This is a genomic window from Caldisericia bacterium, assembly GCA_030018355.1.
Lineage (GTDB): Bacteria > Caldisericota > Caldisericia > B22-G15 > B22-G15 > JAAYUH01.
Window position 1 is genome coordinate 1 of the sequence record JASEFN010000001.1, and the last position, 57,671, is coordinate 57,671.

Annotated in this window: 60 protein-coding genes (1 of these 60 running past the window's edge); 27 read left to right on the forward strand and 33 right to left on the reverse strand. The window is 26.5% G+C overall.

Features of this window, described 5'->3' with window-relative positions; genetic code table 11:
• From QMD25_00005 to QMD25_00090, 18 genes are all read right to left on the reverse strand, one after another.
• The coding region (locus QMD25_00005) for a TetR/AcrR family transcriptional regulator (GenBank protein ID MDI6860385.1) at nucleotides 1-1,034 on the reverse strand (1,034 nt) is incomplete at its 3' end.
• Nucleotides 1,027-1,968 (reverse strand): branched-chain amino acid ABC transporter permease, encoded by a 942-nt coding sequence (locus tag QMD25_00010; GenBank protein ID MDI6860386.1) that lies wholly within the window; start codon nucleotides 1,966-1,968, stop codon nucleotides 1,027-1,029. The genes QMD25_00005 and QMD25_00010, both read right to left, overlap by 8 nt.
• A 1-nt stretch (nucleotide 1,969) precedes the next feature.
• Entirely contained in the window at nucleotides 1,970-2,836 is an 867-nt protein-coding gene (locus QMD25_00015; GenBank protein MDI6860387.1) for a branched-chain amino acid ABC transporter permease, read from the reverse strand.
• 2 nt (nucleotides 2,837-2,838) lie between these two features.
• Nucleotides 2,839-3,543, reverse strand: a complete 705-nt coding sequence (locus tag QMD25_00020; GenBank protein ID MDI6860388.1) for an ABC transporter ATP-binding protein — start codon at nucleotides 3,541-3,543, stop codon at nucleotides 2,839-2,841.
• Nucleotides 3,544-4,287 (reverse strand): ABC transporter ATP-binding protein, encoded by a 744-nt coding sequence (locus QMD25_00025; protein MDI6860389.1) that lies wholly within the window; start codon nucleotides 4,285-4,287, stop codon nucleotides 3,544-3,546. It abuts the gene before it with no gap.
• Between the two features lie 80 nt (nucleotides 4,288-4,367).
• Complete coding sequence (locus QMD25_00030; protein MDI6860390.1) at nucleotides 4,368-5,942, reverse strand: ABC transporter substrate-binding protein; 1,575 nt, start codon at nucleotides 5,940-5,942, stop codon at nucleotides 4,368-4,370.
• Between the two features lie 35 nt (nucleotides 5,943-5,977).
• Nucleotides 5,978-6,718: a 3-oxoacyl-[acyl-carrier-protein] reductase gene (gene fabG, locus QMD25_00035; GenBank protein ID MDI6860391.1), complete on the reverse strand. Its 741-nt coding sequence runs from the start codon at nucleotides 6,716-6,718 to the stop codon at nucleotides 5,978-5,980.
• Nucleotides 6,719-6,730: 12 nt separating this feature from the next.
• Nucleotides 6,731-7,717 carry a ketoacyl-ACP synthase III gene (locus QMD25_00040; GenBank protein ID MDI6860392.1) on the reverse strand — a complete coding sequence of 329 codons (987 nt, stop codon included), beginning with the start codon at nucleotides 7,715-7,717 and terminating at the stop codon, nucleotides 6,731-6,733.
• Between the two features lies 1 nt (nucleotide 7,718).
• Nucleotides 7,719-8,519 carry an alpha/beta hydrolase gene (locus tag QMD25_00045; GenBank protein MDI6860393.1) on the reverse strand — a complete coding sequence of 267 codons (801 nt, stop codon included), beginning with the start codon at nucleotides 8,517-8,519 and terminating at the stop codon, nucleotides 7,719-7,721.
• A 2-nt stretch (nucleotides 8,520-8,521) separates the two neighbouring features.
• Entirely contained in the window at nucleotides 8,522-9,340 is an 819-nt protein-coding gene (locus QMD25_00050; GenBank protein MDI6860394.1) for an alpha/beta hydrolase, read from the reverse strand.
• Nucleotides 9,341-9,512: 172 nt separating this feature from the next.
• Entirely contained in the window at nucleotides 9,513-9,824 is a 312-nt protein-coding gene (locus QMD25_00055) for a transcriptional regulator (protein MDI6860395.1), read from the reverse strand.
• A gap of 11 nt (nucleotides 9,825-9,835) precedes the next feature.
• On the reverse strand, nucleotides 9,836-10,063 hold the full coding sequence (locus QMD25_00060) for a hypothetical protein (protein ID MDI6860396.1): 228 nt from the start codon (nucleotides 10,061-10,063) through the stop codon (nucleotides 9,836-9,838).
• A 4-nt stretch (nucleotides 10,064-10,067) separates the two neighbouring features.
• The gene (locus QMD25_00065; protein ID MDI6860397.1) at nucleotides 10,068-10,427 is read right to left on the reverse strand and encodes a hypothetical protein; all 360 of its coding nucleotides are present in this window, start codon (nucleotides 10,425-10,427) and stop codon (nucleotides 10,068-10,070) included.
• 156 nt (nucleotides 10,428-10,583) lie between these two features.
• Complete coding sequence (locus tag QMD25_00070) at nucleotides 10,584-10,754, reverse strand: YvrJ family protein (protein ID MDI6860398.1); 171 nt, start codon at nucleotides 10,752-10,754, stop codon at nucleotides 10,584-10,586.
• Nucleotides 10,755-10,817: 63 nt separating this feature from the next.
• Nucleotides 10,818-11,036: a DUF2922 domain-containing protein gene (locus QMD25_00075; protein ID MDI6860399.1), complete on the reverse strand. Its 219-nt coding sequence runs from the start codon at nucleotides 11,034-11,036 to the stop codon at nucleotides 10,818-10,820.
• Nucleotides 11,037-11,081: 45 nt separating this feature from the next.
• Nucleotides 11,082-11,276, reverse strand: a complete 195-nt coding sequence (locus QMD25_00080) for a hypothetical protein (GenBank protein ID MDI6860400.1) — start codon at nucleotides 11,274-11,276, stop codon at nucleotides 11,082-11,084.
• The gene (locus QMD25_00085) at nucleotides 11,276-11,872 is read right to left on the reverse strand and encodes a peptidoglycan recognition family protein (GenBank protein ID MDI6860401.1); all 597 of its coding nucleotides are present in this window, start codon (nucleotides 11,870-11,872) and stop codon (nucleotides 11,276-11,278) included. Before QMD25_00085 ends, QMD25_00080 begins: the two co-directional genes overlap by 1 nt.
• Nucleotides 11,869-12,033, reverse strand: coding sequence for a hypothetical protein (locus QMD25_00090; protein MDI6860402.1), 165 nt, complete (start codon nucleotides 12,031-12,033; stop codon nucleotides 11,869-11,871). The genes QMD25_00085 and QMD25_00090 overlap by 4 nt, the downstream gene beginning before the upstream one ends.
• Nucleotides 12,034-12,156: 123 nt before the next feature.
• On the opposite strand from QMD25_00090, the gene QMD25_00095 reads away from it, so the two are divergent.
• Nucleotides 12,157-12,840 carry a S24 family peptidase gene (locus tag QMD25_00095; GenBank protein MDI6860403.1) on the forward strand — a complete coding sequence of 228 codons (684 nt, stop codon included), beginning with the start codon at nucleotides 12,157-12,159 and terminating at the stop codon, nucleotides 12,838-12,840.
• Between the two features lie 7 nt (nucleotides 12,841-12,847).
• On the opposite strand, the gene QMD25_00100 is transcribed toward QMD25_00095, so the two are convergent.
• Together QMD25_00100 and QMD25_00105 are read right to left on the reverse strand one after the other, a co-directional pair.
• On the reverse strand, nucleotides 12,848-13,393 hold the full coding sequence (locus tag QMD25_00100) for a nitroreductase family protein (protein MDI6860404.1): 546 nt from the start codon (nucleotides 13,391-13,393) through the stop codon (nucleotides 12,848-12,850).
• Nucleotides 13,394-13,408: 15 nt separating this feature from the next.
• Nucleotides 13,409-15,073: a hypothetical protein gene (locus QMD25_00105; protein MDI6860405.1), complete on the reverse strand. Its 1,665-nt coding sequence runs from the start codon at nucleotides 15,071-15,073 to the stop codon at nucleotides 13,409-13,411.
• Between the two features lie 169 nt (nucleotides 15,074-15,242).
• On the opposite strand from QMD25_00105, the gene QMD25_00110 reads away from it, so the two are divergent.
• The 3 genes from QMD25_00110 (at nucleotide 15,243) to QMD25_00120 (ending at nucleotide 17,515) form a co-directional block, all read left to right on the forward strand.
• Nucleotides 15,243-15,380, forward strand: coding sequence for a hypothetical protein (locus tag QMD25_00110; protein ID MDI6860406.1), 138 nt, complete (start codon nucleotides 15,243-15,245; stop codon nucleotides 15,378-15,380).
• 148 nt (nucleotides 15,381-15,528) lie between these two features.
• On the forward strand, nucleotides 15,529-16,569 hold the full coding sequence (locus tag QMD25_00115) for an HD domain-containing protein (GenBank protein ID MDI6860407.1): 1,041 nt from the start codon (nucleotides 15,529-15,531) through the stop codon (nucleotides 16,567-16,569).
• A 28-nt stretch (nucleotides 16,570-16,597) separates the two neighbouring features.
• Nucleotides 16,598-17,515 carry a KaiC domain-containing protein gene (locus QMD25_00120; protein ID MDI6860408.1) on the forward strand — a complete coding sequence of 306 codons (918 nt, stop codon included), beginning with the start codon at nucleotides 16,598-16,600 and terminating at the stop codon, nucleotides 17,513-17,515.
• Between the two features lie 2 nt (nucleotides 17,516-17,517).
• Here QMD25_00120 and QMD25_00125 read toward each other — a convergent pair whose 3' ends face one another.
• The 6 genes from QMD25_00125 to QMD25_00150 form a co-directional block, all read right to left on the reverse strand.
• Nucleotides 17,518-19,242: a hypothetical protein gene (locus QMD25_00125; GenBank protein ID MDI6860409.1), complete on the reverse strand. Its 1,725-nt coding sequence runs from the start codon at nucleotides 19,240-19,242 to the stop codon at nucleotides 17,518-17,520.
• Nucleotides 19,243-19,244: 2 nt separating this feature from the next.
• Nucleotides 19,245-21,287 (reverse strand): MMPL family transporter, encoded by a 2,043-nt coding sequence (locus tag QMD25_00130; protein MDI6860410.1) that lies wholly within the window; start codon nucleotides 21,285-21,287, stop codon nucleotides 19,245-19,247.
• Nucleotide 21,288: 1 nt separating this feature from the next.
• A complete protein-coding gene (locus tag QMD25_00135; GenBank protein MDI6860411.1) occupies nucleotides 21,289-21,831 on the reverse strand; it encodes a TetR/AcrR family transcriptional regulator in 543 nt (180 codons plus the stop codon).
• 116 nt (nucleotides 21,832-21,947) lie between these two features.
• Nucleotides 21,948-23,150, reverse strand: coding sequence for a hypothetical protein (locus tag QMD25_00140; GenBank protein ID MDI6860412.1), 1,203 nt, complete (start codon nucleotides 23,148-23,150; stop codon nucleotides 21,948-21,950).
• Nucleotides 23,151-23,170: 20 nt separating this feature from the next.
• A complete protein-coding gene (locus QMD25_00145; protein MDI6860413.1) occupies nucleotides 23,171-23,977 on the reverse strand; it encodes a site-specific DNA-methyltransferase in 807 nt (268 codons plus the stop codon).
• A 1,047-nt stretch (nucleotides 23,978-25,024) separates the two neighbouring features.
• A complete protein-coding gene (locus QMD25_00150) occupies nucleotides 25,025-26,110 on the reverse strand; it encodes an MBL fold metallo-hydrolase (protein MDI6860414.1) in 1,086 nt (361 codons plus the stop codon).
• 82 nt (nucleotides 26,111-26,192) lie between these two features.
• On the opposite strand from QMD25_00150, the gene QMD25_00155 reads away from it, so the two are divergent.
• The 11 genes from QMD25_00155 to QMD25_00205 all read left to right on the forward strand — a co-directional run bounded on the left by QMD25_00155 (nucleotide 26,193) and on the right by QMD25_00205 (nucleotide 36,003).
• Complete coding sequence (locus QMD25_00155; protein ID MDI6860415.1) at nucleotides 26,193-26,837, forward strand: bacterio-opsin activator; 645 nt, start codon at nucleotides 26,193-26,195, stop codon at nucleotides 26,835-26,837.
• A 9-nt stretch (nucleotides 26,838-26,846) separates the two neighbouring features.
• Nucleotides 26,847-30,335 carry a reverse gyrase gene (gene rgy / locus QMD25_00160; protein ID MDI6860416.1) on the forward strand — a complete coding sequence of 1,163 codons (3,489 nt, stop codon included), beginning with the start codon at nucleotides 26,847-26,849 and terminating at the stop codon, nucleotides 30,333-30,335.
• On the forward strand, nucleotides 30,332-31,369 hold the full coding sequence (locus tag QMD25_00165) for a lysylphosphatidylglycerol synthase transmembrane domain-containing protein (GenBank protein MDI6860417.1): 1,038 nt from the start codon (nucleotides 30,332-30,334) through the stop codon (nucleotides 31,367-31,369). The genes rgy and QMD25_00165 overlap by 4 nt, the downstream gene beginning before the upstream one ends.
• Nucleotides 31,347-32,015, forward strand: a complete 669-nt coding sequence (locus QMD25_00170) for an endonuclease V (protein ID MDI6860418.1) — start codon at nucleotides 31,347-31,349, stop codon at nucleotides 32,013-32,015. Before QMD25_00165 ends, QMD25_00170 begins: the two co-directional genes overlap by 23 nt.
• Entirely contained in the window at nucleotides 31,993-32,484 is a 492-nt protein-coding gene (locus tag QMD25_00175; protein ID MDI6860419.1) for an NTPase, read from the forward strand. Before QMD25_00170 ends, QMD25_00175 begins: the two co-directional genes overlap by 23 nt.
• Nucleotides 32,485-32,497: 13 nt before the next feature.
• Nucleotides 32,498-33,076 (forward strand): hypothetical protein, encoded by a 579-nt coding sequence (locus tag QMD25_00180; GenBank protein MDI6860420.1) that lies wholly within the window; start codon nucleotides 32,498-32,500, stop codon nucleotides 33,074-33,076.
• Between the two features lie 47 nt (nucleotides 33,077-33,123).
• The gene (locus QMD25_00185) at nucleotides 33,124-33,702 is read left to right on the forward strand and encodes a nitroreductase family protein (protein ID MDI6860421.1); all 579 of its coding nucleotides are present in this window, start codon (nucleotides 33,124-33,126) and stop codon (nucleotides 33,700-33,702) included.
• The gene (gene sfsA, locus QMD25_00190; GenBank protein MDI6860422.1) at nucleotides 33,677-34,405 is read left to right on the forward strand and encodes a DNA/RNA nuclease SfsA; all 729 of its coding nucleotides are present in this window, start codon (nucleotides 33,677-33,679) and stop codon (nucleotides 34,403-34,405) included. Before QMD25_00185 ends, sfsA begins: the two co-directional genes overlap by 26 nt.
• 127 nt (nucleotides 34,406-34,532) lie before the next feature.
• Nucleotides 34,533-34,685, forward strand: coding sequence for a hypothetical protein (locus QMD25_00195; protein ID MDI6860423.1), 153 nt, complete (start codon nucleotides 34,533-34,535; stop codon nucleotides 34,683-34,685).
• A 12-nt stretch (nucleotides 34,686-34,697) separates the two neighbouring features.
• Complete coding sequence (locus QMD25_00200; protein ID MDI6860424.1) at nucleotides 34,698-35,096, forward strand: DUF2089 domain-containing protein; 399 nt, start codon at nucleotides 34,698-34,700, stop codon at nucleotides 35,094-35,096.
• On the forward strand, nucleotides 35,089-36,003 hold the full coding sequence (locus QMD25_00205; GenBank protein MDI6860425.1) for a DUF4097 family beta strand repeat-containing protein: 915 nt from the start codon (nucleotides 35,089-35,091) through the stop codon (nucleotides 36,001-36,003). The genes QMD25_00200 and QMD25_00205 overlap by 8 nt, the downstream gene beginning before the upstream one ends.
• Here the strand turns inward: QMD25_00205 and QMD25_00210 are convergent.
• Together QMD25_00210 and QMD25_00215 are read right to left on the reverse strand one after the other, a co-directional pair.
• Entirely contained in the window at nucleotides 36,000-37,088 is a 1,089-nt protein-coding gene (locus tag QMD25_00210; GenBank protein MDI6860426.1) for a sensor domain-containing diguanylate cyclase, read from the reverse strand. The genes QMD25_00205 and QMD25_00210 overlap by 4 nt on opposite strands.
• Nucleotides 37,089-37,126: 38 nt before the next feature.
• Nucleotides 37,127-37,606: a hypothetical protein gene (locus QMD25_00215; protein MDI6860427.1), complete on the reverse strand. Its 480-nt coding sequence runs from the start codon at nucleotides 37,604-37,606 to the stop codon at nucleotides 37,127-37,129.
• Between the two features lie 53 nt (nucleotides 37,607-37,659).
• Between QMD25_00215 and QMD25_00220 the strand changes: the two genes are divergently transcribed.
• A complete protein-coding gene (locus tag QMD25_00220; GenBank protein MDI6860428.1) occupies nucleotides 37,660-38,625 on the forward strand; it encodes a P1 family peptidase in 966 nt (321 codons plus the stop codon).
• Here QMD25_00220 and QMD25_00225 read toward each other — a convergent pair.
• The 5 genes from QMD25_00225 to QMD25_00245 are packed head-to-tail and all read right to left on the reverse strand — an operon-like array spanning nucleotide 38,594 to nucleotide 47,188.
• Complete coding sequence (locus QMD25_00225) at nucleotides 38,594-39,334, reverse strand: ZIP family metal transporter (GenBank protein MDI6860429.1); 741 nt, start codon at nucleotides 39,332-39,334, stop codon at nucleotides 38,594-38,596. The two genes, QMD25_00220 and QMD25_00225, sit on opposite strands and share 32 nt — an antisense overlap.
• A 13-nt stretch (nucleotides 39,335-39,347) precedes the next feature.
• The gene (locus tag QMD25_00230; GenBank protein MDI6860430.1) at nucleotides 39,348-41,684 is read right to left on the reverse strand and encodes a stalk domain-containing protein; all 2,337 of its coding nucleotides are present in this window, start codon (nucleotides 41,682-41,684) and stop codon (nucleotides 39,348-39,350) included.
• Between the two features lie 18 nt (nucleotides 41,685-41,702).
• Entirely contained in the window at nucleotides 41,703-44,705 is a 3,003-nt protein-coding gene (locus QMD25_00235; protein ID MDI6860431.1) for a hypothetical protein, read from the reverse strand.
• 45 nt (nucleotides 44,706-44,750) lie between these two features.
• Nucleotides 44,751-46,667 carry a ferrous iron transport protein B gene (gene feoB, locus QMD25_00240; GenBank protein MDI6860432.1) on the reverse strand — a complete coding sequence of 639 codons (1,917 nt, stop codon included), beginning with the start codon at nucleotides 46,665-46,667 and terminating at the stop codon, nucleotides 44,751-44,753.
• The gene (locus QMD25_00245; GenBank protein ID MDI6860433.1) at nucleotides 46,643-47,188 is read right to left on the reverse strand and encodes a metal-dependent transcriptional regulator; all 546 of its coding nucleotides are present in this window, start codon (nucleotides 47,186-47,188) and stop codon (nucleotides 46,643-46,645) included. The genes feoB and QMD25_00245 overlap by 25 nt, the downstream gene beginning before the upstream one ends.
• A gap of 104 nt (nucleotides 47,189-47,292) precedes the next feature.
• Between QMD25_00245 and pgaD the strand changes: the two genes are divergently transcribed.
• The 11 genes in view from pgaD to QMD25_00300 are tightly spaced (at most 58 nt apart) and all read left to right on the forward strand, a layout consistent with a single transcriptional unit that may run on beyond the window.
• On the forward strand, nucleotides 47,293-47,661 hold the full coding sequence (pgaD, locus tag QMD25_00250; GenBank protein MDI6860434.1) for a poly-beta-1,6-N-acetyl-D-glucosamine biosynthesis protein PgaD: 369 nt from the start codon (nucleotides 47,293-47,295) through the stop codon (nucleotides 47,659-47,661).
• Nucleotides 47,621-48,862 (forward strand): glycosyltransferase, encoded by a 1,242-nt coding sequence (locus QMD25_00255; protein ID MDI6860435.1) that lies wholly within the window; start codon nucleotides 47,621-47,623, stop codon nucleotides 48,860-48,862. Before pgaD ends, QMD25_00255 begins: the two co-directional genes overlap by 41 nt.
• A gap of 23 nt (nucleotides 48,863-48,885) precedes the next feature.
• Nucleotides 48,886-51,129, forward strand: coding sequence for a carbamoyltransferase HypF (gene hypF / locus QMD25_00260; protein MDI6860436.1), 2,244 nt, complete (start codon nucleotides 48,886-48,888; stop codon nucleotides 51,127-51,129).
• 6 nt (nucleotides 51,130-51,135) lie between these two features.
• A complete protein-coding gene (locus QMD25_00265; GenBank protein ID MDI6860437.1) occupies nucleotides 51,136-51,357 on the forward strand; it encodes a HypC/HybG/HupF family hydrogenase formation chaperone in 222 nt (73 codons plus the stop codon).
• Nucleotides 51,347-52,417: a hydrogenase formation protein HypD gene (gene hypD, locus QMD25_00270; GenBank protein MDI6860438.1), complete on the forward strand. Its 1,071-nt coding sequence runs from the start codon at nucleotides 51,347-51,349 to the stop codon at nucleotides 52,415-52,417. The genes QMD25_00265 and hypD overlap by 11 nt, the downstream gene beginning before the upstream one ends.
• Nucleotides 52,418-52,419: 2 nt before the next feature.
• Nucleotides 52,420-53,418 carry a hydrogenase expression/formation protein HypE gene (gene hypE / locus QMD25_00275; protein ID MDI6860439.1) on the forward strand — a complete coding sequence of 333 codons (999 nt, stop codon included), beginning with the start codon at nucleotides 52,420-52,422 and terminating at the stop codon, nucleotides 53,416-53,418.
• 58 nt (nucleotides 53,419-53,476) lie between these two features.
• The gene (gene hypA / locus QMD25_00280; GenBank protein MDI6860440.1) at nucleotides 53,477-53,875 is read left to right on the forward strand and encodes a hydrogenase nickel incorporation protein HypA; all 399 of its coding nucleotides are present in this window, start codon (nucleotides 53,477-53,479) and stop codon (nucleotides 53,873-53,875) included.
• A complete protein-coding gene (locus QMD25_00285) occupies nucleotides 53,872-54,612 on the forward strand; it encodes a P-loop NTPase (protein ID MDI6860441.1) in 741 nt (246 codons plus the stop codon). Before hypA ends, QMD25_00285 begins: the two co-directional genes overlap by 4 nt.
• Nucleotides 54,613-54,627: 15 nt before the next feature.
• Nucleotides 54,628-56,304 carry a 2Fe-2S iron-sulfur cluster-binding protein gene (locus tag QMD25_00290; protein ID MDI6860442.1) on the forward strand — a complete coding sequence of 559 codons (1,677 nt, stop codon included), beginning with the start codon at nucleotides 54,628-54,630 and terminating at the stop codon, nucleotides 56,302-56,304.
• 8 nt (nucleotides 56,305-56,312) lie between these two features.
• Nucleotides 56,313-56,855, forward strand: a complete 543-nt coding sequence (locus QMD25_00295) for an NADP oxidoreductase (protein ID MDI6860443.1) — start codon at nucleotides 56,313-56,315, stop codon at nucleotides 56,853-56,855.
• A 12-nt stretch (nucleotides 56,856-56,867) separates the two neighbouring features.
• Nucleotides 56,868-57,671 carry the 5' portion of a Ni/Fe hydrogenase subunit alpha gene (locus QMD25_00300; GenBank protein ID MDI6860444.1) on the forward strand. Its footprint extends 624 nt past the window's final position, so 804 of the gene's 1,428 nt are visible here — the first part of the coding sequence; it begins with the start codon at nucleotides 56,868-56,870; the stop codon falls past the right edge of the window.

The following is a 57,671-nucleotide window of genomic DNA, read 5'->3' on the forward strand; positions in this document are numbered from 1 at the left end:
ATTCCTTCTTTTAATCTTTTTGTGTATGATGACGATATTCTCTTGTAATACCAAGAACCAATCTCTCTATCAACAAATTCTGACTCTCTAACAATTCTATATCTATATCCTAAATTTTTAAATAAATAGAAAAATGCTTGAAAACCTGCGTTTTCAATTTCTCTTCTATCTTTATAATCCTTAATATAATAATTTATGTAATCTCTTAAAGATTTATTTAAGTAAAAAACAACTTCCTTCAAAAGATCCTTTTTGGTTTTGAAATATAGGTAAATTGTGCCAACTCCAATATTTGAGGCTCTTGCTATCTGTGATATGTGAGTTTTTGAATATCCTCTCTTTCCAAAAAGTTTTTCAGAAACTTTTAAAATCTTTTCTTTTGTTCTATCTCCCCTTTTTTCTTTCTCTTTTTCTTTTATCTCTTTATATTTTTTCTCTTCTATTAAGTATGGATAAAAGTCGCCTTTTTTGTCAATTCCATATTTTATAAAATCTAAAAGAGAATATATCTCTTCAGAGGTTAAATCTTTATTTTCCCAAATAAGGTGATTAATTATAATAAAGTAAAAGGAACCAAGGATTGAATAAGAAAGAGCCTCGCAATCACACTCTTTGATTTTCTCATTAAAAATTTCAGAAAGAATTTTAACTAATTCTTTATAGTAATATTTTGTTAAAGAAAGGTTAACAAATTCTGCTTCTCTAAAGATATCATAAATTTCTCTATTTTCTTTTATAAAATCAATATATTCAATAACAAATCTTTCAATCTTCTCAATTGTTTTTTTTCTCTCTCTTATCTTCTCTTTTATTCTTTCAATTAATCTACTTTCAAAATCTTTTATTATAAAATTAAACAAATCTTTTTTATTTTTGAAATATCTATAAACTGATGAGTTTTTTAATCCAAGTGATTCTGCAATTTTTTTTATGGAACTTTCACTATAACCAAATTCTCTAAAAATTTTAATTGCAGTATCAATAATTTTTTTCCTTGTCTCTTCTCCTTTTTTTGAAATTGAGCTCCTATTCATTATGAAATTTTAAACTCTCCCTTAATTTATAAATAATTTCTGAAAGCCCTCTTGGTAGGAAAAGAACAACAAGAATAACTGCAATTCCAAAGAATACATTAGATAACATCTCAAATCTCGAGCCTATTACGAGAGGAAGAATAATCCACATAAATGCACCTAAAATTGGACCCCAGAGAGTTGCAATTCCACCAATTATTATTATTGCAAGAAGTTCAACAGAAAGGGCAAGACCAAAATTCATTGGATGAAGATAAGAAATTGTATGGGCATATAAAACTCCAGAAAGACCCGCAAAAGAAGAAGATAGAACAAAAGCAAGGAGTTTTGCTTTTGTAATATTAACTCCAACAGTTAAAGCACCATATTCAGAATCTCTCATCGCAATTAATGACTTACCACTCCTACTTTTAACAAAGTTCCTTGATATGAATATTATAACTAAAAATAGGGCAAGAATTAAATAAAACCTTGAGGTGTTTGAGGCAAATTCATATCCAAAAATTTTAATTGATGGAATATTTCTTAAACCATGATCTCCACCTGTAATTTTCAATCTTTTAATTATATCTTGAACTACACTTCCAAGTGCCATTGTTGCTATTGCGAGATAAAAACCTTTAAGTCTTAGAGATGGAAAACCAATTATTAAACCAAAGAGTGCTGATAATAAAATTCCACAAATCATAGCAAGAATAAATGGGTAATTATAATTCATAACAAGAATTGCTGATGTATAACCACCAATTGCCATAAATGCAGCATGACCCAAAGAAATTTGACCAGCTATTCCCAAAAGCAAATTGAGTCCTTGTGCAGAAATTCCTAAAATTAAAACAATATTAAAGTAACCTATAAGAGAAGGTCTTGTCTTAAAAATTAGGGGTAAAAATAAAACAAAAATTAAAAAAATATAAGGTAAATATTTTTTCATATTATGCTCTCCTTATCTCTCTTTTTCCAAATATTCCACTTGGTAAGAAAAGAAGAACAAAAACAATTAAAATTAATGAGAAACTATCTTTAATTTGTGGTATATAAAAAGCAACAAGATTTTCAATTAAGCCAAGTAAAAATCCTCCAAAAACTGCACCTACAATTGAATTCATTCCACCCAAAACTGCTGCCATAAAACCTTTAAGTTGAATTACAATCATAAATGTTGGCTCAAGAGAAAGACGAGGAGCAACAAGCATTCCAGAGAGACCTGCAATTGCAAATGCAGATGACCAGATAAAAAGATAAATTGAGTTAATAGGAATACCAAGAATTTTTGCCCCATATTCATCTTGGGATAAACTTCTTGCTGCAATTCCAATTTTTGTTTTATATAAGATTATAAAGAAAATAAGTAACACAAAGATTGAAACAATAAAAGTAAAAATATCTTGTCTATCTAAAATAACTCCACTTATATTTACTGGTGGACCTGAAACTGCTTTTGGAAATAACATTGGAATTGTTCCAAAAAAGTATCCTATAAATCCTTCAAAAATCATTGTTAATGCAAGAGTTATCATAACCATTCCAATATGCGAAACTTTCCTTGCTCTACTCATCAAAAATTTTTCAAGAGTGATTCCGAATACAAGACCAAGAAGAATTGTCATAACCATAACAAAAGGATATGGTAAATTTCTTAAAAGAAGGAAAAAGGCAAAATATGCAAGAAGCATTCCCATATCACCTTGAGCAAAATTCATAACATTTGTTGTTGAGAGAATTAAAACTATTCCCATACTTGTTAAACTATATATTGAACCATTCACAAGTCCTCTTAATATTAAGTTCAGAAGAACCATTTTTACCTCCCTAAATAAAGTTTTTTAACTTCTTCTTTATCTTTAAGTTCTTTGCTTTCACCAGAAAGAATTATTACTCCATTCATTAAAACATATGCTCTATCAGAAATTGCTAGTGCTTTTTTTGCATTTTGCTCAACAAGAAGAACAGAAAGTCCTTCTTTTTTTGAAAGATCATAAAGAATATTAAATATATTTGTTATTATAATTGGAGCAAGACCCAAAGATGGTTCATCTAAAAGAAGAATTTTAGGTTTTGACATAAGACCTCTTCCAATTGCAAGCATCTGTTGCTCTCCACCAGAAAGTGAACCTGCTTTTTGATTAATTCTCTCTTTTAATATTGGAAAAGTAAGAAAAACATAATCAAGTTGATTTTTTATCTCTTTTTGATTTAAAAAGTATCCTCCTAAAAGAAGGTTCTCTTTAACTGTTAAATCAGGAAAAATATGTCTTCCTTCAGGAACATGAATTATTCCATGTTTTACAATAATAGAAGGATCAAGACCATTTATCACTTTTCCATCAAAAGTTATGACTCCGCTATTTGGTTTTAAAATTCCAGAAATTGTTTTTAAAATGGTTGTCTTTCCAGCACCATTTGATCCTAAAATTGAAACTATTTCTCTTTCTTTTATCTCAAAACTAACACCATGAATTGCCTCAATTGGACCATATGATACATGCAAATTCTCTACTTTAAGCATTTATCCCTCCCCCAAATATGCTTCAATAACTTTTTTATCATTTGATACAAAATCTGGTGGTCCTTCACTTATTTTGTTTCCAAAACTCATAACTGTTATAACAGTTGAAATATCCATAATTAACTCCATATCATGTTCAACAATTAAAATTGTGTATCCTAAATCTCTTAATTTCTTTAAAATTTCCATCAAATTAATTTTCTCTTCTTTTGTTAAACCTGCTGCTGGTTCATCAAGAAGAAGAAGTTTTGGTTCACTAATTAATGCTCTACCAAGTTCCACTAATTTTTGAATTCCATATGGTAAAAAGATTGGATATGAGTTTTGATAGTATGTAATATTAAGTAAGTTTGTAATTTCAAAAACTTTATTTTTAACGTCTTTACTTTTTAAAACATCAAAGCCAAAAATATCTTTAAAAAAGTTACTCTTAAGTTTTGTATATAAACCAAGAGCGATGTTATCATAAACAGTTAGAGTTGGAAAAAGAGAAAGGTTTTGATAGGTTCTTGATATTCCAAGATAATTTAATTTATATGTTGGAAAGTTTTTTAAATTTTTATCTAAAAACATAATTTTGCCTTTATATGGAACAAAATTATAGATTGCATTAAAAACTGTAGTTTTACCCGCACCGTTTGGACCTATTAATCCATGAATTTCACCTTCTTTAACCTCCATACTAAAATTATTAACAGCGACTAATTTTCCAAACTCAACAGTAAGATTTTCAATTTTAAGCAAGTTAACCTCACACTCCTTTCATAAAAAGGTAAGGGGACTCCAAAATTTTGGAGTCCCCTTTAAACTCTTTTAACTCACTTTTATGGTTTTTGGTAAACTGAAATCCAATCAGAAACTTTAATTAGTTGACCTTTTTCTATTCTCATAAAGAACATTGAGTATTTACCAGACCTTTCATTTGGACCATAGTTTATATCTTTTGCAACATAACCACTCCATCCATAGAATGTCTCAAGAGCCCAAACAATAGCATCTCTTGTTGGATATGGACCAGCCCTTTTAAGTGCTTCAACAAAAATTTCTCCTGCAACAAATCCTGCAACTGCATATGAGAAGAGGAGTGGGTTATCTTTCGGATAATACTTTAACCAAACTTCGTAAAACTTTTTAACACCTGGATCGTTTGGATTTGAAAAATCAACCCATCCTGTTACATAAACTCCTTCTGCTGCTTCTCCTGCTGCTGCATATATTCCTGAATGAGGATATGGTAAGAATATTTTTTGAGTTAAACCAAGAGACTTTGCTGTTTTCAAAACATTTGCAACATTTGCAGAACTTGTTGGCTCATATAAAATTAGAGCATCTGCTCCACTATCTTTTACTTTAAGTAAGTAAGATGTGAAATCTGTCTCAGTTCCTGGAAATGGTGTTTTAAGAACAAGTTGTCCACCAAATCTTTCAATTCCCTTCTCAACTCCTTTTCTTCCTTCATTTCCTGCATCATCATCTCTATAGAGAAGCGCAATTTTATTCATCTTTAACTCTTCTACAATATACTTAACAAAAATTTGCCCTTCATTAATATAGTTTGGTTGAACTGCAAAAACATATTTCTTTGGAGGTATTGCAAGAAGAGATGATCCTGAACCTTGATAAACAAATGGAACACCATTTTGATTTAAATAGTCCATTACAGCAAGACACCCTGGTGTTCCAAGTCCTGCAACTATTGCAAAAACTTTATCCTCTTCAACCATCTTTTTAACACCAGTAACTGTTAATGCTGGGTTAAATTGATCATCAAAAGTTATAACTTTTATCTTTCTTCCATAAACACCACCTTGATCATTTATATAGTTTATATACGCTTGGAATCCATGGTTAAATGGAACACCAATAATTGCAACTGGACCAGTAAGTGCTGCAAATGTCCCAATTTTTATCTCATCTTGCGATACTCCAGGAACAGTATATTTTGCTTTACTTCTTATATAAACAAGTTTTCTCTGTGGTTCCCAATAAACAGAAAGACCAAGTGCTTCAGAGATGAATCTAATTGGAACCATTGTTCTTCCAGACTTAATATATGGTGCTGCCTCAAGTGAATAAGATTTTCCATCAATTGTTGCTATTGTTGAGCCAATTCTTAGTTTTATAACTTTTCCTTCTTGTTTTATAGTAACTTCTTTTAAAACACCATCCCACCCTACCTCTGCACCAAATGTTTCAGCCACAAGTCTTAATGGAACAAATGTTCTTCCAGCAACAATTTCAGGAGCAACATCCATTTGAAGTTGCATTCCATTTAAAACATAACTCTTAAGCCCAACAGTTAAAACAAGGAAAAATTCTTTTTGTGCCCTTGCTTTTGGTGTTAAAACTACACTAAGGAGAAGAGTTAAAATTAAAGAAAATAAAATTAATTTTTTCATTTAAAACCTCCTTTTTAATAAAAAAATTTTTAAAATTAAATGGTGAGACCACCATCAACACTTAAAATTGCCCCTGTAATGAAAGATGCATCATCAGAGGCTAAAAAACATATTGCTTTTGCAACTTCAACCGCTTCACCCATTCTTCCAAGAGGTGTCTTTGAGATCATAAATTCAATAACTTTTTCTGGCACCTTTTCAGTCATTGGAGTTTTAATAAAACCTGGCGCAACTGCATTTACTCTAATTCCCTTTTTGCCAAACTCTTTTGCCCATCCCTTTGTCATTCCAATAACTCCTGCTTTGCTTGCAATGTAATTTGTTTGCCCTACATTTCCATAAATTGCAACAACTGATGAAACATTAATAATTACTCCGCTCTCCTTTTCATACATAAAAGGAATAACAGATTTTGTAAGGTTAAATGTTCCTGTAAGATTAACTGCTATTACCTTATCCCAATCTTCTTTTGTCATTTTTGTAAGAAAATTATCTCTTGTGATACCAGCATTATTAACTAATATATCGATTCTTTTATGTTTTTCATAAATCTGGTTTACAACTTCATTAACTTTTTCATAATCTGTTATGTCAACTAAATATCCTTCTGCATAATTTCCTTCATTTTTAATCTCATTAAGAGTTTTATTCAGTTCTTCTTCATTCACATCAAAAATGATTACCTTTGCACCTTCTTTTGCAAAAAGTAATGCACACTCTTTTCCTATTCCTCTTGCTCCACCTGTAATTATTGCAACTTTATCTTTAAACCTCATTTACTCTCCTCCTTATAACCACCTCATAAAATAAACAGCCATTGCGTATCCACCACCAGAAGCACACATAACAACAAGATCACCTTTTTTAATTTTGTTATTCATAAGGGCATCATGAAGTGCCATAGGAATACATGCTGAACCTGTATAACCAAATTTATCCATCACCATATGTGTCTTCTCCAAAGGAAGATTCAGCACCTTCATAACATCTTCAATTGTTACTCTTCTCACTTGAGTGAAAAGAAGAAAATTAATGTCCTCTACCTTATACCCTCCTTTCTCAACAACTTCTTTTATTAATTTTGGCCACATCTCAAAATTTACATCTGGATATTTTTTGTTATATCTTACAAAATGTCTTCCAGTTCTAATATATTCTGGAGTTGGAACTGCTTGTGATCCTAAATATAAACCAAGATAATCCCAATATGTACCATCTGCAAAAAGTTTTGATGAGATAAACCCTTTTTCTTGAGATTCAATTTTTTCTAAAATTACCGCTCCTGCTCCATCTGAAAACATTGGTGCAGTTATTTTGTCATCCCAATTTAAAAATTTTGTCATAGCATAGGTTCCAATAACCATTGCTCTTTTCATCTTTTCTTCTGTAAGAAGATATCTTGTTGCAATATCAAGTGCTGTAACAAAAGCAGCACATGCACAATTCACATCAAAAGTCGCAGCATTTTTAAGTCCAAGTTTTGCTTGAACTATTGAGGATGTTGCTGGAGAAAAGAAATCTGGAGTATCGGTTGCAACAATCAAAAGATCTATATCTAATGGAGAAAGATTTCCATTTTTAAGCGCTTCTTCACCTGCTTTTTTTGCAAGATCTGAGGCTCCCTCCCAAGATTCAGATATTTTTTTGACATAAATTCCTAATTTTTCTACCATCCAATCTCTTGTTTCTTTTCCATACATCTCTTCAATTTTTTTATCTGTTAAAGTGAAAGGTGGTGAATAGATACCTGTTGATAAAATTCTTGTGGTTATCATATTACCTCCCTAATAAAAAATTTTTAACAACCTCATTAAATTCTTCTGCTTTCTCAATAAAACAGAGATGACCAGCATCTTTTATTATGTGAAGTTTTGAATTTTTTAAACTATTTTTTAAATTAATTCCATTTTGTTTTGGCACAATTTTATCTTTTTCTCCAATAATTACTAAAACTTCATTTTCAATCTCATGGACCTCTTTTTCCATATTAAAACTTGCACCAGATGTTACTTGACCTTGATAAGCATATGGAGGTTGAGGAGTTTCAAGAAGGGAATTTACAATCTCTTCAATCAACTCTCTTTTCTCTTTTATAAACTTTTCTGTAAAACCAAGAGAAAGAGAATTAAATCCTTTTTCAAATGGAGTTTTTCCACCTCCTCCTGTCAACATGACATTTAAAACTTCCATAGATGGTGGAATGTAGTTTGGACCTCCATAAGCAGTGTTAACTAAAACTCCTTTATTTATCTCTTTTCCATATTTGTGTAAAACTTTTAAAGCAACAAATCCACCAAGAGAAACACCAAGAATATTTGGTTTATCCAATTTTAATCCTCTTATTAGCCCAATTGTATCATCTGCGAAAATATCTACTGAATAGCCTGAAATTGGTTTATCAGATTTACCATTTCCCCTTAAATCAAATACAACAACTTTGAAGTAATTTTTTAAATATTCAATTTGATATTTCCACATGAAAATATTTTGTGCAAGACCCTCAATTAAAACAAGAGGTGCTCCTTCTCCATAAATCTCATAATAAAGATTCACATCATTAACTTTAAAGAACCCCAAATCTACTCCCTCCTTTCATAAAATGATATTTTTTCAAGAAAACCTAAAACAACAGTTTTTATCTCCTCTTGTTTCTCAACTGTAATTGCGTGACCTGAATCTCCTACTATTAAAAGTTCACTTTGAGGAATATTTTTTTGAATTATTTTTGAAAATTTAATTGGTTTAAGAGTATCAAATTCCCCTGCAACAACAAGAGTTGGAACAGAGATGTTTTTTAACTTTGGTGTTAATGGATTTTTATAAAGGTTAAGGAATGATTCCATAAGTTTAATTGAAGCATCATAATCAAAATTAAATAATGACTCTTTAAGTTTTTGCCTTAATATATTCTCATATTTTTCTAAAAAATCCTTTGAATAGACATCTTTTATCCAAGAGTTAATAAAAGATTCAACATTTTTAGTTTTCGCTCCTTCAATCCACCTTTCAATCTTTTCTTTTAACTCATCATCAACTTCACTAACTGATGAGATTATAATTAGAGATTTAACTCTATCAGGAAAAAGAGTTGTAAAACAAAGTGCAACTTCACCACCATAAGAAATACCAACTAAATTAATCTTTTCAATTTGAAGTGAATTTAATAACTCAAAAAAATCTTTTGAATGAAGTTCAAGTGAGTAAGAATCTCCTTCTTTTCCTGAATTCCATTGTCCTCTAAAATCGTGAAGTAAAACTTTATATTTTTTTGAAAAAGTGGGAACAAATTGAGAAAAACTTGATGTTGACATGAAAATGCCATTTAGTAAGGCGAGTGGCTCCACTTCACCATAAAGTTCATAATAAATTTTTGTATCATTAATATTCAAATACCCCATTTTTAACACCTGATTCAAGTATAATTTTATACCTGAATCATATGTAATTTTATACAAATATCTCAACTTTGTCAAGTGGAATGTTAAATAAAAAGGTCAGGCATTTATAAAAAATTTTATTTTGCCTGACCCTTAAATAAAAGAAATATTTAAAATTAAATTATAATTTTTCTTATTTATTCATATTAAGAAAATCAAGCATGGATTTTCTATAAGTTTCATATGCAGAGAGTCCTTTAGGTGTTAGTCGACATATTGTTAATGGGAGTCTACCACGAAAAGTTTTTTCTATTTCAATATATCCTGCTTTCTCAAGTTTAGTAAGATGAACTGAAAGGTTGCCACGAGTTAGTTGAGTAGCATGTAATAAAAAAACAAAGTCAGCCTCTTTAACTATAGATAATATTGACATAATTGCTAAGCGTGCGGGTGAGTGAATAACTTCGTCAATATTTGGTATTTTAGGTAAAGAATTTTTATTCATAATATTTACCTTTAATTAACAGAATACTTGTTCAAATATCTAATAAGAGTAATCAATCCACCAATTATCATTGAAATACCTGTTATTGCAAACATCACTTCAACTGAGATTATATACAAACCACTTATTACACCAATGATTGCATAGATTAGATAACGAATATTTTTTTGAGAATATGAAATAATTAATAAAAAGATTGCAAAAAAGAATGGCAACAGAATAGTGTAAAATTTTTTCAAACCTTCAATTCCTCTTGTAGATAAAATAAAAATTACAATTAAAATAAGTAAAATTGCAACAAAAAAAACTATATAAAATTCTTAATGATAACTCTTTAGGAGTTGGTTTTTTATAAACAACATAACCTGTTCGAGGATAAGTAAAATAAAATTTAATTTTATCAATAATGATACGACCAAATGCAATTAAAAATAATAAGGAGATATTTCTAAAAATTAATATTAAAGAAAACCCAAATTTGGTATATAACATAGTTAGTATTGTATAGAGAATTAAACAGAATCCAATATACAAATCTGGCACACCATCAATTGTCCAATATTGAAAAGTTTTCTTTTTAACTTCATTAATTGATTCATTCATTGTAGACCTCCTAAAATAATTGTTTATTTTTTAAACTAGTTTATATTATATATTAGTTTGAAATATTTGTCAAGAAATAAAAAAAATTTGGGGTCAGATCTATTAAAATTGCTTTTTAAAAATTAATTATTGAAAGATCTGACCCCATAATATAAATTACCTATTTAATTCTTCTCTTAAAAGGGTTATTGCTTCTTTTAGTTCTAAAATTGCTTCTTTTAATTTATCCATCTTTCCATTATTTCTTATTAAAAGATAGGTTGCAACAACTATTGGAAATCCAACCTGTCCAATTAGTCTTAATAAATCTTCAATTGTTAATTCCAAAGAGCCTCACCTCCTTTTTAAAAGGTGAGTAGGAGGTTACCTCCCACTCACCTTGAAATCTTCTTATGGAATTAAGTCGTTGAAGTTTCTTTCAACTATTCCACCATCTCTAACACTTACAAGTTCGCCATATCTTGTTAAGAAAATGTTTTGTTGAATTATCCAGTTCATAAAGTCTTGAATCTGCTCACTGGTAATATTATCTTTTGGATTATTGAATCTCATAATGAAACTTCTTCCTTCAGTTTCAGTGTTAAATACAAGGACAAGTTGCTTATCCATAAATTTCACCTCCTTTCATTTTCAAAGTGCTTAAAAAAATAAAGATTAACCGTATCTTTTTCTAACAATTCTAAAAGAAGTATAGAGAGGATCATTAATTAATTGAGAAAGCCTTGTTACAAACTCTTCAACTTGAGCATCTGTAGCAGTTGGTTTAAGGAAATTCTGAGTTTCACTTCTTGTGTTTCCCTCTGTCCCAAAAACAATTCTTATTGAATGTCTTTCATCTATTACTGCCATTAATTCTCACCTCCTTTCTTAATTTCAATTTCATAAAAATTCTTTAGAATCTGGGCAAGTGTTCCTAAATCAACAATTTCAGTTGGTTTATGGTCATTCTTTATCCAATTTTTCTCTTTTATAAATTTAATTGCCTCTTCTCTCCAACTGCTATTCAAATTTGATTGAACTCTTTCTTTAAGTTCTTCAAATGGAAAATTTCTTCCTGGACAATTTGTTGGAACTATATCACAATGTCTTAAAATTCTTTTTACTGGAATAGAAAAATCTTTTGCAAGTTCTGTTATCTTTAAAACTCCTAATTCAAATTGCTTTCTGTCAAGAATTTCTAAATCAAAGTTTCCGAAGAAACAAATTGCAAGACTTCTAAAATTTATATAATCATCACCTGAATGAAATGCTGGAAGAGAAATTGGGTTTCCATTAAATATTCTTAAATCTTTTGTTATTGCAAAGTGATAATCTGCAATGTACCATGGGTATCTACTTTTATATTTTGCTTGGTGATTTCTTTTTATTGATTCCCAAACAATGTATGGATCGTTTTCACCATTTTTTATACCAGAGTGATGTACAACAATGTATTCAATTTTCAAAGTTCTTTCAACTCCTTTACACTTTTAACAAGATTAAGTAATCTCTCAATATCCTCCTTCTCTTTTTTCTCCAAAATCTCTAATTTCCTTAAAATTTTTACCTTGTTTCTCTCACCCAAAACTCTTGCTAAAATTTCATAAATTATTTCTGTATCTTTCAAAAAATCACCTCCTTAAATTATATCAATCTGTTTACATATATTATATCAATTACTTTTCATTTGTCAAGAGATTGATAGAAAATATAGAAACAATTTGATATAATTAATATAAGGAGGCTAAAGTTGAACATTGGAGAAAGATTTAAAAAATTAAGAGAAGAACTGGGTTTAAGTCAAGAAGAGTTTGGAGAAAGATTAGGAGTTACTCGTCAAGCAATTTATCAGATTGAAAAGGGTCTTCGTACTCCTGGAATAAAATTTATTGTTAAAGCATCAGAAATCTTTAATGTACCAATATCATATTTTCTTGATGAAGATTCTCTTGTTATAACAAGAGATGAGAAATATTATCTTTTTAGTATTATAAAATCTTTAAATGAAGAAGAAAGAAAAAAAGTATTAGATTTTCTTTATAAAATGAAAGGGATTCCAGTTAAAAAGATACCAGTAATAGGTTTTGTTAGAGCAGGAGAACCTCTTCAAATTGAAAGAGAAGGAGAACCAATTAAATATCTTGAACTTCCATATGATGAAACAAAAAATGTTGAGTATGCTTTAATTGTTAAGGGAAATAGTATGATTGATGCAAAAATATATGAAGGAGATTATCTTCTTGTTAATGAAAAACTACAATGGGAGAATAATAGTTTAGTTGTTGCAATTATTAATGGAAAAGCAACATTAAAAAGACTTGTTTTTGAAGGCGGTAAATGGAAATTAAAACCAGCAAATAAAGATTATCCAGAAATTGAATTAAATGAGCATGATGATATTAAGATAATTAAAGTTGTTAAAACATGGAGATAAATAAAGATTAAATTACTTTTGCAATCTCATCAAAACTTTTTCTTGCTGGCCTTTCTAATTCTTGTGATTTCTGTTTGTCAGTTAAAATGTCTCTAATCTCTTCTCTTTTTTTACCAAAAACAACTAAAGTGATAACTGTATATTCATTAGGAATACCTAAAATATCTTTCACTTTATCTTCATCATAACCTGCAATTGGATGAGCGACAAGTCCAAGTTCAGTTGCCCTTAAAAGCAAAAATCCAATAGCTAAACCAGTATCAAAAAGATAATATTCTCTTCCTTTGATATCACAATCTAACTCCTTTTTTGAATATACAACTAAGATCATCGAACTAAATTTTACCCAGTCATTATTTTTAGAAAGTGCTTCAAAAAGTTCATTTAATTTCTCTTTATTTTTTACAAAAATAAATCTCTCTGGCTGGTTATTAAAACATGATGGTGCAAGAATTGCTGAATTAAAAAGATCTTTTATTAACTCTTCACTAATTTCAATTTGATTTAATGATCTATATGCCCTTCTTTTTTCAATTGCCTCCTTAACATTCATACTATCCTCCAAAATTTAAAAAAGTCTTATTTTTTCTTTTTTTAATTTTAAAATAAGTTTAATTAAAATTCTTTTAACTTTTACTCTATCCCATTTTGAAAAATAGTATAAAGAAAGAATCAAAAAGTCAAAATTTAGTTTTAAACTTTCTGAAATTTCTTTCAATAAAATATAATTTTCAAATTTAACATTTAAATTAATTGATAATCTCGAAAATCTTATGTAATTTCTTAAAAATATATCTAAAATTTCTCTTTCTTTCTCTTTTAAATTTAAATAAAAATCAATAAATCTATTTAATTCATCAACATTCAAGTGGTTTAGAAATTTTAAAATAAGATCTCTTCTTCCTTTGATAAATGGATTTGGGTTGATAATATTAAAAACAAAATAGATGAATTCTAAGTTTGTCTTTAGGTATTCCTTCAACTTATCAAAATTATTTTCATAAAGATAGAACAATTTCTTTAAAACATCTCTTCTTGAAAGAGTTTTAAAATCTTTTTCTCTATTAAATAGAGAAATATATGTTGCTATAACAAGTTTTTTTCCATAATTTAAATTTTTCTTTTCAAGAAAAGAGAGGCCTTTTTCAAAATTGTTAAATAATTTAAGTTTTATAATCTCATTAAAAATTTCTTTTGGAGTATCACTCTCAATTTCAAAACTAAATCCATTTATAAATTTCTTTAATGTTTCACCTCTAATGACTTTTGTTTTATTGTTCAAAATACTTCTAATTGTATATCTTGGAAGATTTGTTAATTTTGAAGCAAGAGTAATATTTTTTATTTTCTCTCTTAAATATTTTTTTAATTTAGTTGAATTTTCATATAAACTTTTTTCTAAATCAACCAAAAATTTCTTTGACTCTTTAAAAAGAGTTGAATATCTCTCTTTTAAATAGATATCACCATCATAATTATTTATTAATTTAGAAATTTCAAATATTCTATAATAATTGAAATTTCTTTGAATCCAAAATGAAGTGTCTAAAAGATAAAAATACATTTTTGGATCTTCATAGAAAAAGCCAAGATTATAAAGCCCTTTTTCTGAAAAATAAAGAGATTTAAAAGGTTTAATATCTTTAAGATACCATGAAATATCATTTAGACAGGTTATTATTCCTGAAGGATGTGGAATGGTTTTACCAATTTTATATCCTTTAAGATAATAATTTATCCCCTCTTCAATTTTATTCTCTTTTATTTTTTCTCTTGCTTTTCTAATCAAAAGAAAGAGTTTTGTTGATTTTGATAATTCTTTTTCTTTGCTCCAAAATCTTGATTTTGAAAGACTGCTTTTATTTGATATTAATGGATAATTTATTAAAAATTGATTTAAAATTTTTCTTATAGTTGGCGGAGCCTTTTTTAAATTTCTTTTAATTTCTCTATATAAAAATTCAAATTCCTTCTCTTTTAAAAAGTAAGAGATAACAAATTTATTTGATAACAAAAGATAAAATACAGAAATATTTTTCTTACAAAGTTTCAAACCAAGTTCAATTTCTTTTTTTGCCTTATCATATTCTCTTTTCCAAATAAATTCAAGAGATCGTAAATAGTGCCTTAAAGGTGGATCTACTTTATTTTCAAGAATAAAATTTAATAGAGGTTTTGTATAAGAACCTAAATCAAGTATTTTTTTAGATAAATAAGGTACTTTAATATTCATTATAACTAAATTTTATCATATAATATGGTAAATTACAAATTCAAAAATTTAAAATTTTTTTGTATGTTAATTTTATATTTAAAAATTTATGAATTAATGATTAAAAGTTTATGCCAAAAATTTGACAATCACTTGATATGTTTTAAATTAATAAAAAAGGAGGTGTAGAATGAAAAAATTTTTGATTTTTGTTTTAATTGTGTTAGTGCTTATAACTTTTGTTAGATTTAAGGTTTTTGCAGACCCTTCTGATACTGGTGGTTCTCCATTAAAACAATCAACTCCAATTGAGTTAGTTCAAGAGTAATTAAATTTAATTTAAAAATTAAAAAGAGGTTTTTATAGAAAAGAAAAATAAAGATAAGTTTATTAATTTTTTAAATAAAGCGCCTTCTCCTTTATTAAAGGATATAAAGATATTTAATTTAAATAAGAAGTTTAACTCTGAATATAAAATGTTATTAGAAAAATATAAATTTTATGATATTTTTAGAAATATTAATAGAATAATAATTAATTCTAAAAAAATCCAAACCTTCATAAAAAAGACTTTTAAAGAAATAGAAAAAATTGATTTTATTGACATCTCAATAATTTATTTAAAGAAAAGGGATAGAGTTTTTAGATTTAATAGAGATTGTAAAATAAATGAAAAAGAGATTAAAAATGAGTTAAAAATAATTTTAAATAAATTAGAAAAAGAGGAGTATTTAATTAAAAAATCTGAAAATTTTTTAAATTATAAATATTCAATCTTTTTTCCTCTAAAATATGAAAAAGAGTTAATTGGTTTAATTAATTTTCTTTCAAATAATTCTATTGTATTAAAAAGACAAAATTTAGTTTATCTAAAAGAAATTTCAAATAGCATTAATCTTGGTATATCAAAATTTATTGACAAGGAGAGGATTATGGAAAAAGAAAGAGAACATGAAAAAAAATTAAATCTTATACTTAATGCATTCTTAAAAATCATTAAAATGAGAGAACCATATACTGGAGATCATTCTTTAAGGGTATCAAAAATTTCATCTTTAATTGGAAAAGAGTTAAATTTGAAAAACGATAGTTTAAAGGCATTAAAATATGCTTCTTTTCTTCATGATCTTGGAAAAATTTTTGTTCCTTCTGAAATTTTAAATAAATATGGAAAATTAAATGAAAGAGAATATAGTTTAATAAAAGAACATGTGATTAAAAGTTATGAAATAGTAAAAGATATGAATCTTCCTGAACCCACTGACAAAATAATTCTTCAACATCATGAAAGATTAGATGGATCTGGTTATCCATATGGACTTAAAAATGATGAAATTTTAATTGAAGCAAGAATACTTGCAGTTGCAGATGTAGTCGATGCTATGCTTTCAAATAGACCATATAGAGCTTCATTAAGCAAAGAGATGGTAAAAGATGAACTTAATAAATATAAAGGTATTTTATATGATGAAAAAGTAGTAGAAGTAGCATTGAAAATAATAGAAAAATTAGTTTAAGTTAGTTATAATAAAATTAAGAGGAAATATGGCAAGAGAAAGGAAAGTTCAAACAGAAACAAAAGAAGAAGAGTCTTTACAAAAAGAACAGAGTGAAGAACAAAAAGTAGTTAAAGAGAGTATTTTTACAGGTAGCAAAGCGCTTGAAGTTGCTCCTAAAATTTACGGAGTTCAAACTGGTGTTGAAGGTTTAGATAATCTTTTCTTCACAGTTGAAAGTGAAAATGGAAAAATTATTAAAAAAAGTTTAAATGGAATTCCTTCTTATTCTGTTTTTAATATAACTGGAGTATCTGACACAGGTAAATCATTAATGGTTGAACAATTTGCAGTTGAACAGGCAAGAAGAGGAAATGTGGTTTGTTTTATAACAGTTGAATCACCGGCAAATTTTGTTGTTGTTTCAATGAAACATAGAGCAGAAGCACTTGGTTATGATTTTTCCAAATTTGAAAATAATATAATTTTAATAGATGCTGCTTCTCATTCTGTTTTAAGAGAAAACATTCCAGATTTACTATCAACACTTGCATATGTTATAAAAACTTACAAAGTAAAATTTACTATCATTGATTCAGTTACAGGACTTTATGAAAATAAAGAGATGATGGCAAGAGCAGTTGTAAGAATTCTTTTTAACTTTATGAAAAAGTGGTATCAAACAGCACTTTTTGTTTCTCAAAAAAGAAGCGGACACGAAGAGTTTACAGCAGAAGCGGCAGGAGGTTATGCAGTTGGTCATATAGTTGATGGAACAATGGTTTTTGCAAAAGAAATGATTGATTCTGGAATTAAAGCAAAATTATACAAAAAGGAGATTGGCGATATTGTAAGATTATTCAGAATTGATGGATGCAGAATGTGTGGACATGATACAAAAACACACTTTATGGAGATAACAGATTTAGGTTTAATAAGAATTCTTGATCCAATTTCTACAAGATAAATTTAAGGAGTTATTTTCACAATAAACTGAACACTACTTTCACTTGATTCTGGCTTTCCAATAAAATAATCAAATTTTTTAGTTAATTCTTTCTTTTTGTTTAAATTCTCTTTTTGTTTCTCAATTTCTTTATTAGCACTTTCTATTCCAACTTTTATATTATTTATTCCATTTAATGTATCCTCAATTCCATAAAAATAGAGATTCTTAACTTTACCACCTTTTATTAAAATATTAAGTGAGTTAATTAGTTCTTTAAAACTTTCACTTATTTTATTTTGAATTAAATTTAACCCTTCTTTTAATTTATTTAAGCCAGTATTTAATAAATTAGATAAGTTATTAAATCCTGGTAAAGATTTTCCTTCAATTACACCACCATTTACAACTTTATCTAAAGTGTCTTTCATCTTTATATTTAAATCAATAAGTGAATTTAATCCATAAAGAGTCATTTTTAAATTTTCAAGACCATTCACTATTGTTTCATATCCATCATATAATTTTTTAATATTATCCTTAAGTTCTTTCAAAGAGATTATATAAATTGTCTCATTCAATTTTCCACCATTTAATAAGATATTAATTAAAGAACTCTCAATTTCAAGATTTTCAATTAATTTTAATTTCAAATCATCATTAATACTTTTTGCTAAATTTTTATTTATTTCATTTAAATTTTTAATCCTATTTATAATTTCTAAATATCCATCAATTAAATTCTGAATAGATAAAAGATTTTTGTTGATCTCCTTTAAATTATTTATTATTAAATCAAAAGTTTGAGGCAACATTTTAAGAGAATTTAATTGTTGAACATCAATTCCTTTTGATATTTCTAATAAAATATTTGAGTGAAGGTTAATCCCTTGTGATATAAGCATGAGGTCAGAGATTCCTTTTTCGATTTCATTGAGATTAGATAAATCTAATTTTGTTAAATTATTTTTTATCTCTTCAACATAAATTTTTTGATATTCAATAAGTTTTGATAGTCCAATGGTTCCTTGAATTAAGTTTTTCCATAGAGATGAAAAATCTGGTAATTCAAAAGAAATAATTCCAGGAGATATAGATATTAAAATTTCTGGTAATTCAATTTTTTCACTTGTGAATTCAAAATAAACCTCACCTTTTGGATCAAGAACTGTCATTAAACTTATTTGATATTTTTTGCCTAAAATTTGTGGTTTTAAATTATTACTTAAATTTATCTCCTTTATTTTTGATGAATCAAGAGATGAAGTTAAAACAAATATTAATGGAACTATTCCATTATTTACTTTAACTTTACTTTCTCCTTTAACTAAAACTTTGGCTTTTCCACTTTTCCCTTTTATATCTTGTGGGTTAGACTCTTTTCCATTTAGGAAATATTTAACTGAAATGTTAAACGGAAGTTCACCACTATAATTTCCTCTATAATATGTATCTTGATAATTTTTGCTTGCACCCTTAATTATTACTTTATCTTCTTTCACTTCAATTTCACCTTCTCCAAAAATTTTTTTAATTTGTGTTAGATTTTTAATCGGATCAAAAATTTCATAATTACCTTCTCCTTTTACTCTTATCCAATCAACTAAAATTGCATCTTTAACATTTCCATATGAATCACATAAAACATAAATATTTTCATTATCATAAACTTTTATTTGAGAATTAATTGATAAAAGAGGAATAAATATTAATGTAAGAAACAAAAATATTAAAATTATTTTCTTCATATTCACCTCCTTAAAATAGATAATTTTTGAGTTAATTTATCTAAACTTTTTGAAATAGAGGGTAAGAAAATAAGAGAAAATATTAAAGAAAGAAATGCACCTCTCCCTAAACTTCCCATCGTAAAGTTTACTAGAGGAATTTTTGATAAAATTGCTGCTGGAAGTGTCATAAGAATCATTGTCCCAGCACTTGTAATTAATGAATTAGAACTCCATTTTACACTCTCAATAACACTTTCATTTATATTTAGACCTTTCCTTCTTTCTTCTTCATATCTTGAATAAACAAGAACTGAATAATCTATTGTTGCTCCAAGTTGAATTGTATTCAACATTGTTGGAATAAAAAATGGAGAAGAAATTCCAATTAATATATAATATGCTATATTTGTCCATATTGCACCTTTAACTATAAAAATTAAAATTAATGGAACAATAAGAGATAAAAATCCTAAGAAAATTAAAATTATAATAAAGATAAAAGATAGTTTTGTTGTCTTTGTTTGATCTTCCATTGCAATTTTTTTAAGGTCAGATAAGAAAAGAGAATCACCTGTTAAATATGTATCATAAAGACCATTAATTTTAATTAAATTTTCGATTTCTTTTCTTAAAGATTCTCCTTCTCTTTCATCTATTTTATATTTTGAATAAATAATTGCCAATTCATAATTTTCTGATAAAAATTTTTTAAAAATCTCTTCTGAAATAAATTCTTGAGGAATTAAAGGATCTAAAATTGTTGAATAGTGAACAATTTCATTAACTCCATCAAGATTCTTTATTTTTGAAAGAAGATTTAAGAAATTATTATTTTCTCTATTTGAAACAAGATAAAGAACTTCTTTTTCTCCAAAAATTTCATTTATTTTATTTAAAACCTCAATTGATTTTAGATCTTTTGGATAAAAATTCTTTAAATCATAAATAAGATTTATTCTATTTGACCCAAAATATGAAAAGATTATTATAAAAATAAAAATTAATGTAAATACAAAAGAGTATTTACTTAAAAATTTTCCTAACTTTTCCAACTTAAATGTAAATATTTTATGTTCTCCACCTATTGCAAATTTATCAAAAATCACAAGAAGAGAGGGTAAGAATAAAAATGTGGAAAGGAGAGAAAGCGAAACTCCTCTTACAAGAATCCAACCAGCCTCACTAAAAATTGTTATTCTTCCAAATGTCAAAGCATAAAAACCAGCAATTGTTGTTAATCCACTTAATAAAATAGGTTTAAATGTTTTTAATAGCGCTTCTTCCATTGCTTCTTCTTTTTCAAATTTTTTTCTTTCTTCAATATACCTATGGTACAAAAAGAGGGAATAATCAAGGGTTACTGCAAGTTGAAGAATTGAAACAATAGTAAATGCAAGAAAATAAATTTCAGTTTTTAAAAAACCAGAAATACCAATATTTATTAAAACACCTGTAACCATTGAAATGAGTATAAAAATTGGTCCAAAAATAGTTGGAAAAGTAAATAAAAGGAAAATTAAAACAAGAATAACTCCAATTAAAAAATATCTTTCAGTTGTTCCTTTAAAACTTTCTCTTAACTCTTCAGATATGACTTCACTTCCAGTAAGTGATGCATTCTCTGGTAAAACTTTTCTTAAAGAAGCAATTTGAGATGAATAATTTTCACTTTTTTTAAGTGCAACCTCAATTCTAAAATATCCATCTTTATACCAAGATTTAACCTCTTCTTTCCAAAATTCTTCTGGTAAAGAAATATCAGTGTAATCTTTTATTGAATTTATTGATTCAACAAAAGGAAGAGACTCAATTTCAAAAATAGTTTTTTCTAACTCCTCTATTTTATCTGTTTTAATAAGAATTGTTAAATTTGCACCTCTTGAAAATTCTTTATTTAAAATTTCTATGCCTTTAATTGAATCAATATCTTTAGGAAGAAGTTTAAAAATATCATATGTAATTTTTACATTTCTGAAATAAAAGAGTGAGATAACAATTAAAATTATAAATACAATAAAAATTATTAATCTATTTTTTACAATAAACCTAAATATACTCTTCATTTTAACCTCCCAAAATTCTTAAAACTCTTTTACTTAACTCTTTGACATCAATCATCTCATTCTCAAACAAAATCTTTCCCCACAAAGAAAGAGTAATTCCCCATAAAATAGTTGTGTCAATTTCATCAACATCTTTTTTAAAAATTTTTAAAAAATTTCTTATTTTTTCTTTTATTTCTTTTAAAAGAGCATCTCTTAAACTCTCTCTAACCTTTTTGGGAGAAAAACCTATATCTCTAATAATTGTTAAAACATATGAAGAGAATTCCTTTGCAAGTGAAATATTAAATTCAAAAAAATCAATAAGATATTCAACTTTATCCTTTTTCTCTTTTTCAATAATGCTTAAGAATCTTTTCTCAACATTACTCAATAGTTCTTTTACAATTGTTTCTAATAGTTCTTCTTTTGATTTGAAATATGTGTAAAAACTACCTTTTGAAATTGAAGATGCTTTTGTTATCTCATCAACACTTGTTTCATTAAAACCTTTTTCTAAAAATAGTTTTAATGCCTCTTCAACAATTCTATCCTTTTTATTCATAATTGACTGACCAGTTAGTCAATTATAATTATAGTAAATAGATTAAAAGTGTCAATATTCAAAATTTACTTAATTGAAGTTATTGAAATATTTAGAAATTATTTTAGTAGTTTTATTTAAGTTGTGTAATTATAAATTAATTTGTTGTTTACTTTATAACCTTTACATAATTTATTAATTGTGCAATCTGAACATTTTGGATTACTATGATTAAAACAATATTTGAGCCCAATATTAATGAGACCATTATCAAAATCGGCAATTGAATAATTTTTATTAAACTCATTATTTAATTTATAAATCAATAAATTAGGAAATCTTTGAATTTCAATTACTTTGATAGTTTTTCTAACATTTTCTTTAAAAAATTTATTTATGATATATCTATATTCTTCAAATAAATTTTCATTTATGTTATTTTTTATTTTTTTATTTCTTAAATTAGTAACTCTTATATAACTTTTCCCTTCTTTACCTTTTCCTTTTTGTATTACATTCCATTGAATGAGATCCATTTCATTCGCTAATTCAAATAAAAATCCTGTTCTAAATAATACTCTGCCAGCATTACTATCAAAAGGAACTTCATATGATATATTTGACCATCCAGTATTATTTTTTTTAACTAAAGAAAATATACTTACATATAATTTTGCAAAGAGATGGGAAGCTTTATCACCTATAGCATTACCCAGTCCATATCTATTATGACTTTTTAAATTTTTAGTCATTAATTCTGCTGAAGGGTAAGACTCAATATATTCAACTAATGGTTCTTCAGAAATCACATTTTGATTATTTAAATCTTTTTCTAATAAATATAAAAAAGATAATGGAACACCTATTCTATGAATTGCAAAGTCTAAGACTTTATTTGGAACTATACCTCTTTGTGATTGTGCAAAAAATAATGAATATTTTAATGGATTTGTATTATTTTCTAAGGCCCATTCATTAGCTCTAATTTTCTTAATTGAATCATGCTGTATTAATAATTCATCTATTGCAATATTTAATTCTTTAAAAAAGTCAATTGGTCTATGTAATATTCTTATTTCTTTACGATATAATTCGTTAATAACATTTTTTAAAAATATTCTATTTCCTTTTATATCTGGTCCTTGATCCAAAATTACACTTAATAAAATATATCTAGATAATATCTCTCTTCTAGTAAATTTTCCATCATAGTCATCAAGTTCATCACTTTTTAATCTATCATTTTCGAAGTAATATTTAAAAATTTCTACATCATTAATGGATAATATATTTTTATTTTTTAAACCGATTTCGCACAAATTAGAAGTTAATTCGAACAAAAATTTTAAATCCATATTTATCATTTATTAAATAAATAATTTTCAACAATTTCTTTTGTATCTTTTAATTTATATATATTATTTTCTAATCTTTTTTTTGCAAACTCATAAGATTCTTTCACAATTTCAAAACCAATGAATTGTCTATTCATCATTTTACTAATAAAAACAACTTGCCCTGAACCTAAAAATGGATCAAGAATAATATCATTTTCTTTGCTTGAATACATAATAATTTTTTTGATTAATTCAGATGGTAATTTTGTTGGTGTTTTTTGAGCACCAGTCCAATATTCTCTTTTTATAAACCAAACATCTTCTCTATCAAGATAGTGTAATTTTCGCCCTTTATCATCTTTGTCATCTTTATTGTATCTTGCGTATGGATAAAACTTTCTTAATTTATCATTTTTACAAACATATAATATGTGATAATGTGAAGTAATATATTTTCTATTAGTTACAACTCCAAATTGATATTTCCAAATTAAATGATTAACAAGTATAAATTTTTGTTCGTCTAATGCAATTAAAATATCTTTAAGATTATTCCATCCTGAAAAAATATACATGCTACCACTCTCTTTTAATACTCTATATGCTTCTTTAATCCAATTGGTTGTAAATTTATAATATTCCTCCTTTGGTATTTCATTATAACCCTTTATTACTCTTGATTCTTTTCTATTATAGTTGCTTTTCTTAGATTTAAAATCAATTGCAAAAGGTGGATCGGTAATAATTAAGTCAATTGAATTAGATGGTATTAACTTCATGCCTTCAATGCAATCCATGTTGTATATTTGATTAAACTCTAAATACTTCATCTTAATATAATTTTATAATAATAATAATTAAAATAAAGTGCCTCTTTAAGTAACGGTTTAAAATTAAAATCATAAATTATCATGATTAATCTTCTTTAAATTCTAATTTCAATTATTGATTTAATTTTAACTTTAATTGCTCTATATTTTAATTGATTCTTTAGAATTAATATTCTATAAATTTAAATTTTTAAATAAATCCATAATCTATTTCTATAAAATTTTTAAATAAAATATGAGAATATATTCTTTTTTATCCCACTTTACATTACTTTGAAATAAAGTAATAAACATTTAATATATTTGAATAGTATTAATTATTTGTATTTGATAAACCAAAAATTATTATTCTTAATTTTATACGTTTGATTGTAAAATATAATTATTTTCTCAATATATTTTTTACAGATCTAATTCTAAAACATTCTGAATAATAAAAATATTAAATTATTTAAAAGTGTTTATTTTAATTTTATTTTCTAATAACTTACACTTATTATTCATTTTAATTTCTTTGTCTAATCTAAATTTCCAATTCCTTATAGTTTAATTATCAAAGGAATTATAAAAAATAAATATCAATTATATTATCAATAGTTCTCTTTAACAAATTAAAGATTTATTTTTTAAAACTTAACTTTTTAAAATTATTGATTCAGTACTTGCAAATATAAACTTTGATTAACAAAATATTCATTTTCTCAAATTTTATCAATGTTTTATTAAATAATTATTGTTTACAAATATAATCATTTTTCAAAATTGACCCAAATAAGTTTTATTTTCGAATTCTTATTTTATCTTAATCTTCTTTTATTTTATATTTTTTATTCTGCAACCCTTTTATCATTTCACATGTTTTTTCAAAGATAAATTTCTAATATTAAATCTTAGAAATTTAAAATAGATAAATTTTTAAAATATAAAATATAATAACTGATTAATATTTTGAGTATATTTTTATTAATATGCTCTTGAAATATAATTTATACTTAAAATTCTTTGGTAGATAAGATAAAATTAACTTTAATTTAAAACCTTCTCTATTTACTCAATAGGTAATTCTTTTTCTTCTCTTTCTATCTTTAATTTTGGTAATTTATCAATTAATCCACTATTTGTTAAACTGTTTACAAGTAAAGAAATATATGGTGCTCCATTTTCTATTTCGTGTAAATTTCTAACTATATAATCTATTGCATCTTGTGGAGTTAATTTTATATCTTCAACAATATCTCCTATAAATGTAAAAACTTGAGTAAATTCTCCAACTCTTTTAAGTTTTAAGATCAATTTATCATAAATTTCACTATCTACTTCTTTTAATGAATTTAAGAAATTATTTATTGTATCAATTAAATTATCTTTTTCACTTTGTGTCCAACTTAAAAGATCAAGTCCAACTTCAAGATTTGTTAATTTTGTAAGGAAATCATAAATTAAGTCTCCTTTAATTACATCTCCATGTTGAGGTGCAATAACTTCTGGAAGTGGATTTAGAAGACCAATTCTATCAATTGTAAGTAAAAGAGCCTTTTTGGAAGGCATATAAATTTGATGAAATATGGAAATACCCTCAAAAGATTCTTCTGTTGCATAAACTCCTTCTTTCTTTTTTGTGTTAACTCCTGCTAAAAAATCTCCACTAAACAAAACTCTACTTTCAAAATCATAAACCATCATTGCTCCTCTAAAGTGGCAAAAGTAGGCTGGAACAAATTGAATCATATGTCCTGTTCTTGAAATTTTTACAACATCTCTTTTAAGAGTTTCAACTCCTTTAAAATTTCTTTCAGAAATTCCATACATTGAAACTAATCTAAATGTATCAATTGATCCTAAAATTAAAGCATTTGGATTTGCTGAAAGAAATGTTTTTAAATTTGATGTGATATCAGGATCTTGATGGCTAATAAAAATTAAATTTATATTTTGAACTCCTCCTATTAAATCTTTGAGAATTTTAAAAAGTTGTTCATAATCAAGTGGAGTTCCTGGATCAAAAATCATATTGACCCTCTCTTTTCTATCGCTACTTATAAATCTTTTTAAATATATATTTCTATGTAGTTCCTTTTCAGGAGACCTAATTAAGAAAAATTCTTTTCCAATTTCTTGAACAATATAATCCATAAAAAACCTCCAAAATTGTAATAATTTTAAAAAAATTTTTAAATACTAAAAATATTATAATAAATTTATAGGAGGTTTTAAAATGGTTATAGAGGTAAAAGGGCCAGAGATAGAGAAAGATGACATTGAAATTTTGGCAGGAAGAGTATTTTTTAAGTGTATTGATCTTCTTGGTGGATTAAATAAACTTGCACTATATAGAACTTTAACTTGGCTTCCATCTTTGGCTCGTGCATCATTTGCTATTGTTTTAAAAGAGGAGTATCTTAAAACAGAAGATGAAATTGCAAAACATGTAGGACTTACAAAAAATAGTGTAAGAAACATTTTAAGGGCAAAGTTGGATATCCCACCTCAAGAACTTGAAGAGTTTCTTGAAGAGCAAAAAGAGAAGGGTAAAGATTTAAAATTTCATGTTGCTGGAAGCATTGCGAAACTTGCGTATAAACTTGTTAAAGAAGGTGAAGAATCGCAAATTTTAATTGAATTTTCAAGAAAAATTTCTCAAGATGCAATTTATGAATTTGATATACCTTGGGCTTATCTTGTTTTAAAAAATACAAAGGGTTTAAAATATCCAATAAAATCTCAAGATGATTTAGTTGATAAAATTGGCGAAATTAAATTACCTAATGGAAAAGAAATAAAGGATTTCCTTTCTAATTTAAAATATCCGATAAAAAATCCAAGTGAATTATTACATGAAATAAAGGAGAAGATGGGATAATAGTTTAAAATGGAAGAAAAAATTCAAACAATTTATAAAGGATTGTGTCCTAATTGTGGAAATAATATATCTTCAGAAAGACTTTTAATGGGTCTTCCATGTGATAATTGTTTAAAAGAAGAAGTCTCTAAGGAAAATTTGTGCGAATTTATTTTAGAAGGAAAAATAAAGAGTATATGTGAATTAAAACAAAATTTAAATGATTTTAAAAAGATTTTTATCTCCTCTATAAATTTTGAACCCTGGTCTCTTCAAGAAACTTGGGCAATAAGATTTTTCATGGATACCTCTTTTGCATTAATTGCCCCGACAGGCATTGGAAAAACAACTTTTGGGCTTATCTTATCAAAATATATTGTGGAAAAAGAGTTGGGGAAAGTGTATCTTATTTTTCCAACAAATCTTCTTGTAAATCAAGCAAAAGAGAAACTTTTGAGTTTTGGAGTTAATGAAGGAAAAATTCTTGCTTATTCTTCAAAATATTTTAAAACTAAAAAACTTCAGGATCAGGCTAAAAAAAGAATTAAAAGTGGCGATTTTAATATATTAATTACAACAACAAACTTTTTATATAAAAATTTTGAAATCTTCCCTAAGGGTGAGTTTAAATTAATTTTTATTGATGATGTTGATTCTATTTTAAAGAAAGCCAAAAATATTGATAAAATTATCTATCTTTTTGGTTTTGAAAAGAGCGATTTGGAAAAAGTTTATCAATTTATAAATTTAAAGAAAAATTTACTTAATAATGAATCAAAAGAGAACGAAAATTTTATTAATAAATATAATGAATTGAAGGAAGAAATTGAGAAAATTAAAAATAAAAGAAAAGGAGTTTTAATTGTCTCTTCAGCAACATCAAATCCAAAATCAACTAGAATTTTACTATTTAGAGAACTATTTGATTTTGAAATTGGTAGAACTCAAATAAGTTTAAGAAATATAGAAGAAATATATGAAAATTTGGTTGAAAAAGATTTATATTCATTAAGTTTAGAGAGAATAAAAAAACTTGGAAATGGAGGTCTTGTTTTTCTATCAGGTGATAAAACAAAAGAGGATTTAGAGACTTACATTGATTTTTTAAATAAAAATGGAGTTAAGGCAATATCATATGAAGATTTAGATAAAAAATTGAATGCTTTCAAAAGAGGAAGAGTAAAAGTTGTAGTTGGATTTTCAAGTTTTAAAAATCCACTTGCAAGAGGTCTTGATCTTCCAGAAGTAGTTAGATATGCACTTTTTCTTGGTGTTCCAAAAATAAAAATTTATTTGAAATTCGAAAATTTTAAAGGTATATACTATTTCTTACTTTCTCTTCTTCCAATATTAACTAAAAAGAAAATTATAACAGATGAAGAAAGTAATAAATTATATAAAAACATGAAGTTTCTTGAATCATTTCTATTTATAGAAGAAAAAGATATTTCCAAAATAAAAATTTCTAAAATCGAAAAAATAGTTGAAGAGATAAAAGAAATCTTTTCAAAAGAGGAAAATTTAAAAAGATTTGAAGAATTAAAAGATATTGAAATCAAAAAAGAAAATGATGTTTTAACAATTTTTATTCCAGATATAATTGGATATGTACAAGCCTCAGGAAGAGTTTCAAGACTTTATCCAGGAGGCCTTACTAAGGGTTTATCATACATAATTGTTGATAACATTCGTCTTTTTGAATCACTAAAAAGAAAATTAAATTGGATGTTAGAAGATTTTGAATTTAAAGAAATAGATAAAGTTAATATAGATGAAATTTTAAGAGAGATTGATAAAGATAGAGACAAAGTAAAAAGAATAAAGAAGGGTGAAAAGATAGAAGAAAAAATTGATTTTACAACTTCTCTTGTTGTTGTTGAATCACCAAATAAAGCAAGAACAATTGCAAATTTCTTTGGAAAACCTCTTAGAAGAAAAGTTGGAGATATTGATGTTTATGAAATTTCAATAGAGAATAAATTCTTAATAATTATTGCAACAAAAGGTCATATTTTTGATCTTAATAAAGAAGAAGGCATTTTTGGAGTTTTAAAGAAAAATGGAGAGTTTATACCAATATTTGAACCAATAGATGAAAATAGATTTAAAATAATTGAATCAATTAGAAACCTTGGAATTGAAGTGAAGGAGATCTACCTTGCAACTGATCCTGATACAGAAGGTGAAAAAATAAGTTTTGATATATTTTTAACTATAAATCCAATAAATCAAAACATAAAAAGAATTGAATTTCATGAAGTCACAAAAAAGGCATTTATAAATTCAATCAAAAATATGAGAGATATAAATTATGACCTTGTAAAATCTCAACTTCTAAGAAGAATTTCAGATCGCTGGATAGGTTTTACAGTATCACAATATATTCAAAGAAAATTAAACTCATTGAATCTTTCTGCTGGAAGAGTTCAAACACCTGTTTTAGAGTGGATTGTAAATAGATATTTTGAAAGGAATAGAAAACTATTTGTTGTTAGTTTAGAAATAGATGAAGAAAAAATAGATTTTGAATTTGAAGATAAAAATTTTGGTCAATGGTTTTTTGTAAATGTTAAGGGAATAAAGGTAGTAAAAGAGAGTGAAGAGATTGAGGAAAACTATATAAAACCTTTTACAACAGATACTCTTTTATCAAACTCATCAAGTAAACTTAAATTTTCTCCACAAAAAACAATGGAACTTGCTCAAGATCTTTTTGAGTTAGGATTAATAACCTATCACAGAACTGACTCAATAAGAGTTTCTGATGCTGGAGTAAAAGTAGCAATTGAGTATATTAAAGAAAATTTTGGGGAGGAATTTATAAAGGTAAGGACATTTGAAAAAGAACTTCACGCACATGAATGTATAAGACCAACTAGAAGCGTCGATTCAGAGGAGTTAAAATCTTATATAATATACTCCAATATCCAAGGAGTAACTGATGAACATATTAAACTTTATGATCTTATTTTTAAACAATTTATTGCTTCTCAAATGAGAGAGGTTAAAGTAAAAAAGATAAATATAAGATATATTCCAATTTGTGATTCAAAAGAGATGCCAGACTTAGGAAAAAAAGAGAAAAAGTTAGCACAAATTGTACAAAATGGTTATAATTTAATTTTGCCAATAAAACTTGATAAAATTTATGAGGGTGAATTTAAATTTAGAAATAAAAGTTACTATTATAAACCAGTTTCTCCTCCATATACATTTGCAACTCTTATTCAAGAAATGAAAGAAAAGGGAATTGGAAGACCTTCAACTTATGCAATAACAATAGACAAACTTCTTAAAAGAGGATATATTTATGAAAAAGGTGGTTTTCTTTTTCCAACACAACTTGGAATAGAGGTTATAAATTTAATAAAGAAAAGAAAAGACATTTACTCTTTTGTTAGAGAAAGTTATACAAAAGAACTTGAAGAAGTGATGGATAAAATAGAGAGTAGAGAGAGTGATTATAAGATTGAACTGAACAAACTTTATGAAAATTTGAAAAGAGAAAATCTCTTATGAGAAATTTTAAAAGAAATTTAACTTTTGCTCTCTTATTAAGTTTAACTGTAATCATTCTATTATTTCTAATATCTTTTTTAAAAGAAGGAAGAGAAATTTTCAATGTTAAATTAAATTATAAATATATTTTATATGCGTTTCTCTTACTCATATCAATATGGATTTTTGAAGTTTTAAGATTAAAAATTTTACTAAAATTTTTTAATATAAAATTATCTTCTCTCTATTTGCTTTACACTTATCTTCTCTCATATTTCTTTTCAACAATAACACCAATGGGAATTGGTGGTTTTATAGCAAAAGTTTATCTTATATCAAAAAAGAGAAATTTTGAAGTTGGAAATATAATAAGTATTTTAACATTTCTTTATCTTTTTAACATGTTTATTTATCTTATAATTTCTATTGTTCTTATATTTTTTATTAAAAATTTAACAATAAGTTTTAAATTTGGTGAGAGATTGATTCTATTTCTCATAATATTTATTTTTCTATTAAGTTTTGTTATTTTTCTTATAACAATAAAGCCAGAGGTTTTTAGACAAATAGCACATAAAATATTAAATCTATTTAAAAAAATAGTTCAAGAAAAAAGAGAAAAAATAGAGAAATTAATTGATGATAATTTTTCAAGATTTGTTGATGGAATGAGAAGAGTAAAAAATTTAAATTTAAAAATTATTCCAATATTTCTATTAACAATTTCGTCTTTTATCTTTTTAAATTCACTTTCATATTTTTTAATCAGATCTTTAGGAGTTCATGTTAATTTTTATAATCCGTTTCTTTTACAATTTATCTATCACTTCTTTGCTGGTTGGAGTATAACACCTGGAGGAAGTGGTATAACAGAAGCAATTTATTCTACATTATTTTTAACTCAAGTTGAATTACCAAAAATTTTACCACTTGTAATTCTTTTTAAATTTTTTACATATTACATATATATAATAATTGGTGGAGTTTTAACTTTTAAAGAAATAAAGGAGTTCCTTGAAATTAAAAAAATTTATGAAGAGGGAAGAAGTTATTAAAAAATTTTTAAAAGAAGAGGAGAGACTCAAAAGGAGTTTTCAAATAAAAAAACTCGAAAAAGTTCCTAATATTATTGTTTTTCTTGATTCATCATATTTTAATGATAAAATTATCTCTTGCTTTTTGTTTTATGATTTTATTAACAAAATTACACTAAAGAAAAAATATTTATTGAATAAGGTTAAATTTCCATATATACCAACATATCTCTCTTTAAGAGAGGGTGAATTTTATATAAAGGGGTTAAAAAATGAAAAATTTGATTTAATTGTGGTTGATGGTCAAGGAATTGCTCATCCGAGAAAAATTGGAGTTGCAACATATTTAGGTTTAAAACTAAATAAACCTTCAATTGGAATTGCAAAAAATCTTCTTTATGGAGAATATAATTCATTAGGAAACAAAAGATGGGATTTAAGTTTTATAAAAGATAAAGAAGGTAGTGTTCTTGGTTTTGCATTAAGAACAAGAGAAAATACAAAACCAATTTTTGTTTCAATTGGAAATTTAATTGATATAGAAGATATTCTTTTTATAATAAAAAATCTTGAGATAAAAACAAGAATTCCAGAGCCACTAAGAGAGGTTCATTTATATTCAAAAGAGTTAAAAAGGAGGATTTTTGAAAATATTCATAACAGGTGAAAGTGGAGTTGGAAAAACAACTTTAATTGAAGAAATAGGGGAGATTTTAAAAAGCAAAGGAATAAAAATATCTGGATTTATAACAAAAGAGGAAAGAAAAGATGGAAAAAGAATTGGTTTTAAAATTGTAGATCTTGTCTCTAAAAAAGAGTATCTATTTGCATCAAAATTGATCTCAAGTGAAATTAAATTTGGAAATTATTTTCTTCACATTGAAAATTTAGAAAAAGTTTTAAATGAATCATTAAAGATTCCCTTTAAATATTTAATAATCGATGAAATAGGGAAAATGGAGTTTTATTCAAATTTTTTTAAAGAAAAAGTTTTTAATCTTATGAAAAGTGAGAAAAATATAATTTCAGTTCTTCATAGAGATTTTGTTGATATTTTTAAAAATTATGGGAAAATTTTTATATTAACAAGAGAAAATAGAGATTCAATAAAAAAAGAGATTTTAAAATTAATTTAAAAGGAGATTAAAAATGAATAAAGAGAGTAAAGAGGGTGAGTTAAAGTGGGAAATTGATATACCACTTTTAAATAACAGGATATTTATGAAACAAATATTTTTTGCTTTTTTCATAACCTTTATTATAGTTTCAACACTTATGTCTATAATTTTTCTTTATCAGGGTGAATCTGAATCTATAAAAATGTTAATATTAATATTTTTTCTTGTCTGTTTAGGGCTATTTGTTTTATCAATTCTTGTTATGTTAATTATATTTGGAAACAAAATGACTCTAAGATTTACTATTAACAATAAAGGCGTCCTTTATGAAATGATAGATAAAAGAGGAAAAAAACTAACTAGTTTAGCTATAATTGCTGGTGCTCTTTCTGGTAAACCAATACCTACGGGTTCAGGACTAATTGCAAAATCTTCTGAAAAAGTTTTTATAAATTATAAAAATGTCATAAAAATAGAACCAAGAGATAGAGATAAAGTGATTCTATTAAAAAATAAATGGAGAACGCTAATAGCAATATATTGTAAAAAAGAAAATTATGATGAGGTAAAGAAGTTTTTAAATGAAATTTTTGAAACTTATAAAAATTAAATTTAAATAGATTAAAACTTTTAAAATTTAAAGGAGGTTATATATAAATGGGAGATATTCTTGAAATTATTAAAACAAGGAGAAGTATAAGACATTATAAAAAGGAAAAAATAAAAGAAGATGAGATTTTAAAAATCTTAGAAGCAGGAAGGTGGGCTCCATCAGCAAGTAATAATCAACCATGGAGATTTATTGTAATTTATGATGAAAATCAAATAAAAAAGATAGGTGAAGTTGCAAAAATATTAACTATAAACAATTTTGTTGCATCAGCGCCTTTAATAATAGTTATTTATACTGAAAGAAAACATAGATGGGTTGATCTTGATTGTGGAATGTGTGCAGAAAATATGATGCTTGAGGCTCACTCTTTAGGAATTGGAAGTTGTTTTATAGGAGCATTTAGAGAGAATAAATTAAAACAGATCCTTAATTTACCAAAAGATTTCTATATTGTTGGTTTAATAACATTTGGATATCCAGAAGGAGAAATAAAAGCAAAAGAAAGAATTGAACTTTCTCAACTTGTTAAATATAATTACTACTCTAAAGAGAATTTTAAACCTAAATTAAACTTTAAAAATATTTTTCTTAATATAATTGGAAAATTTTTCAAAAGCAAATAGACTAATTTATTTACCATTTGATGGAAAAGGTTATTTTATAGAAAGAAAAAACAAATTTCTTGGATTAATCGAATTTAATAAAAAAATTTTTGAAGCACATATACATGACCCAGGTAGATTAGAAAAAATTCTTTTCAAAGGAAATGAGATATTATTTCAAAAAAATTTTAATCCAAAAAGAAAAACAAAATATGAAATTATTTTTGGTAAATATTTAGATGAATTTATTTTGATTAATTCAAAATACCATAATAGCATTGCAGAAAAATTAATTTCATTAGGATATATTAATGAGATTAAAAAGTTAAAATTGATAAAAAAAGAAGTTAGAATAAACGAAAGTAAAATTGATTTTTTGGTTATTAATGAAGAGGGTAAAGAGTATTTCATAGAAGTTAAAGGATGCACTCTTGAAAATGAAAAGGTTGCTCTTTTTCCTGATGCTCCAACTAAAAGAGGTTCAAGACATCTTAAAGAATTGTGTAATTTATTAGAAAAACATAAAAATTCTATATTAATTTTTCTTATATTTACAAAACAAGCAGAATATTTCTCACCAAACAAAGAAATTGATAAAAATTTTTATGAAAATTTTATAAATTGTATAAAAAGGGGATTAAGTGTTTATTCATTTAGAATTGAATATAACATTAATGATAAACATTTATACTTGAGTCAAATTATACCATTAAAAATTATTTAACTTCTTTTTAATTTTATTAATTAAATACTAATTTTTAAATAAAATTTTTTATATACCTCTTGACAAAATTAAATAATATGTTAATATTATTAAAAGAAGGTTTAATATTTTAAAAAGGAGGTATTTCATGAAAGTTTTAACAATCAACGCAGAAAATTTTTTAAAAAGAAAGGAAAAAGAAATTAAAAAAGTTTTTAATTTTAATGAAAAAAAGTTAAATAATGTTATAATTGAGACAGGCAAAAGATTAATATTATCACCTTTTAATAGTTTTAAATAATAGGAGGAGACTATGAAAAAATTACCATCAAAGTGCCCATCATGTGGAGCAAATTTAATAATAACAGAACTCGCTTGTGAAAAGTGTAAAACAATTGTAAGAGGTGAGTTTCCTCTTAATAGGTTTCTTTTACTTTCGCCTCAAGAAGAAAATTTTCTTCTTGTATTTTTAATTTCAAGAGGAAATTTAAAAGAGGTTCAGGAAAGATTAAATATTTCTTATCCAACTGCAAAAAGTCGTCTTGAAGAAGTAATAAAATCGTTGGGTTTAAGTGAAGAGGAGAAGAAGGAAAAAGAAGAAAGGGAAAAAGGAAAAATTGAAAAAATTGAAGATATATTAAAAAAAATTGAAAGTGGAGATTTAACAGGAGAAGAAGCCTTAAAATTGATTGAGGAGGAAGAGAATGAGTGAAAGAGATGAACTTATTAAAAAAATTCAAGAACTATTTAATCAGGGAAAGATAAGTGAATCTATTATGAAAAGATTGATTGATGAGGTTAATAAAAGATTAAAGGAAGAGAAAATAGAGAAAAGGTTTAAAAAAATTTTTCTTGAATCAATATCTGAAGATATAAAAATTATTGGAAGAGATGATATAAATGGAGTTGTTTTTGATTATGGAAAAGAGGGTTTTAATATTGAGGAGAAAGAAGATGCTCTTTATATAAGATCCAAAATTAAAAGTCTAAGTATCAATATAAATATTCTTGGATTTTTAACAAAAGAGGAGTCTTTAGGTGAAAGTTTAAAAATTTTTGTACCAACTGATGTAGATTTATTTGTAAGCACTATATCTGGAGATATAAATATTGAAAACATAAGTGGATCTTTAAAAGTTAAAAGTGTTAGCGGTGATATTGAAGTTAAGAATATTGATGGTGAAATCGATTTATACTCAATTAGTGGCGATATTGATGTAGAAGAAATTAAAGGTAATTTTAAATTAAATACAAAATCTGGAGATATAAATGCAAAAAAAATTAATAAAAGCGGATTTATTAAGAGTTATTCTGGTGATATAGAAATAAAAGAAGGAGATTTAGAAAAAGGGTATTTTTCAACTTTCAGTGGCGACATCTCACTTTTAAATATTTCACTAAAAGAATCGATTGAAATAAAAACAATCTCAGGAGATATTAATTTAATTACACCAACAAAAGACATAGATATAATAATCGACACAAAAACTGGCGAGGGAGAAATTGTTTATGAAGGAGAGAAAACAAAAATAACAAAAGGTGAAATTGGTTTTGGATTAAAGGACAAGATATTAAACATTAAAACTTTAAGCGGGAATTATAAAATTGAAGTTGTTTAAGTTATCCTCTTTAATTTTTTTGAATAATAAAGGGATGTATCAAGTTCTTTTAAAAGATCTTCATAAATTAATTCTGAACTTAATTCTTTTGCTTTTGTGGACAAATTAGTGTAATATTCTAAAAAGTTAATTGACCCATAAGAAATTCCAACATTTAAATTTTTTATTGAATTTGAAAATATTTTTCTAAATTCTCTATTTATTCTTTCCATTACTATTTCTGGTGTTGGGGGAGGAGTATTTGGAAGAAGAATAAGAAATTCATCTCCACCATATCTAAAAACAAAATCAATTTTTCTTACATTTCTTTTTAATAAATTACCAAAATTAATTAAAAAATTGTCTCCTTCAAGATGCCCATAATTATCATTAATAGATTTAAAATTATCAATATCAATCATAATAATTTGAAAGTTTTCATTTCTTCTCAAAAATGTTTCAATATTATAAAGTACAACTTCTTTAAATTTTCTTCTGTTAAGAAGATTAGTTAAAGGATCTGTGCATGATAAATCTTCCAATTTTAAATTCAGTGCTCTAATATCTTTTATCGTCTCATCTTTTTCATAAATTGTTGAAATTATTTTTGAGAATGTTTTAAGGTATCTTAAATCTTTGTCTTTAAATTTTCCCACTTTTTTTGAATCAACATTTAAAATAGCAACAACCTCTCCCTTAAAAATTATAGGTACACCTATGTAAGATCTTAAGTCTGTCAATTTTATCCAATAAGGCACTTTATAAACATCATCAAGTTTCAGAAGGCGTTTTGTTTCTTTTATCTCTTCAAGATTTTTAGGTTTTTTTACTTTAAATTCATTTTCTATTTTATAAATTACATCATCTTTAATATTCTCCCATGCAACAAATTTATATTCTCCATTTCTAATTTCAATTATAGATGCTGAATCTGCATCAACAAGTTCTCTTGCAATTTTTAAAATATTTTTTAAAAAACTCTCTCTATCTCCTAAATAAGAAGTTAATAAAAGAGCCCCTTCTCTAATTAAATCTTCTATTCTTTTTTCTCTATTTAAATTTAATATAATTTTACTAGCAAAAAGAGAGAAAATTATTAAATACATACCCACTATTAAACTTCTTTGAAAAACAAATGGAAATGTTATTTCAACATTTTCTGATGAAAAGTAATTAATATAATTAAAAATACCAAAAATTGACCATAAACAAGAATAATATATGAGATAAAAGATAAAATTCCAACAATAAAGGATATATTAATAATTCTATATGCAGCAATTGATAATACTATAATTAAATATATTACAAAAAGTGAACTTGTTATTCCACCTGTATAATAAATTAGAATAGTTGTTAATATTATCTCAATAATAGATAAAAACAAATAATAATAGATAAAAATTTTCTCTGATTTAAATTTTCTGAAAACAAAATGAAAAAAGATTAATAAAAATAAATAAATTATTGATATATAAAGAAATGGCGAAAGTGGGTATTTTGTGAATTTAAAATAAAGAGACGATGTATACATTAATACACCAATAAGTGGTATTAATAATTTTAATTCAAAAACTTCATTTTCTATTTCGATTAACTCATCTTTAGATAAAACTATATTCATTTTTTATTTAATTATATCTTTATATTATAATAAAAGTCAAAAGGAGAAATTTTATGAAAGGAGTATATTTTGGTCATTATGAGGATTTTGAAGGAATAACAGGAGTTTCAGTTTTAATTTTTCCAGAAGGAGTAGTTGCAAGTTGCGATGTAAGAGGTTCTGCACCAGGAACAAGAGAAATCTCTCTTCTTGAACCAATAAGGTTAATAAATAAAATTCATGGTATATCTCTTGCAGGGGGAAGCGCTTTTGGTCTTTCTGCTGCCTCTGGTGTTATGAGGTATTTAAGAGAAAAAAATATCGGTTTTGAAACACCTTTTGGAAAAGTTCCAATAGTTTCATCTGCTATAATTTTTGATCTTGGTATTGGAAAGAGAGATGCCTTTCCAGACGAAGAGATGGGTTATAAGGCTTGTCTTTCCTTATCAGAAGAGCCTCATGAAGGCTCCTTTGGTGCTGGAACTGGTGCAACAGTTGGTAAAATTTTAGGGATGGATAGAGCAATGAAAAGCGGTGTTGGTTTTTATTCTGATAAAATTTTGGGGGTTGAAGTTGCTGCGTTTTCAGTGGTGAATGCTTTTGGTGATATTTATGAAGATGGAAAAATAATTGCTGGTGCAAGAAAATTAATTGGAAAAGGTTTTTTAAATACTGAAGAATATCTTAAATCTTTTTTAGGAAAACTTACAATAAGTAAAATTGAAAATACAACTCTTGTGGTTGTAATAACTGATGCAAAGATTGAGAAATGGGAGGCTAAAAAAATAAGTGAAATGGCTCATGATGGAATAGCAAGAGCAATAAAACCAGTTCATACTATGATTGATGGTGATATTGTTTTTACTGTTAGCACATGTAAAGGAAAAGAAATTGACCTTACAACTCTTGGAACTTATGCTGCAAAAGTAACTGAAAAATCTATAATAAGAGCAGTAAAGGTTTCAAAAAGTTTAGGGGGGATTCCCTCATATGAAGATTTAAAAAATTCTATCCAAGAAGATAATCAAGAATCATCATAACAATAAAACCTAAAATTATTGAAAATGTTGCCTCTTTTTCATAACCATTTTTATGACTTTCTGGAATAATTTCATCTGAAATTACATAAAGCATCGCTCCTCCTGCAAAAGACAAAGCAAATGGAAGAATTTTTATAAATATTTTTACAAGTAAAAAACCTAAAAAAGCCATTATTGGTTCAAAAATTCCTGTTAAAAATGAAATCCCAAGAGATTTTCCCTTTGAATATCCTTCACCAAAAAGGGGAAGGGCAACAGCAAGACCTTCTGGCATATTTTGAAGACCAATCGCAGTTGCAATTATAAAACCAGATTTAAAATCACCTGAACCAAAACCAACTCCAACAGCAAGACCTTCTGGCAAATTGTGAAGAGTAATTGCATAAATAAAAAGCCATATCTTTTTTAATCTTGAACTTGGTCCTTCGTTTCCTTTTATAAAATGGGTATGTGGGGTTATTTTATCAAGAATCGATAGAAATATAGCACCAGAAATTAATCCAAAGATTGTTATTAAAATTCCACCCATTTTAAGAGATGGTAAAAGTAAACTGAAAAAGGTTGCAGCAAGCATAACTCCTGCTGCAAATCCAAGAAGTGCATCTATATATTTAAATGAGATGTTCTTTTTTATAAACAAAATTGGTAAAGAACCAATTCCTGTTAAAAGTCCAGGAATAATAAGTCCTAAAAAAATTGCCCAATTCATCAAAAAAATTATATCAAACTTTTATTTGTTCAAGTGAAAATTTTAGTGCTTCAAAAGCAATATCAAATCTATTGGGACTAATTAATCCACCAATAGGTTTAAAACCATGACCTCCATTTTTAACTCTTATAAATTTAACTAAAATTCCTTCTTTTAATAAAGCATTATATAAAATCTCGCTTTGTTCAATTGGTACTGCATCATCCTTTTCGCCATGAATAATTAAAAATGGAGGATCGTCTTTAGATACATAATAAATAGGACTATATTTTAATAAATTATTTTCGTCAATTGAACCAAAAATGGGTATTAAACCATTTTTATTTGGCATTCTCGATAAATCTGTTGGACCAAAATAATCAATAACAAAGTTGACTCTACTTGAATATAAAAGATTTTCTCCAACATCAAAACCATTAGTTGAATCTGTTGTTCCTAAAAGAGAAACAAGATGACCACCTGCACTTGTTCCAAAAGCACCAATTTTATTTATATCTATTCCAAATTTTTCACTTTCTTTTCTTAAAAACCTTATAGCACTTTTGGAATCTTCTATTTGTGCTGGAAATTTATATTGAGGAGCGAGTCTATAATCTATTGAAACTACAATAAAACCAAAATTTCTAAACATATGAAATTCTGGATTGTTTCTAATATTTTCTTTTGAACCACTAACCCATGCTCCACCATGAATATACACAATACAAGGCAAAAGAGAATTTGCAAAATTTGGATAATATATATCAAATTTTAATTCAACTCCTTCAACCTTTTTATAAGTTATATTTTTTATATTTTTTCCTAAATTTGCTTCAACATAATCAATCAATCCATTTCCATCTGTGTCTTTTTTAAGAGGATTAAACATAAATTTATACTCTTCTTTTATTGTTAATGAATCATTATCATAATCACTATTTAAATTAATTGAGATTATTTTTATTTTATTTTGATCAGGAATCCATTCTATTTTATAATTTAATGCCTCAACAAAAACTCTTAATGGAACATAAGTTCTTCCTGAAATAATAATAGGCGGAACATCAAGTAATAATTTTTTATCATTAACAAAATAGTAGTTTGAGTTTATAAAAAATGAGATTTTAACAACACCTTTCAATGTATCAATATTAATATCTACTCTTTTTTCAGAACCATTCCAAAAAACTTTACCTCCGAGAATTTCTGTTATAAATCTTATTGGAACTAAAGTTCTTCCTTTTATAATTAAGGGTGGAGAATCAATTATAAATTTTTCATTATTGAAATATCCAAATTTTTCATTAACAAAAAGTTCAATTTTATTAAGGGCTTCTTCTGGCTGATTATCAATTTCAAAAAGAGTTTCAGGAACATATTTATTTTTATTATAATTTTCCTCCCATTCAATATATTCATTATACATTTCTGAAAATGTTGCCCATTTTATTTTTCCTTCCTTAACAAGAGGATCAACCACATTCTTTATAAAATCTTCAAGTAATTTAATTTGAAATTCTCCTGGATGAATAGTTATATGAAAAACATTTACTAAATTTTTAGATTTAACTGAAATAGACTTTAAGAGAAATTCTTTTAATTTATTAAACCACTCCTCATCGCTAATTTTGTTTTTATTTTTAAAAATTTCAGGATCATATAAACCCTCTGGAAGAAAAACTACATTTCCTTTAGGATCATGAATAACAAATTCATCAAGGTTAGCTGGTCCATCTGATGGCCTAAAAGGATTTATTCCAATAATCCTATAATCTGTCTCTTGAGTTTTGGGATTTTTATAATCACCAATAATTTTAATACCTGCACAAGATGCTGCTTTTAAAAGATCTTTATATAAATTTCCACCACTCATATATAAAATTTCATTTTTTACATTACATTTTTTAATTAAAGAGATCTCTTCTTTAATTACATTGCACCATTCATTAAAAGAAAGTAATTCAGAATTTTTTCCAAGATGAGCATCTTCATGAAAATGAAGCGCTATTTCATGTCCTCTTTTTTCAATATCACTAAGTAATGTCTCTTTTTTATTTATAATAACTTCTGTAAAAGGTGATTGAACTTGAATTGTTGCTTTACCATTATATTTTTCTATCATATCAAGAAAATTAAGTATATAATTTTTATGATTTTCAAATAATTGATCATTATAATAACCACCAACTTTTTGTAAATCTTTATTTTGAAATGTTGGACCGAGTGGTTCAATATGCATTCCAATTCCAAATAAAAGCGGTGAATTATTTTCATTTGTTTCACTTACTTTAGAAAGAATAATTTTACCATTATATCCTATAGATAAAATAATTAAAATTAAAAAAAATAAAATTTTATAATTTTTATTCATATATACCTCCTAATATAACTAATTTTTAGGAATTCCAAAGTGTTGAGCATTTACAAATCTTGCAATATCATGAAATGTTGAGTGAACAAAATCTCCAACTACAACAATTCCAAGTAGTGGATGATATACCATTCCATAATCAAATGCTCTATTATTTCCTAATCCAAGAAGATATGTCTTTTTAGGATCAGCGAAGGTACCAGTTGGATCTCTTAGAAGAAGTTGTATTACCTCATTGGGCCAATTTATTCCATCAGGTGAAAATGCAAATACATTATATTCTTGTAAATAACGAGCTAAAAGATAATATCCTTGTGGAGTAATTGCAATCGCTGGATCATGGAAATTAATATAAAGTTTATTAATATATTCCCAATGAAGTCCCTCGTCTTTAGACATAAAGAGCGCTAAACATCCTGGTCCTTTTCCATCAGATACAGTGAATATGCCAGCAAGTCTATTGTCTTTTAAACGAAAAACCCTTCCATGACCAATTTCAAGCCAAGGACTTTGAGGATCACCATTTTTGTTATCAATAACAACACCTTCATCTATAAATGTATATCCACCATCATTTGATATTGCAGATCTAATATGAAAATCTTTCGGAGCTCCTGGAGTTTTCAAAAGTTTTCCACAATTAGTAAAAAGTCTATATCTTCCATCTAAAAGTTTAATAACTGATGGTCCTTGTATTGCTCTCATTCGGTCGTTATCATCCTTTGCTCCCTCTATTGCTATTTCTTTATCTATCCAATTTAATCCATCATTAGATACAGCAACACGAATGCTATCTCCTATAGGGAGTGGTTGTGCCACATGATAATACATCCTCCATGTGCCATCTTCCATGATGTGAATATCTGGCATTCCAACCTCATGAATATTAACATTACCAACAGATTTTCCAAAAATTATCTTTTCAAAGTCATAGATTACTGAACCTGTAATAACAACTTTATTAAAAACTTGAGATTCTATAGATGGCATTATATTTACATCAAACTGATATACTTTTGCTTTAGGCATATCTGTAACAAAATATACACCTTCTTCTAAATTAAAATAACAATTACTAGGTATAGTTTTGCTTTTGTTTATCTTATAACTAGCAATAATATTATTAGTCTTTTTGTTTATCACAACAAATGTTTCTTCTCCATCTTCTTCTAAACAATTTCCAAACATTATATTATCTTTTATATCAAGTACTCTATCTATAAATTTCTCTGGTTGTCCTATGTTTAAAGGATTTATATTTACAGGATAAGGACCAAGATATATTTGTTTTGTAGATGGTAAAATTCTAAATATCTCCTGATTATATGTCTTAGGTTCAAGCCTCACTGGTACAGAGGCAATCTCTTTACCATTCATATCATATTGAATCAATTTACCCTGTTTATCAATATAAAGAAGAATGTATTTCCCATCATTTGATATTTGTACGTGCCACTCTCCAGGCCCTTCATCAAAAAGTGGAGTAGCTCCTTTTGGTTTTATTCTTTTACTCATTTTAGAATCAACATTAAGAATTACGAGATCTGCTGTCTCAGGAAACCCAGCCACAATAATTCCAGAATTCTCATTAAATGCCATATAACTCATTGTGTCTGATTTTGATCCTATTATGCCTAAAGATAATTTATCAATAACCTCAAATTTTTCTGTATCTATTACATATATTTTTGCTTCATAATGACTCATCACATACAATTTTTTTCTTGAAGGAGAAAAAGCCATATCTACAGGCCAACTGCCAGCAATTAGTGTATTAAACTCCCCTGTCTTTAAATTGTATCTATATATCTCACTACCACCAAGCCTGTTCATAATATACACTACATCTTTTTCTTTATCATATATTACTTCTTCAGCAGAAGATGCCACTCTATAAGTATTTTTTAATTTTCTTGAGTTCCAATCAATAATTGAAACACTAGCATCGCCACCATTACCAATACATAAATTGTTATGTGTTTTATCCAGTGCCATATTTTGTGCTTCAAATCTTACTTGAGTAGTAGATATATATTTCCCATCTTTTGCTCTATAAAAATCAACACATGATGGCTTACCACCTTCCTCTTTATTTGCATGGCCATCTTTAAATATTAAAGCAATTACACCTTTATAATACACCATAGAGTTTGGTAAATCTGCAATCTTTATGCTCCATAATTCTTTTCCTTTATTATCAATACAACTTAGTGCTTGACCTAAAAGATAAAAGTTTCCTTTTTCATCTATCGTAAACTCCTTTTCAGGTATTGTTCTTTTTGTTATTATAGAAATTATCTCGCTGATATTACCTTTATCTACATTTATTCTTGAGAATTTTAATATAGATTTACCTTTTTCACTAGACGACACAACAATTGATCTATAAAATTCAGACCAACAAAGGGATATTGGAGTATTAGTAAGCTTTATTTTTTTAATTTGAGAAAGTTGATCATTAAATACATATATAGCCTCTTCTTCCCTACATAGCACCAAAAGAAAACCAGAATTTTTATCAACTGCTATCTCAGGAAATATAAGTTTCTCATTTTTATTAGTAACATTTATCCCTTGATAAGAATATGTCCCTTTCTTTGAGCCAGATTTAAGATCAAAGGAACATATTCTTCCATCTGTTGTTACATAAAATAATGTTTTGGAGAGAGAAGATATTGCTAATTTTACATAATGTGTCCCAGAGAGTTCTGTATCAAAATAACGAAGTACTTTCCCAGAATCACTTGATACTTCATAAATACCACTAGTTAAAATACCTGTAAGGTAAATATTTCCAGTTGTTTCATCAACAGTAATATACATTCCTTTCAATATATTTGGAAAATTATGTCCTAACCTTAGAGAATTTATATCAATAATTCTTTTTAGAGTTAGCACCTTTAATTGATCAAGTTGAGGTTGTGGTAATTGTTGTTCACCTTCAGGTAATTTTATAAATATTTGAATAAAAAGTGAAACTGCTAAGAGCATTAAAATAAAAAAAATTATACCTTTTTTCAACCTCCGCCTCCTTCATTTATAAATACAAATTTTTGGATTTTTTTGTTACAAAATAAAATTTAATAAACCACCCATTAAAATTGCAAATATAATTTCAAAAATTGTTATAAGAAGGGCATTTAATAAACCAATTTCTCTTCTTAAAACTGCAAAAGTTGCAATGCATGGGAAATAAAAAAGTGTAACTATAGAATAAATTATAATCTGTTTTGGTGTCATAAAAGAAGTGACTTTCTCTGTTCCAAAAAGGGAGAAAAGCATTAAAAGAGTTAATTCTTTTCTTAAAATTCCAAAAATTAATGGAATTGATGTTAATGGAGGGAGACCTAAAAATTTTGTAAAAAATGGAGAAATTAAATTAACAAAATAGTTTAATATATTTGTTAAACTAAGTATTTGAAGTAAAAAACCTCCAAAAATGATAATTGGAAATGCAAAATAAATGAAATCTTTTATTCTAAACCACGATTGTCTTAAAACAATCTTTAATGATGGCTTTCTTAAAGGAGGCATCTCCATAATTAGACCATAACTTTTTCCAGGTACTAATAATGAGAAAATTTTCCCAACAATAAAAATGATAAGTATATCTATAATATAAACTATTAAAACATATTTAAAACCCAGAAAAACACCAACAAGACCAAGAATAACAATTGTTCTTGCACTACATGGCACAAGAGTAGCAAGAGTTGCAGTTAAAAATTTTTGCTTTTTTGTTTCAAGAATTCTTGATCCAAGAACTGCTGGAACATTGCATCCAAAACCAAGCATAAGTGGGAAAAATGCTTTTCCATGAAGACCAATAAAATGCATGAATGAATCAGTAAAAAATGCCATTCTTGCAAGGTATCCAGAATCTTCAAGAAGTGATAGAAGTATATAAAAAGGTATAAGATATGGAAGAGCAACTGAAAGTCCACCAATTACTCCATCTAAAATTCCATCAACAAAAATTTTTTTTGATAAATTTGAAATTGGTAAGTTAAGAAGAATAGTTTTTATTTTTTCAAATATTGTATCAAGAAAATCACTAATAATAGAACCAATACCAAAGATTGAATAAAATATTAAAAAGAGTAAGATTAGAAGTATTATATAACCAAAAAATGGGTGTAATAAAAATTTATCAAAATAATTTGAAAAATTAAATTTTTTTTCTTTTTTAATTAAAACTTCTCTTGTAATTTTATTACTCAAATTGTATTTTTCTTGGGTTAAAATAAGGGAAATTGGTTCCCCATGAATATTTTCAAGTTCTTGAGCAAGATTTTTTGCTTTTGAAATAATCTTTTCATCCTTAAATCTTTTTAGAACATCTTCATCATTTTCAAGTAGTTTAATTGCAAGCCATCTTTTTGGATATGAAGAATTTTCTGGAAGTTGATCCAGTAAAACTTTAATTCTTTCCTCAACCTCTTTCCCATACTTAATTTCAAATGGTTTAACTTTTATATCTTTCTCATAAATCTCAATACACTTTTCAATTAATTTATCTATTCCTTTATTTTCAATTGCTATAGTTGGAACAATTGGAACTCCTAAAATATTTTGAAGTTTATCTATATTAATTGTTAAACCAGTTTTTTCAAGTAAATCCATCTGATTTAGGGCAATTATTAAATTTACATTAAGTTCTATGAGTTGAAGAGTAAAAAATAGATTTCTCTCAAGATTAACTGCATCAACAACATTTATTACAAAATCTGGTTTTTCCTCTAAAATAAAATTTCTTGCAATTAACTCTTCTTCTGAATATGTTGAGAAAGAATAAATTCCTGGTAAATCAATGACTTTTATTTTATAACCTTTATAAATAAGATAACCCTCTTTTCTTTCAATTGTTTTTCCTGGCCAATTACCAATTATTTGATGAGATGCTGTCAATTGATTAAATATTACACTTTTACCTACATTTGCATTACCAGCAAGAGCGATTACGAACTCTTTTTTCTTACCCATATTTTTGAAACAACTCCTCTTCCAAGTGCGAGATTATAGCCTCTTACAGAAATCTCAATTGGTCCAAATGGTGCTTTTCTTAAAATTTTTATTTTTGTATTTGGAGTCAACCCAAGATCACATAATCTTTGAACAAAACCTCTACCACCTCTTATTAAAACAACCTCAACTTCTTCGCCTTCTTTTACCTCAGAAAGAGGAATTAAACTTTTATATTTATCTTCTTTTATGTGATGTTCAATTTCACAAGCCTTTTCATGAGCAAAATTTTCAGGTACTCCAATGTTTTTTAAAAAATCTTCAACAAACTCATGTTTATTTTTTATATCCTCTCCTTCAATTGATCCCTTTTCTGTTAATAATATTTTTCCATTCTCAATAATTATTTTGTTTTCATTAATAAGTGAATTTAATATCTCATCTAAATTTATAAAATTAAACTCCTTTTTTATCTCTTCTGTTGATGCTTCTCCTTTTTTTCTAAATAAATATTCTAAAATCTCTTCTTTTTCCTCTTTCATATATCAAATTCCTGAAAAATATTTTCAATTATATTTTACCATATAAATAAAAAGAGTAGAATTTAAAATTTTGAAAAAAATGATTTTTTTATTAAAATTTATTTATGAAGAGGCTAATAATCTTTATAACTTCTATATTAGGTTGGTTTATTATTATCTATTTAATAATACCACTTATTACTGCAATTGCATGGATTTTTTGGTCGCTTTTTATATATAAAAAATTATTTATAAAAGAAGAATTTAAAGGAACAATTTATGTTTTCTTTCTTCTTTTAATAATTAGTTTAATCTATTTTATTGTGCTTAAAGCATGGGCAAAATATAATTATAAAAAATATTATTTAAAAAACAAAAGAAATATAATTCCAATAAAAAACAATTATGAAAGGTTAGATATCAAAAAAATCGAATATTCAGGGGAAGAAATAGATGAACTTATTAAGATATTTTGTAATAAAAATAATACCTAACTTTTTATTTTGGTTTCCAGTTATAACAAGTATATTTTGGACAATCTCAGCAATTCACTTTTATAACACAAAAGAGAAAAAGGAGTATAAAATAGATGAAAAATCTTTACCTCCAGTTACAATTATTATTGCTGCTCATAACGAAGAGAAATTTATAAAAGATACACTTGAAGCATTAAAAAATTTAAATTATCCAAAATATGATGTAATTGTTGTTGATGATGCAAGTAAAGATAAAACTCCTAAAATCGTTGAAGAATATTTAAAATTTGAAAATTTTCATTTTATTAAATTAAATAAAAATGTAGGCAAAGCAATGGCAGTTAATATTGGAGTGCTTCATTCTAAAACAGATTTAGTTGTAGTGATTGATGCTGATACAATTTTAGATAAAGATTCACTTAAATATGTGGCTCATCATTTTAAAAAAATTCCAAGACTTGCTGCTGTTACTGGAAATCCAAGAGTTTTAAATAGAACAAATATATTAACATATATACAGACTGCTGAATTTAGTTCAATTATAAGTCTTCTTAAAAGATCACAAAGATCTATTGGGAGAATATTTACTGTTAGTGGAGCATTTACAACTTACAATAAAAATGTCCTTAAAGAGGTAGGGTGTTTTTCACATCTTACTGCAACTGAGGATATAGATATAACATGGAGAATAGAAAAAAATTTTTATAATGTTTTTTATGAACCAAAAGCTATTGCATGGATAAGAGTTCCAGAAAGTTTAAAAGAGTTAATAAGACAAAGAAAAAGATGGGCTCTTGGTGGATGGCATATGTTAAGAATACATTTTGATATTCTATTTAATTTTAAATATAAACGTCTCTTTATAGCATTTATCGAGTTTGTTTTAGCATACATTTGGAGTATTTTATTTATAGTTTTTTCTTTTCTTTGGATTCTTTCAAAATTATTTTTATATAAAGGATTTACAATTTCACCAATTCCAACTTGGTATGGAGCATTTATAAGTTTAGTTTGTCTTGTTCAATTTTTTGTATCTTCTCTACTTGATAAAAAATATGACAAAGGTATTTTTAAATATTATTTTTTTGTTGTTTGGTATCCAATAATATATTGGACTCTTAATCCAATTCTTGTATTTATAACACTAAAAGAAGGACTTTTTGGCATACTTGAAGGAAAAGGCATCTGGCATCCCCCAGACAGAAAAATTAAATTTTGAATGTTATAATTAATTTACTTAAGATGAAAACTTATTTTTTTAAGATATATGGAAGAGTACAGGGGGTTGGGTTTAGACCTTTCATTTATAAAATTGCAAAAGAGTTAGGTCTTAAAGGATATGTTTTAAATACCTCAAGTTGTGTTGAGGTTGCACTTCAAGGTGAAGCCTCTTTAATAAAAAAATTTATTGAAAAGATAAAAAATGATTCACCTCCACTTTCAAAAATTGAAAAGATAGAAGAATTTGAAATTAAAGAAGAAGAGTTTTTTGATTTTTACATAAAAGAGAGCAAAGAAGATAAAGGATTCAATTTTATTTCACCTGATATTGCAATATGTGATGATTGTCTCAAAGAACTTTTTAATCCAAATGATAGAAGATATAAATACCCATTTATAAATTGTACAAATTGTGGTCCAAGATATACTATAATTGAAGATCTTCCATATGATAGAGAAAAAACAACTATGAAGATCTTTAGAATGTGTGAATTATGTGAAAAAGAGTATAAAGATCCAACTTCAAGAAGATTTCACGCTCAACCCAATGCATGTTTTGATTGTGGTCCAGAAATTTGGATTGAAGATATAGAAGAAAAAAAAGTCACAAAGGTAAATGTTTTCAAAGAGATTTCAAAACTTTTAAGTATTGGAGAAATAATTCTAATTAAAGGAATTGGCGGATTTCATATTGCATGTGATGCAACAAATGATGAAACAGTAAAAAAATTGAGAGAAAGAAAAAAAAGACCAACAAAACCATTTGCACTTATGATGAAAGATATTGAACAGATTAAAAATTATTGTTTTGTTTCAGAAGAAGAGGAAGAAATTTTAATATCAAAAGAAAGGCCAATTGTTCTACTTAAAATAAAGAATTTAGGTGATTTAAGCCCTTTAGTTGCACCTGAAAATGAATATTTAGGAATTATGCTACCATATGCACCATATCACTATCTTATTTTTGAAGAATTCAATAAACCTTTAATTATGACAAGTGGAAATTTATCAGATGAGCCTATTATAAAAGATAATAGAGATGCAATTGAAAAGTTAAACCATATTTCAAAATATTTTGTTTTTCACGATAGAGAAATTAAACATAGAATTGATGATAGTGTAGTTTTTGTTGAAAAGAAGGAGTTAAATTTTATAAGAAGAGCAAGAGGTTATGCTCCAGACCCTATTAAAATTAATATTAATTTAAAACCAACACTATCTCTTGGTGGAGAACTCAAAAATACTTTTTCTCTTGGATACAAAAACTATGTTTTTATGAGCCCTCATATAGGAGACCTTAAAGATAAAGACACTCTTCAAGTTTATGAAGATACTATTTTTGAATTTATTAAACTCTTTAAAATAAATCCTGAAATTCTTGTTTGTGATCTTCATCCACAATATCTTTCAACGCAATTTGGAGAAAAATTTAAAAATCTTCTTGAAGTAAAATATATTCAACATCACAAAGCACACGCTTATAGTTTGCTCCTTGATAGAGAAATAAAAGACCTGTCTTTAATATTTGCTTTTGATGGTACAGGTTTTGGTGAGGATGAAAAAATTTGGGGAGGTGAAGTTTTTTTAGGAGATTTAGAAGGATTAAAGAGGGTTGCTCACATAAAGTATTTTCCTATGGCAAGAGGAGATTATACAATTGAATATCCAAAAAGAATTCTTTATACTTATCTTTCAAAATATTTACCAGAGGATTTAAGTAAATTTTCATATAAATTTACAAATCTTGAAATTGAAATATTTAAAAAAATGATCCAAAAAGGAGAAAATCTCATTGAAACATCTTCTATGGGAAGAATTTTTGATATGGTTTCAAGTTTACTTGATATAAAAGATAAGGTGAGTTTTGAGGGAGAGGCGGCAATTTCTCTTGAAATGATCTCATTAAAAAATGATACAAAAGATACTTATAAATATAAATTAATTTATGGGGACATGATTGAAATTGATTTTAAAAATGTTATAAAAGGAGTAATCGATGAAAAGGATATTTATCCAAAAGAGTATATCGGAAAAAAATTTCACAATACAATTGCTAAAATGATTTTTGATATTTCAAACATTTTTGAAGAAAAAGAAGGAATAAAAAATATTGGATTTAGTGGTGGTGTTTTTCAAAATCGACTTCTGATAAACTTAATATATGAATATTTTTATAAAACTCAATTTAAAATTTATTTTCATAAGAGAGTTCCAACAAATGATGGTGGAATATCTCTTGGTCAAATAATTTTAGGAAAGGAGTGAAATTTTATGTGCCTTGGTGTACCACTTAAAGTAATTAAAATAATAGACAATGAAAAAGCAATGGTTTCAATGGGAGAATCTTTTCTTGAAATAAACACAATTTTTACACCTGAAGTGAAAGAGGGAGATTATGTTATAGTTCATGCAGGTTTTTCGATTTCAATTCTTTCTGAAGAGGATGCAAAAGAGATAAATTCAATTTTAAGTGAATTAAAAAATGGAAACTAAACAAAAAGAGGCAATTTTAAAGATTTCAGAGTTAATTAAAAAAATATCTAAAAAAGAGAAAACAATTATGGAATTTTGTGGAACTCATACACATGAAATTTTTAGATTTGGAATAAGAGAACTTTTGCCTAAAAATATAAATCTTCTTTCTGGTCCAGGTTGCCCTGTGTGTGTAACATCACAAGAAGATATTGATTATATAATTAAAGTTTCTTATGAAGAAAATTTTGGAGTAATTACATTTGGAGATCTTGTTAATGTTAAGGGAAGTGAGATGAGTTTAAACGATTTAAGAATATTAGGAAGAGAGGTTCATATTGTCTATAATCCTTTTGATGCAATAAATATTGCATCAAAAAATAGAAATAAAAATTACATTTTGATAGGAATTGGTTTTGAAACAACAGCACCAAATTTAGGTTATACATTAATAAAAGCAAAAGAAATGAACCTTAAGAACCTTTTTTACTATTCATTAAATAAATTAACTCCTCCTGCTATGGAAGCAATACTTAAAATGGGTGAGGTTAAATTAAACGGAATAATAGGTCCAGGTCATGTATCAACAATTATTGGAAAAGAGGGTTGGATGAATGTTTTTAATGAATACAAAATACCTTTTGTAATTATGGGTTTTGAACCACTTGACTTGATTTATGGAATTTATCTTCTTGTTAAAATGATTGAAAATGATGAAGCAAAATTAATAAATGCTTATAAAAGGAGTGTAAAAGACGAAGGGAATAAAAAAGCAAAAGAGATTTTAAATAAGGTTTTTAAAGTTTCAGACGCGAATTGGAGAGGCTTTGGAACTCTCAAAAATAGTGGTTTATTTTTGAAGGATGAATTTGAAATTTTTGAGATAAGAAATTATTTTAAATATGAAATAAAAAGTAAAAAATTTTTGAGTTGTAGATGTGATGAAGTTATAAGAGGAGTTATAAAACCTTTTGAGTGTCCACTTTTTAAAAAAGTTTGTACTCCACATAATCCAGTCGGTCCCTGTATGGTTTCAAGTGAAGGTGCTTGTTCTGCATATTATCTTTATGGAGAAAATTAAAAATGAATGAAAAGATTACACTTTTTCATGGAAGCGGAGGAGAGGGAACAAAAATTCTTATTGATAAAATTTTAAAAGAGTTAAATAATGAAGTTCTCACAGAACTGCTTGACTCTGCAATATTAAATTTAAAAGAAACTATTGCTTTTACAACAGATTCTTATGTTATTTCCCCTCCATTTTTCAAAGGAGGAGATATTGGGAAATTAAGCATTTTTGGAACTGTAAATGATCTATCTGTCGTTGGGGCAGAGCCACTTTTTTTAAGTTTAAGTTTGATAATTGAAGAGGGTTTTGAATTAAGTGAGTTTGAAAGAATAATTGCATCTATTAAAGAAGCAAGTGAAATTGCAAAAGTAAAAATTGTCACTGGAGATACAAAAGTTGTGGAAAAAGGAAAAGGAGACAAAATTTTTATAAATACCTCTGGAATTGGGGTAATTAAAGAGAATAGAAATATAAGAAATAGAAAAATTGAGTGTGGAGATCTCATTTTAATAAATGGTGGAATAGGAGAACATGGTCTCTCAATTATGCTTGAAAGATTAGAAGTTAAAATAGGTGATGAAGTAAAATCTGATCTTGCTCCCTTGAACTCTTTAATTTTACCACTTTTAGATAATTTTAAAGGGATAAAATTTTTAAGAGATCCAACAAGGGGAGGAGTTGCAACTGTTTTAAATGAGATTTCAAAAAAATTTAATTTTGAAATTGAAATTTGGGAGGAAAATTTACCAATAAAAAATTGGGTTAAAGAAGCATCAAATATTCTTGGTATTGATCCATTATACACAGCAAATGAGGGAAAAGTTATTTTAGTTGTACAAAGGGATGAAGCGAAAAAAGTTTTAGAATTTTTAAGAAATCACCCTCTTGGAAAAGATGCAAATATAATTGGTGAAGTTAAGGGAAGCGGAGATAAAGTTTATTTAAAAACAGAAATAGGCACAAGAAGAATTTTAGACACATTAAAGAGGGATTTGCTTCCAAGAATTTGTTAAACATTAAACAATAACTTGAATTTATATTTTAAAATGAGTATAATTTTAGATATAAAAAATGCATGAATGGGCTTTAGCAGAAGCAGTAGTTGAATCATCATTAAACTTAATAAAAGAAAAAAAACTAGAAAAAGTTAATGAAATTTATATAAAAGTTGGAGAACTTCAAAATATTGATATTGAAATTTTTGATTTTGCCTTAAAAGAACTTATAAAACAAACTAATTTAGAAAATTCAAAGATAATTTATATAAATGAACCGGCTATATTAAAATGTAATTTGTGTGGAACTCAATGGAAATTTAAAGATAGTTTTGAAAAATTGAGTGATGAAGAAAAAGAAGCAATTCATTTTATCCCTGAAACTTTGCATATTTATATAAAGTGTCCAAATTGTTCAAGTTTTGATTTCGAAATTTTTAGTGGGAGAGGAGTTTTTTTAGAGGATATAAAATGAGTCTTGACCCAAGAGTTACCTATCTCGAAAAGAAATTAGATAGAATAAAAAGAGTTTGGGCAGTTGTAAGTGGAAAGGGAGGTGTAGGAAAAAGTACTATTGCATCAGTTATTTCACTGCTTTTAAAAGAAAAAGGGTTCAAGACAGGATTACTTGATTTAGATATTTATGGTCCATCTACTCATATCATTTTAGGAGTTAAAAATTTTAATCTAATTGAAGAAAAAGGCGTTCTTCCTCAAAATATAGATGGTTTAGAGTATCTTTCAATTTTATCTTTTACAAAAAATAAACCTTTTTCTTTAAGAGGAGATGAACTTACAGAAATTTTTCTTGAATTATTTACAATAACAAATTGGGGAGATCTTGATTTTTTAATAATTGACATGCCACCAGGACTTGGAGATACAACCTTAGACTTAATGAAATTTATCAAGAAAAGTGAATATTTACTTATATCAAATAGTTCAAGAGTTTCAATGGAAACTGTTTTAAAACTTTTTGAAATTTTAAAATATAACAATAAAAAAATTTTAGGTTTAATTGAAAATATGAAATTTTCTGATGATGAATTTGTTTTAAAAGAGTGTGAAAAAAGAGGTATAAATTATCTTGGAAGTTTAAACTTTTATTTTGATTTAGATTATTTATATGGAAATGTTTATGGTATCATTAATTCAGATTTATCACTATTTTTATATAAAATTTTAGAGAGAATTTTAAATCAAAACTTTTAAAGAGAGAGGGTGATTATGGAAAAGATTAAAATCAAAATTAATGACAATGAAGTTGAAGTAGAACAAGGAAAAACAATTCTTCAAGTCGCAAAAGAGTTGAATTTGCATATTCCTACCTTGTGTTATCTTGAACCTCTTTCACCTCAGGGAGCCTGTAGATTGTGTCTTGTTGAGGATAGGGGTAAACTTGTAACATCCTGCACCACTCCTGTTGCTCCAAATATGGATATTAAACTTGACACACCAAATGTTGTAAATTCAAGAAAATTGATTCTTCAACTTTTATTTACAGAAAGAAACCACTATTGTATGTATTGTGAACAATCTGGTAATTGCGAACTTCAAAATTTGGGTTATGAGTTTGGTTTAGATCATTTTGAATTCTCTACCTATGAGAAAAAATTTAGTATTGACAACTCACATGACTACATTATTATGGATCCAAATAGATGTGTCCTTTGTAGAAGATGTGTTAGAGCATGTTCAGAACTTGCAGGTCATTTTGTTTTAGGAGAGATGAATAGAGGTATTGAAACTCTTATAATTGCAGATATGAATGTTCCTCTTGGAGAATCAAGTTGTACATCATGTGGTTTGTGCGCACAAGTTTGTCCAACTGGAGCAATTGTTGATAAAAGAAGCGTTTATCTTGGAAAAGATGTTCAAACAGATATAATTTACTCAAACTGCAATGAATGTGCAGTAGGTTGTGGAACAAAAGTTTATAAAAAGAAAAACTCAAATTTCATTGTAAAAATTTATGGAGATATGGACTCAGAAATTAATGGCGGAGTTCTCTGCAAAATTGGAAGATTCTCTGCTCTATTTGATGAAAAGCCAAGAGTTATATCATCAAAAATTAAAGATGATTTTGGATTTAGAAAATTAGATTCAGATAAAATTATGAAATTAATCTCTGAAAAGATGGATGAACTGTATGTTTATGTTGATGGCTCACTTTTCAATGAAGAGTTAGAGTTAATCAAAAGTATTTTTAAAGACAAAGTTTACTCCCTATATCCAAACGAACCACAAATTCCATCAAATGTAACACTTAATGATCTAAAAAACGCAAATGAATTTATCGTTATTGGAGTTGATTTAAACAGAGAATTTGGAGTTATTGGATCTTTTGTAAAAAGAAAAGTTTTAGGTGGTGATGGGAAACTCGCAGTTTTTGATTCTAATTTTAACTCTCTCGCACAAATTTCTCATTATACATTCAATTTAAATGAACTAAAAGATGGCCTTGAGAAATTAAAAGAATTTAAATCTCCTATTGTAATTTATAAAGAGTTGCCTAAAGATATAATTGAAATTTTAAAAGGAAAGGAGAATTTAAAATACCTTTGGTTGCCACCTGAAACAAATTCAATTGGTTTAAACAAATTGAACATAAAGCATGAGATAAAAAATTCAAAAACAATACTTTTCTTTGGAGAAAACATTGAAGCATTAAAGAATTTTGATAAAAATACATTTATAATTGCTTTTACTCCATATGAACCAGAAGATCTTTTAAGAAGAGCAAATGTTATTGTTGGAATATCTAATGGATTCGAAAGAGATGGAACATTTTATAATCTTGATGGAAAACTCCTTAAAAAAGAAAAAATACTTTCTCCAAAATTTGAAACCCTTGATCTTAAAAAGTTTTTAAATGAATTTAAAAATGTAAGTTTAGTTAAATGAGGTGAGAGATGAAAAAAATAAAAGTTGCATCAATTTGGTGTGAGAGTTGTTCAGGGTGTCACATGTCTATTCTTGATATGGATGAGAGATTGGTTGAGTTAATAAATAAAGGACTTGAACTAAATGCAACACCAATCACAGATCTTAAAGTTCCAGATGATGATACAGATATTGGAATAATTGAAGGTGCAGTTGCAACAGATCACCATGAAGAGGAAGTTAAAATGATGAGAGAGAAGTGCAAGTTTATAGTTGCAATCGGAGATTGTGCAGTTTTTGGAGGAATTGTTACCATGAGAAATTATGTTCCTCTCAATGAACTTCTTAAAAGAGGTTATATTGAAACAGAAAGTACAGTTGATGGAAAAATTCCAACATCTCCTGAACTTGGAAAACATCTACCAAAAGTTAAAGCAGTTAATGAAGTTATTAAAGTTGACTACTATATTCCAGGATGTCCACCATCTGCAGATGCAATTTATCATGTATTAAAAGAAATTTTAGAGGGTAAAACACCTGTTTTAACAGGTGAACTACTAAAATATGAGTGATGAGGTGAGATTATGGATAAGAAAAAAATAACAATAAGTCCTGTAACAAGAATTGAAGGACATGCAAGAGTAACAATATTTTTAAATGATGATGGGAAAGTGGATGAGGCATATCTTCATATAGACCAATTTAGAGGATTTGAAAAGTTTTCTGAAGGTCGTTATTTTGCAGAAATGCCAGTTATTACCCCAAGAATTTGTGGAATATGTCCAATAAGCCACCACCTTGCATCTGCAAAAGCAACTGATGATATTTTAGGAGTTGAAATTCCTAAAGTTGCAAAACTTTTAAGAGAATTAATTCATATGGGTCAAATAATTCAATCACACTCAATGCACTTTTTTGAACTCGCAGGTCCAGATCTAATTTTAGGTTGGGATGCTGATCCAAGAATAAGAAATGTTGTTGGTTTAATTCAAGCAAATCCTGAACTTGCTCTTAAGGCTGTTAAATTAAGAAAATATGGTCAAAGAATAATTGAACTGGTTGCTGGAAGAAGAATACATCCAACATTTGCAATTCCAGGAGGAGTTAATCAAGCACTTTCAGAAGAGGCAAGAGACGAAATTTTATCAGGAATTGATGAGATGATCTCTTATATTCAAGAGGGAATAAAAATTGCACTTGATTTCATTGAGAAAAATAAAGAACTTTGTGATAAATTTGCTTCATTTCCAAGTGGATATATGGGTCTTGTTAAAGAAGATGGATCTTTAGAATTATATGATGGAAAAATTAGATTTATGGATAAGTTTGGAAATGTTGTAAAGGAGTTTAAAGAGAAATATTACTTAAAATATATTGGAGAAAGAGTC

Coding starts and splice junctions, on each gene's coding strand:
- QMD25_00180 (MDI6860420.1), top strand. CDS start 32,498: ATGAATAAAGAGAGTAAAGAGGGTGAGTTAAAGTGGGAAATTGATATA.
- QMD25_00150 (MDI6860414.1), bottom strand. CDS start 26,110: ATGGATTATATTGTTCAAGAAATTGGAAAAGAATTTTTCTTAATTAGG.
- QMD25_00055 (MDI6860395.1), bottom strand. CDS start 9,824: ATGAATAAAAATTCTTTACCTAAAATACCAAATATTGACGAAGTTATT.
- QMD25_00215 (MDI6860427.1), bottom strand. CDS start 37,606: ATGAATATAGTTTTATCTAAAGATGAGTTAATCGAAATAGAAAATGAA.
- hypF (MDI6860436.1), top strand. CDS start 48,886: ATGAAAACTTATTTTTTTAAGATATATGGAAGAGTACAGGGGGTTGGG.
- QMD25_00145 (MDI6860413.1), bottom strand. CDS start 23,977: ATGAAGTATTTAGAGTTTAATCAAATATACAACATGGATTGCATTGAA.
- QMD25_00075 (MDI6860399.1), bottom strand. CDS start 11,036: ATGGATAAGCAACTTGTCCTTGTATTTAACACTGAAACTGAAGGAAGA.
- QMD25_00185 (MDI6860421.1), top strand. CDS start 33,124: ATGGGAGATATTCTTGAAATTATTAAAACAAGGAGAAGTATAAGACAT.
- QMD25_00100 (MDI6860404.1), bottom strand. CDS start 13,393: ATGAATGTTAAGGAGGCAATTGAAAAAAGAAGGGCATATAGATCATTA.
- QMD25_00225 (MDI6860429.1), bottom strand. CDS start 39,334: ATGAATTGGGCAATTTTTTTAGGACTTATTATTCCTGGACTTTTAACA.
- QMD25_00290 (MDI6860442.1), top strand. CDS start 54,628: ATGGAAAAGATTAAAATCAAAATTAATGACAATGAAGTTGAAGTAGAA.
- QMD25_00165 (MDI6860417.1), top strand. CDS start 30,332: ATGAGAAATTTTAAAAGAAATTTAACTTTTGCTCTCTTATTAAGTTTA.
- QMD25_00295 (MDI6860443.1), top strand. CDS start 56,313: ATGAAAAAAATAAAAGTTGCATCAATTTGGTGTGAGAGTTGTTCAGGG.
- QMD25_00105 (MDI6860405.1), bottom strand. CDS start 15,073: ATGAATATTAAAGTACCTTATTTATCTAAAAAAATACTTGATTTAGGT.
- QMD25_00210 (MDI6860426.1), bottom strand. CDS start 37,088: ATGTATTTAATAATTTTCTCTCTTTTTGCTAGTAAAATTATATTAAAT.
- hypA (MDI6860440.1), top strand. CDS start 53,477: ATGCATGAATGGGCTTTAGCAGAAGCAGTAGTTGAATCATCATTAAAC.
- QMD25_00125 (MDI6860409.1), bottom strand. CDS start 19,242: ATGAAGAAAATAATTTTAATATTTTTGTTTCTTACATTAATATTTATT.
- QMD25_00010 (MDI6860386.1), bottom strand. CDS start 1,968: ATGAAAAAATATTTACCTTATATTTTTTTAATTTTTGTTTTATTTTTA.
- hypD (MDI6860438.1), top strand. CDS start 51,347: ATGGAAACTAAACAAAAAGAGGCAATTTTAAAGATTTCAGAGTTAATT.
- QMD25_00050 (MDI6860394.1), bottom strand. CDS start 9,340: ATGGGGTATTTGAATATTAATGATACAAAAATTTATTATGAACTTTAT.
- fabG (MDI6860391.1), bottom strand. CDS start 6,718: ATGAGGTTTAAAGATAAAGTTGCAATAATTACAGGTGGAGCAAGAGGA.
- QMD25_00130 (MDI6860410.1), bottom strand. CDS start 21,287: ATGAAGAGTATATTTAGGTTTATTGTAAAAAATAGATTAATAATTTTT.
- QMD25_00115 (MDI6860407.1), top strand. CDS start 15,529: ATGTTATTAGAAAAATATAAATTTTATGATATTTTTAGAAATATTAAT.
- QMD25_00245 (MDI6860433.1), bottom strand. CDS start 47,188: ATGAAAGAGGAAAAAGAAGAGATTTTAGAATATTTATTTAGAAAAAAA.
- QMD25_00220 (MDI6860428.1), top strand. CDS start 37,660: ATGAAAGGAGTATATTTTGGTCATTATGAGGATTTTGAAGGAATAACA.
- QMD25_00120 (MDI6860408.1), top strand. CDS start 16,598: ATGGCAAGAGAAAGGAAAGTTCAAACAGAAACAAAAGAAGAAGAGTCT.
- rgy (MDI6860416.1), top strand. CDS start 26,847: ATGGAAGAAAAAATTCAAACAATTTATAAAGGATTGTGTCCTAATTGT.
- QMD25_00195 (MDI6860423.1), top strand. CDS start 34,533: ATGAAAGTTTTAACAATCAACGCAGAAAATTTTTTAAAAAGAAAGGAA.
- QMD25_00205 (MDI6860425.1), top strand. CDS start 35,089: ATGAGTGAAAGAGATGAACTTATTAAAAAAATTCAAGAACTATTTAAT.
- QMD25_00065 (MDI6860397.1), bottom strand. CDS start 10,427: ATGAATGAATCAATTAATGAAGTTAAAAAGAAAACTTTTCAATATTGG.
- QMD25_00015 (MDI6860387.1), bottom strand. CDS start 2,836: ATGGTTCTTCTGAACTTAATATTAAGAGGACTTGTGAATGGTTCAATA.
- pgaD (MDI6860434.1), top strand. CDS start 47,293: ATGAAGAGGCTAATAATCTTTATAACTTCTATATTAGGTTGGTTTATT.
- QMD25_00285 (MDI6860441.1), top strand. CDS start 53,872: ATGAGTCTTGACCCAAGAGTTACCTATCTCGAAAAGAAATTAGATAGA.
- QMD25_00135 (MDI6860411.1), bottom strand. CDS start 21,831: ATGAATAAAAAGGATAGAATTGTTGAAGAGGCATTAAAACTATTTTTA.
- QMD25_00080 (MDI6860400.1), bottom strand. CDS start 11,276: ATGGCAGTAATAGATGAAAGACATTCAATAAGAATTGTTTTTGGGACA.
- QMD25_00265 (MDI6860437.1), top strand. CDS start 51,136: ATGTGCCTTGGTGTACCACTTAAAGTAATTAAAATAATAGACAATGAA.
- QMD25_00255 (MDI6860435.1), top strand. CDS start 47,621: ATGAACTTATTAAGATATTTTGTAATAAAAATAATACCTAACTTTTTA.
- QMD25_00020 (MDI6860388.1), bottom strand. CDS start 3,543: ATGCTTAAAGTAGAGAATTTGCATGTATCATATGGTCCAATTGAGGCA.
- feoB (MDI6860432.1), bottom strand. CDS start 46,667: ATGGGTAAGAAAAAAGAGTTCGTAATCGCTCTTGCTGGTAATGCAAAT.
- QMD25_00110 (MDI6860406.1), top strand. CDS start 15,243: ATGAAAAAATTTTTGATTTTTGTTTTAATTGTGTTAGTGCTTATAACT.
- QMD25_00040 (MDI6860392.1), bottom strand. CDS start 7,717: ATGATAACCACAAGAATTTTATCAACAGGTATCTATTCACCACCTTTC.
- QMD25_00030 (MDI6860390.1), bottom strand. CDS start 5,942: ATGAAAAAATTAATTTTATTTTCTTTAATTTTAACTCTTCTCCTTAGT.
- hypE (MDI6860439.1), top strand. CDS start 52,420: ATGAATGAAAAGATTACACTTTTTCATGGAAGCGGAGGAGAGGGAACA.
- QMD25_00200 (MDI6860424.1), top strand. CDS start 34,698: ATGAAAAAATTACCATCAAAGTGCCCATCATGTGGAGCAAATTTAATA.
- QMD25_00155 (MDI6860415.1), top strand. CDS start 26,193: ATGGTTATAGAGGTAAAAGGGCCAGAGATAGAGAAAGATGACATTGAA.
- QMD25_00230 (MDI6860430.1), bottom strand. CDS start 41,684: ATGAATAAAAATTATAAAATTTTATTTTTTTTAATTTTAATTATTTTA.
- QMD25_00170 (MDI6860418.1), top strand. CDS start 31,347: ATGAAGAGGGAAGAAGTTATTAAAAAATTTTTAAAAGAAGAGGAGAGA.